At 64.4% G+C, this 57,671-nt stretch carries 53 protein-coding genes and 2 pseudogenes (1 of these 55 running past the window's edge); 43 read left to right on the forward strand and 12 right to left on the reverse strand.

Annotation, left to right across the window (positions count from 1 at the left end):
* Window positions 1-139: 139 nt before the first annotated feature.
* The gene (locus tag UP09_RS09330) at window positions 140-1,243 is read right to left on the reverse strand and encodes an IS4 family transposase (RefSeq protein ID WP_044535962.1); all 1,104 of its coding nucleotides are present in this window, start codon (window positions 1,241-1,243) and stop codon (window positions 140-142) included.
* Window positions 1,244-1,423: 180 nt separating this feature from the next.
* Here UP09_RS09330 and murJ point away from each other — a divergent pair.
* The 17 genes and pseudogenes from murJ to UP09_RS09410 all read left to right on the forward strand — a co-directional run.
* The coding region (gene murJ, locus UP09_RS09335; protein WP_245301853.1) for a murein biosynthesis integral membrane protein MurJ at window positions 1,424-2,792 on the forward strand (1,369 nt) is incomplete at its 3' end.
* A 1-nt stretch (window position 2,793) separates the two neighbouring features.
* A pseudogene (locus UP09_RS38445) lies at window positions 2,794-2,959 on the forward strand (murein biosynthesis integral membrane protein MurJ); the annotation flags it as partial.
* A 66-nt stretch (window positions 2,960-3,025) separates the two neighbouring features.
* A complete protein-coding gene (gene trpS, locus UP09_RS09340) occupies window positions 3,026-4,078 on the forward strand; it encodes a tryptophan--tRNA ligase (protein WP_044537849.1) in 1,053 nt (350 codons plus the stop codon).
* Between the two features lie 89 nt (window positions 4,079-4,167).
* The gene (locus UP09_RS09345) at window positions 4,168-4,662 is read left to right on the forward strand and encodes a universal stress protein (RefSeq protein WP_044537850.1); all 495 of its coding nucleotides are present in this window, start codon (window positions 4,168-4,170) and stop codon (window positions 4,660-4,662) included.
* 109 nt (window positions 4,663-4,771) lie between these two features.
* The gene (locus UP09_RS09350) at window positions 4,772-5,341 is read left to right on the forward strand and encodes a NifU family protein (protein ID WP_044537851.1); all 570 of its coding nucleotides are present in this window, start codon (window positions 4,772-4,774) and stop codon (window positions 5,339-5,341) included.
* A gap of 176 nt (window positions 5,342-5,517) precedes the next feature.
* Window positions 5,518-6,216 (forward strand): tRNA (adenosine(37)-N6)-threonylcarbamoyltransferase complex dimerization subunit type 1 TsaB, encoded by a 699-nt coding sequence (gene tsaB / locus UP09_RS09355; RefSeq protein WP_044537852.1) that lies wholly within the window; start codon window positions 5,518-5,520, stop codon window positions 6,214-6,216.
* A complete protein-coding gene (gene rimI / locus UP09_RS09360) occupies window positions 6,213-6,701 on the forward strand; it encodes a ribosomal protein S18-alanine N-acetyltransferase (protein ID WP_044537853.1) in 489 nt (162 codons plus the stop codon). Before tsaB ends, rimI begins: the two co-directional genes overlap by 4 nt.
* A gap of 53 nt (window positions 6,702-6,754) precedes the next feature.
* Window positions 6,755-7,204 (forward strand): Fur family transcriptional regulator, encoded by a 450-nt coding sequence (locus tag UP09_RS09365; protein ID WP_044537854.1) that lies wholly within the window; start codon window positions 6,755-6,757, stop codon window positions 7,202-7,204.
* Window positions 7,205-7,268: 64 nt separating this feature from the next.
* Complete coding sequence (locus UP09_RS09370; RefSeq protein WP_044537855.1) at window positions 7,269-7,949, forward strand: HAD family hydrolase; 681 nt, start codon at window positions 7,269-7,271, stop codon at window positions 7,947-7,949.
* 185 nt (window positions 7,950-8,134) lie between these two features.
* Window positions 8,135-9,526, forward strand: a complete 1,392-nt coding sequence (gene miaB, locus UP09_RS09375) for a tRNA (N6-isopentenyl adenosine(37)-C2)-methylthiotransferase MiaB (protein WP_044537856.1) — start codon at window positions 8,135-8,137, stop codon at window positions 9,524-9,526.
* 5 nt (window positions 9,527-9,531) lie between these two features.
* Window positions 9,532-10,587, forward strand: coding sequence for a PhoH family protein (locus UP09_RS09380; RefSeq protein ID WP_082070074.1), 1,056 nt, complete (start codon window positions 9,532-9,534; stop codon window positions 10,585-10,587).
* 68 nt (window positions 10,588-10,655) lie between these two features.
* Window positions 10,656-11,150 (forward strand): rRNA maturation RNase YbeY, encoded by a 495-nt coding sequence (gene ybeY, locus UP09_RS09385; protein WP_044537858.1) that lies wholly within the window; start codon window positions 10,656-10,658, stop codon window positions 11,148-11,150.
* Between the two features lies 1 nt (window position 11,151).
* Entirely contained in the window at window positions 11,152-12,279 is a 1,128-nt protein-coding gene (locus UP09_RS09390) for a hemolysin family protein (RefSeq protein WP_044538010.1), read from the forward strand.
* Entirely contained in the window at window positions 12,276-13,889 is a 1,614-nt protein-coding gene (gene lnt, locus UP09_RS09395; protein WP_044537859.1) for an apolipoprotein N-acyltransferase, read from the forward strand. Before UP09_RS09390 ends, lnt begins: the two co-directional genes overlap by 4 nt.
* A 261-nt stretch (window positions 13,890-14,150) precedes the next feature.
* The gene (locus UP09_RS09400) at window positions 14,151-14,567 is read left to right on the forward strand and encodes a helix-turn-helix domain-containing protein (RefSeq protein ID WP_044537860.1); all 417 of its coding nucleotides are present in this window, start codon (window positions 14,151-14,153) and stop codon (window positions 14,565-14,567) included.
* 122 nt (window positions 14,568-14,689) lie between these two features.
* Window positions 14,690-15,811 (forward strand): M20 family metallopeptidase, encoded by a 1,122-nt coding sequence (locus UP09_RS09405; RefSeq protein WP_044537861.1) that lies wholly within the window; start codon window positions 14,690-14,692, stop codon window positions 15,809-15,811.
* Window positions 15,808-16,551, forward strand: a complete 744-nt coding sequence (locus UP09_RS09410; protein ID WP_044537862.1) for a tRNA (guanine(46)-N(7))-methyltransferase TrmB — start codon at window positions 15,808-15,810, stop codon at window positions 16,549-16,551. Before UP09_RS09405 ends, UP09_RS09410 begins: the two co-directional genes overlap by 4 nt.
* A gap of 555 nt (window positions 16,552-17,106) precedes the next feature.
* Here the strand turns inward: UP09_RS09410 and UP09_RS09415 are convergent.
* Window positions 17,107-18,180, reverse strand: coding sequence for a DUF2336 domain-containing protein (locus UP09_RS09415; RefSeq protein ID WP_044537863.1), 1,074 nt, complete (start codon window positions 18,178-18,180; stop codon window positions 17,107-17,109).
* 327 nt (window positions 18,181-18,507) lie between these two features.
* On the opposite strand from UP09_RS09415, the gene rimP reads away from it, so the two are divergent.
* The 12 genes from rimP (at window position 18,508) to UP09_RS09475 (ending at window position 31,799) form a co-directional block, all read left to right on the forward strand.
* Complete coding sequence (gene rimP / locus UP09_RS09420; RefSeq protein ID WP_044537864.1) at window positions 18,508-19,278, forward strand: ribosome maturation factor RimP; 771 nt, start codon at window positions 18,508-18,510, stop codon at window positions 19,276-19,278.
* Between the two features lie 3 nt (window positions 19,279-19,281).
* On the forward strand, window positions 19,282-20,901 hold the full coding sequence (gene nusA / locus UP09_RS09425) for a transcription termination factor NusA (RefSeq protein WP_044537866.1): 1,620 nt from the start codon (window positions 19,282-19,284) through the stop codon (window positions 20,899-20,901).
* 16 nt (window positions 20,902-20,917) lie between these two features.
* A complete protein-coding gene (locus UP09_RS09430) occupies window positions 20,918-21,604 on the forward strand; it encodes an RNA-binding protein (protein WP_044537867.1) in 687 nt (228 codons plus the stop codon).
* A 108-nt stretch (window positions 21,605-21,712) separates the two neighbouring features.
* Window positions 21,713-24,415, forward strand: a complete 2,703-nt coding sequence (gene infB / locus UP09_RS09435) for a translation initiation factor IF-2 (RefSeq protein WP_044537868.1) — start codon at window positions 21,713-21,715, stop codon at window positions 24,413-24,415.
* A 149-nt stretch (window positions 24,416-24,564) separates the two neighbouring features.
* Window positions 24,565-24,975, forward strand: a complete 411-nt coding sequence (gene rbfA, locus UP09_RS09440) for a 30S ribosome-binding factor RbfA (protein WP_044537869.1) — start codon at window positions 24,565-24,567, stop codon at window positions 24,973-24,975.
* Complete coding sequence (gene truB / locus UP09_RS09445) at window positions 24,975-26,084, forward strand: tRNA pseudouridine(55) synthase TruB (RefSeq protein ID WP_044537870.1); 1,110 nt, start codon at window positions 24,975-24,977, stop codon at window positions 26,082-26,084. Before rbfA ends, truB begins: the two co-directional genes overlap by 1 nt.
* Before the next feature lie 2 nt (window positions 26,085-26,086).
* The gene (rpsO, locus tag UP09_RS09450; protein WP_044537871.1) at window positions 26,087-26,356 is read left to right on the forward strand and encodes a 30S ribosomal protein S15; all 270 of its coding nucleotides are present in this window, start codon (window positions 26,087-26,089) and stop codon (window positions 26,354-26,356) included.
* A gap of 291 nt (window positions 26,357-26,647) precedes the next feature.
* The gene (gene pnp / locus UP09_RS09455) at window positions 26,648-28,804 is read left to right on the forward strand and encodes a polyribonucleotide nucleotidyltransferase (RefSeq protein WP_044537872.1); all 2,157 of its coding nucleotides are present in this window, start codon (window positions 26,648-26,650) and stop codon (window positions 28,802-28,804) included.
* Between the two features lie 189 nt (window positions 28,805-28,993).
* On the forward strand, window positions 28,994-29,728 hold the full coding sequence (locus UP09_RS09460; protein ID WP_044537873.1) for a superoxide dismutase: 735 nt from the start codon (window positions 28,994-28,996) through the stop codon (window positions 29,726-29,728).
* 106 nt (window positions 29,729-29,834) lie between these two features.
* Window positions 29,835-30,287, forward strand: a complete 453-nt coding sequence (locus UP09_RS09465) for a GNAT family N-acetyltransferase (protein ID WP_044537874.1) — start codon at window positions 29,835-29,837, stop codon at window positions 30,285-30,287.
* Window positions 30,288-30,365: 78 nt separating this feature from the next.
* Window positions 30,366-31,196: a hypothetical protein gene (locus UP09_RS09470; RefSeq protein ID WP_044537875.1), complete on the forward strand. Its 831-nt coding sequence runs from the start codon at window positions 30,366-30,368 to the stop codon at window positions 31,194-31,196.
* 6 nt (window positions 31,197-31,202) lie between these two features.
* Window positions 31,203-31,799: a glutathione S-transferase family protein gene (locus UP09_RS09475; protein ID WP_044537876.1), complete on the forward strand. Its 597-nt coding sequence runs from the start codon at window positions 31,203-31,205 to the stop codon at window positions 31,797-31,799.
* A 109-nt stretch (window positions 31,800-31,908) separates the two neighbouring features.
* Here the strand turns inward: UP09_RS09475 and UP09_RS09480 are convergent, their stop codons facing one another.
* The 4 genes from UP09_RS09480 to fabA all read right to left on the reverse strand — a co-directional run bounded on the left by UP09_RS09480 (window position 31,909) and on the right by fabA (window position 35,983).
* On the reverse strand, window positions 31,909-32,754 hold the full coding sequence (locus tag UP09_RS09480; RefSeq protein WP_044537877.1) for a hypothetical protein: 846 nt from the start codon (window positions 32,752-32,754) through the stop codon (window positions 31,909-31,911).
* Window positions 32,755-32,970: 216 nt separating this feature from the next.
* Entirely contained in the window at window positions 32,971-34,143 is a 1,173-nt protein-coding gene (gene fabV / locus UP09_RS09485; RefSeq protein ID WP_044537878.1) for an enoyl-ACP reductase FabV, read from the reverse strand.
* Between the two features lie 51 nt (window positions 34,144-34,194).
* Complete coding sequence (gene fabB, locus UP09_RS09490; RefSeq protein WP_044537879.1) at window positions 34,195-35,418, reverse strand: beta-ketoacyl-ACP synthase I; 1,224 nt, start codon at window positions 35,416-35,418, stop codon at window positions 34,195-34,197.
* Window positions 35,419-35,461: 43 nt separating this feature from the next.
* A complete protein-coding gene (gene fabA, locus UP09_RS09495; RefSeq protein WP_044537880.1) occupies window positions 35,462-35,983 on the reverse strand; it encodes a 3-hydroxyacyl-[acyl-carrier-protein] dehydratase FabA in 522 nt (173 codons plus the stop codon).
* 326 nt (window positions 35,984-36,309) lie between these two features.
* Here fabA and irrA point away from each other — a divergent pair, with 326 nt between their 5' ends.
* Entirely contained in the window at window positions 36,310-36,801 is a 492-nt protein-coding gene (gene irrA / locus UP09_RS09500) for an iron response transcriptional regulator IrrA (RefSeq protein ID WP_044537881.1), read from the forward strand.
* Between the two features lie 160 nt (window positions 36,802-36,961).
* On the opposite strand, the gene UP09_RS09505 is transcribed toward irrA, so the two are convergent.
* On the reverse strand, window positions 36,962-37,489 hold the full coding sequence (locus tag UP09_RS09505; RefSeq protein WP_044538011.1) for an SH3 domain-containing protein: 528 nt from the start codon (window positions 37,487-37,489) through the stop codon (window positions 36,962-36,964).
* Window positions 37,490-37,828: 339 nt separating this feature from the next.
* Here UP09_RS09505 and UP09_RS38450 point away from each other — a divergent pair.
* Window positions 37,829-38,337: NAD(P)-dependent oxidoreductase (locus UP09_RS38450; protein ID WP_283806001.1), on the forward strand; the 509-nt coding region annotated here is incomplete at its 3' end.
* A 1-nt stretch (window position 38,338) separates the two neighbouring features.
* Window positions 38,339-38,838 (forward strand): annotated as a pseudogene (locus UP09_RS38455) (2-hydroxyacid dehydrogenase); the annotation flags it as partial.
* A gap of 148 nt (window positions 38,839-38,986) precedes the next feature.
* On the opposite strand, the gene UP09_RS09515 reads toward UP09_RS38455, so the two are convergent.
* Complete coding sequence (locus UP09_RS09515; RefSeq protein ID WP_044537882.1) at window positions 38,987-39,787, reverse strand: HesA/MoeB/ThiF family protein; 801 nt, start codon at window positions 39,785-39,787, stop codon at window positions 38,987-38,989.
* Window positions 39,788-39,898: 111 nt separating this feature from the next.
* On the opposite strand from UP09_RS09515, the gene UP09_RS09520 reads away from it, so the two are divergent.
* Complete coding sequence (locus tag UP09_RS09520) at window positions 39,899-41,260, forward strand: serine protease (RefSeq protein WP_044537883.1); 1,362 nt, start codon at window positions 39,899-39,901, stop codon at window positions 41,258-41,260.
* 159 nt (window positions 41,261-41,419) lie between these two features.
* On the opposite strand, the gene ggt is transcribed toward UP09_RS09520, so the two are convergent.
* Window positions 41,420-43,099 carry a gamma-glutamyltransferase gene (gene ggt, locus UP09_RS09525; RefSeq protein ID WP_044537884.1) on the reverse strand — a complete coding sequence of 560 codons (1,680 nt, stop codon included), beginning with the start codon at window positions 43,097-43,099 and terminating at the stop codon, window positions 41,420-41,422.
* 20 nt (window positions 43,100-43,119) lie between these two features.
* A complete protein-coding gene (gene mutM / locus UP09_RS09530; RefSeq protein ID WP_044537885.1) occupies window positions 43,120-44,001 on the reverse strand; it encodes a bifunctional DNA-formamidopyrimidine glycosylase/DNA-(apurinic or apyrimidinic site) lyase in 882 nt (293 codons plus the stop codon).
* A gap of 158 nt (window positions 44,002-44,159) precedes the next feature.
* Between mutM and ubiE the strand changes: the two genes are divergently transcribed.
* The 8 genes from ubiE (at window position 44,160) to UP09_RS09570 (ending at window position 54,044) form a co-directional block, all read left to right on the forward strand.
* Window positions 44,160-44,921, forward strand: coding sequence for a bifunctional demethylmenaquinone methyltransferase/2-methoxy-6-polyprenyl-1,4-benzoquinol methylase UbiE (gene ubiE / locus UP09_RS09535; protein WP_044537886.1), 762 nt, complete (start codon window positions 44,160-44,162; stop codon window positions 44,919-44,921).
* Window positions 44,918-46,492 (forward strand): 2-polyprenylphenol 6-hydroxylase, encoded by a 1,575-nt coding sequence (gene ubiB, locus UP09_RS09540; RefSeq protein WP_044537887.1) that lies wholly within the window; start codon window positions 44,918-44,920, stop codon window positions 46,490-46,492. Before ubiE ends, ubiB begins: the two co-directional genes overlap by 4 nt.
* A gap of 60 nt (window positions 46,493-46,552) precedes the next feature.
* Entirely contained in the window at window positions 46,553-47,974 is a 1,422-nt protein-coding gene (coaBC, locus tag UP09_RS09545; protein ID WP_044537888.1) for a bifunctional phosphopantothenoylcysteine decarboxylase/phosphopantothenate--cysteine ligase CoaBC, read from the forward strand.
* Window positions 47,975-47,979: 5 nt separating this feature from the next.
* Entirely contained in the window at window positions 47,980-48,429 is a 450-nt protein-coding gene (dut, locus tag UP09_RS09550) for a dUTP diphosphatase (protein WP_502689039.1), read from the forward strand.
* 343 nt (window positions 48,430-48,772) lie between these two features.
* Window positions 48,773-51,274: a PAS domain-containing sensor histidine kinase gene (locus tag UP09_RS09555; protein WP_044537890.1), complete on the forward strand. Its 2,502-nt coding sequence runs from the start codon at window positions 48,773-48,775 to the stop codon at window positions 51,272-51,274.
* The gene (gene tsaE / locus UP09_RS09560) at window positions 51,271-52,794 is read left to right on the forward strand and encodes a tRNA (adenosine(37)-N6)-threonylcarbamoyltransferase complex ATPase subunit type 1 TsaE (protein WP_044537891.1); all 1,524 of its coding nucleotides are present in this window, start codon (window positions 51,271-51,273) and stop codon (window positions 52,792-52,794) included. Before UP09_RS09555 ends, tsaE begins: the two co-directional genes overlap by 4 nt.
* Window positions 52,795-52,879: 85 nt before the next feature.
* Window positions 52,880-53,197, forward strand: coding sequence for a PilZ domain-containing protein (locus UP09_RS09565; protein ID WP_044538012.1), 318 nt, complete (start codon window positions 52,880-52,882; stop codon window positions 53,195-53,197).
* Window positions 53,198-53,321: 124 nt separating this feature from the next.
* Entirely contained in the window at window positions 53,322-54,044 is a 723-nt protein-coding gene (locus UP09_RS09570; protein ID WP_044538013.1) for a nucleotidyltransferase family protein, read from the forward strand.
* A gap of 19 nt (window positions 54,045-54,063) precedes the next feature.
* On the opposite strand, the gene UP09_RS09575 is transcribed toward UP09_RS09570, so the two are convergent.
* Window positions 54,064-55,077 carry a DUF2891 domain-containing protein gene (locus UP09_RS09575; RefSeq protein ID WP_044537892.1) on the reverse strand — a complete coding sequence of 338 codons (1,014 nt, stop codon included), beginning with the start codon at window positions 55,075-55,077 and terminating at the stop codon, window positions 54,064-54,066.
* Complete coding sequence (locus tag UP09_RS09580) at window positions 55,074-55,958, reverse strand: hypothetical protein (protein ID WP_245301854.1); 885 nt, start codon at window positions 55,956-55,958, stop codon at window positions 55,074-55,076. The genes UP09_RS09575 and UP09_RS09580 overlap by 4 nt, the downstream gene beginning before the upstream one ends.
* Before the next feature lie 90 nt (window positions 55,959-56,048).
* Here UP09_RS09580 and UP09_RS09585 point away from each other — a divergent pair, with 90 nt between their 5' ends.
* Entirely contained in the window at window positions 56,049-57,008 is a 960-nt protein-coding gene (locus UP09_RS09585) for a LysR family transcriptional regulator (RefSeq protein WP_245301856.1), read from the forward strand.
* A gap of 90 nt (window positions 57,009-57,098) precedes the next feature.
* A protein-coding gene (addB, locus tag UP09_RS09590; protein WP_044537895.1) for a double-strand break repair protein AddB crosses the window boundary here: on the forward strand, window positions 57,099-57,671 show its beginning. It continues 2,574 nt past the right edge of the window; 573 of the gene's 3,147 nt are visible here — the first part of the coding sequence; the start codon lies at window positions 57,099-57,101; its stop codon lies off the right edge, out of view.

The raw sequence follows: 57,671 nt of genomic DNA on the forward strand, positions 1-57,671 counted from the left end.
TTACGTCTGGGAGGCTCGCGCAGATGTCGTTGGAGAGCGAGGCTGGCTCTGCGCAGACGCGCGATTGTGGGCTGGGGAATGATGGCTTGGAGCAGGGAGGCGATGAGCTGACGGAGCAGGCGCCATGCTGCAGGTCTGGTTAGGCGGCTTCGGCCAAGCGGGGAGAGTCCTCGAGTTCGTCGACAAGCGGCTCGAGCAGAAGAATGATCAGCAGGTGAGCGAGGATATGGGGTCTGGCAGACCGCTCGTCAGTTCCTGGAGGTCCTTTCAAGCCAATCAGGCTCTTCAGCCGCTTGAAGCCGAGTTCGATCCGCCATCGCAGCCGGTAAAGGGCAAGCAGATCAGCGGTTGTGAAGTCCTCGGGCTTGAGCGAGGTCACCAGGATCACCCAATCCGCAGCATCAAGCGTTTGCCTGGAGAGACGATGGCCTCCCTTCTGAGCCGTCCTGCGTGCCTTGCGCCGTGCAGCCTGAGCCGCATCTGCAGGTTTCTTGACGGCAACCAAACGCACAGCAAGCGGTGCTCCACCAGACTTGCGTTTTACCCAGATCGGCCGGTCGATGATGCCGCGTGCCGCGGCCTTGCGCAGTTCGGCGACGAGATCGATCAGATTGCCTTTGCGATCCAGCCAACAAGCGCTCTTCCAGCCCGAGCGGATCACGAAGTCCGCACCGGCCTCGACCAGATACGCCATGCGCTCCGGCTGCAGATAGGCGCGGTCGGCAAGACGGATCTCGCCGGCAATCAGCGGGATCCGGTCCAGCGTCTCGCCCGCGCGTTCGTCGGTCAGCTCGAAGTGACCAAAACGTTCTTGCGGAAGATCGAACGCACTGTGGATGCGCCACACCGCATTCTTCTGCCTGCCGCCGGTTCCAGCTTTTGGGACCGTCGTGGCGTCAACGATGCGGATCAGTCGACCGCGGCTTGCCTTCGGCGCACCGCTCGCAAGTGCCCGGCCTATCAGCTGTGCAAGCCAATCCCCGGACTGACGCAGCCGGTATAACAGAGCCACGTTGGAGATATCGACAAGGCCCACCGAAGTCGCCCATGCCGCCGTCAACCGCAGACCTCTCGTGCCCAGGCAATACGCAAGGATCAGCCGCAGCAGATCGACTGCATTGCTGATCTCGCGCGGGCGAACAAACGCCTTCGTCTCCCGCGCGCCAGCCTCCAGAGCCTCAGCTCCGCCCAGCCGCGAAACAACACGCGCCCAGTCTTCGTTCACAAGCGATTCGTTTCTCATCTCTTCTTGGAATCACACGTAAATCCAACGCGCAAATCCTATTTTAGCGCCTATGGGCTTTCGCCGGGACGACATCGAGTATGTTGCGTCATCGAGAGTCATACATTCACATCCTCTCAGGATGACGGGTCAGAGAGAGTGCCTGCTGGCAGCAACGCATCCTGCTGCTATACAGCCCAAATGATCCGCTCCTTTCTCACCGTCTCCTCGGGAACACTGGCCTCGCGGCTGCTCGGCTTCGTGCGCGATTCCGTGATTGCGGCGCTGCTCGGCGCGGGCCCCGTGGCGGATGCCTTCCTGGCGGCGTTTCAGCTGGTCAACGTGGTGCGGCGGCTGCTGTCCGAGGGTGGGCTGAACGCCGCGCTGGTACCGGCCTGGCTCAGGGTGCGCGACAGCGATGGCGCGGAAGTGGCGCGCGCCTTTGCCGGCCGTGTGCTCGGCACCGTCAGCGCTGCCGTGATCGCGGCCGCGCTCGTGCTCGGCGTGCTGATGCCGCTGGTGATCGCAGCGATCGCGCCGGGCTTCATCGGCCGCGACACGCTGCAATTCGCGGTCGACGACGCGCGGCTGATGCTGCCCTATCTCGCCTTCGCCGGTCCCGTCACCGTGATGATGGCGCTGCTCAATGCGCAGGGCCGCTTCGCCCTGACGGCGTTCTCGCCGTTGCTGTTCAACATCGCGCTGATCGCTGTGATGGCCGTGCTGCTGGCGCGACGGCAGGATCCGGTTCAGGCCGCCTTGGTCATGGCGGCAACGATCGGCGTCGCCGGCTTCCTGCAGCTCTCGATGCTGGTGCTGCGCAGCGGCAAGGTCGCCTCTCCGCTGCGGGTCTCCTTCGATCGCGAGATGCGCGGGTTCCTTGATCGCGCGATCCCCGGCATGGTCGCCAGCAGCGCGCCGCAATGGCTAATGGTCGCCGGCGCGATCATCGCATCCACCTCGCCGTCGGCGGTGTCCTGGCTCTATTTCGCCAACCGCCTGCTCGAACTGCCGCTCGGCATCGTCGGCGTCGCGATGGGCACCGTGCTGATCCCTGAGATGACGCGCGCGGTGCGCAGCGATGACCGCACCGCGATCGCGCATGCCGAATCGCGTGGCCTCGAACTCGCGGTCGGGCTGGCCTTTCCCGCCACGCTCGGCCTGATCGTGCTGAGCGAACCGATCGCGCGCGTCCTGTTCGAGCACGGCGCGTTCGCGACTGCGGACACCGCGGCGACTGCGCAAGCGCTGATCTGGCTGACGCTCGCGCTGCCGGCGCATGTGCTGGTGAAGGCATTGTCGCCGGCGTTCTTCGCGCGCGAGGATACGCTGACGCCGCTGCTGGCGACACTGAAGGCCATCGTGGTCACGATCGTGACCGCCTTCCTGCTCGGCCATTATTTCGGCACCAACGGGATCGCCGCCGGCATTGCGCTGGGCGCCTGGAGCAACGCGCTGTCGCTGATCCGAAAAGGTGCGGCGGGCTTCGGTTTCTCGATCGATGCCGACGCCCGCCGCCGGCTGCCGCGGATCCTCGCCGCAGCAGCCGTAATGGGCGTGTTGCTGTGGCNGGCAGGCGCCTTGCCGGCCGCAAGCGCACACGGTTTCGTGCAGGCCGCAGGCTTGCTGCTGCTGATCTCCGCCGGCATGGCGAGCTACGGGCTGTTTTTGCAGCTTTTCGGCGTCACCGGCTGGCGCGAGGCGGTGAGCGCGATCAGGCAAAAGCGCCCTGCCTGACTTGCGCGCCGGGGGCTTAAGTGGCAAACGACGCGGCCAAAGCGGCCATTTCCGGGAATTAAGACCATGGCGTTCGTTGAACGGGTTTTCTCAGGCGTCCAGCCGACGGGCAATCTGCACCTCGGCAACTATCTCGGCGCCATCGTCAACTTCGTGAAGATGCAGGAGACTCACAACTGCATCTATTGCGTCGTCGACATGCACGCGATCACCCAAGGCGTCGACGTCTGGGGCGGCCCGGCCGAGCTCGCGCGCAACACCCGCGAGGTGACAGCTGCGTTCATCGCCGCGGGCATCGACCCGAAGAAGCATATCGTCTTCAACCAGAGCCAGGTCGCCGGCCATTCCGAGCTGACCTGGATCTTCAACTGCGTCGCGCGCGTCGGCTGGCTCAGCCGGATGACCCAGTTCAAGGAGAAGGCGGGCAAGGACCGCGAAAACGCCTCGGTCGGTCTCTACGACTATCCGGTGCTGATGGCGGCTGACATTCTCTTGTACCGCGCCACCCACGTGCCGGTCGGCGAGGATCAGAAGCAGCATCTCGAGCTGTCCCGCGACATCGCGCAGAAGTTCAACAACGACTTCGGCGATTCGATCCGCGGCCTCGGCTTGAATGAGGGCCTGTTTTTCCCGCAGCCGGAGCCGTTCATCACCGGACCGGCGACGCGGGTGATGAGCCTGCGCGACGGCACCAAGAAGATGTCGAAGTCGGATCCGTCTGACAATTCGCGCATCAACCTCACCGACGACGCCGAGACCATCGCGCAGAAGATCCGCAAGGCAAAGACCGATCCGGAGCCGCTGCCGTCGGAGGAGAAGGGCCTGGAGCCGCGCCCCGAAGCCGACAACCTCGTCGGCATCTATGCGGCGCTTGCCGACGTCAGCAAACAGGATGTGCTGACGCAGTTCGGCGGCGGGCAATTCTCCAGCTTCAAGAACGCGCTGGTCGAACTTTGCGTCGCAAAATTGTCGCCGATCGCCGGCGAGATGAAGCGGCTGGTCGCCGATCCGGGCCATGTGGATTCGATCCTGATCGACGGCGCCAACCGCGCCCGCATGATCGCCGACGAGACCATGCGCACCACCAAGGACATCGTCGGCTTCATCCGCCAGCGCTGACGCGGCGAACCGGAACTGCGGCACTCCCTCTCCCAAACAGGGAGGGAGTGTGGCACCATGCATCGGTTTGGCTCAGCACCGGGACATGCATGACCACCCAGCGACGCAGCTACGAGACCGGCCACAAGCCAAAATGCCTCGTCATCGTTGACGACACCGCGGAATGGGACCGCGCGGTCTATTACGCCAGCCGGTGGGCAATCCGGGTCGGCGGCGGCGTGGTGATGCTGCGGGTGATCGAGACCGAGGACCAGAACCAGCAATGGCTGGGTGTTGCCGACATCATGCGCGCGGAGGCCGAGGAAGCCGCCAATGAGGCGCTCGACCGCGCCGCCGGCCGTGCCAACGGGATCGCCGCGATCACCCCGGAGCGGGTGATTCGCGAGGGCGACCCGACCGAGCAGATCCTCGACGTGATCGACAAGGACGCCGACATCGCTGTCCTGGTGCTGGCCGCCAATCCGGGCGCCGAGGGGCCCGGGCCGATCATCACCACCATGGCCAACGCCATGGGCGAATTCCCGATTCCGGTCACCATCGTGCCCGGCGGCCTGACCGACGCCGAAATCGACGCGTTGTCCTAATGCAGGCCTGGAACTGCTGACCTGCACCTTGATCGGTGCTTTTCGGGTCGCCATCTGTTAAGGGAACCCCAACGCGCCGGCCTTGAACCGGCGACGCCGGAGACAGCAGATGTTCATTCAGACCGAAGCCACGCCCAACCCCGCGACCCTGAAGTTCATTCCGGGCCGCACGGTGCTCGACAGCGGCACCCTGGAATTCTCGACCCCCGAATCCGCCACGCGCTCGCCGCTCGCCGAACGGCTGTTCGCCGTATCAGGCGTCACCGGCGTGTTCTACGGCGCCGATTTCGTCACGGTGACCAAGGCGGACGGCGACTGGCAGCACCTCAAGCCCGCGATCCTCGGCGCCATCATGGAGCATTACATGTCCGGCGCGCCGCTGCTCGCCGACGGTACCGCTGGCAGCGATGACGCCCGCGATGAGGAAGACGAATTCTTCAACGAGGAAGACGCCGAGACTGTCGCGCAGATCAAGGACCTGATCGAGACCCGCGTGCGTCCGGCGGTTGCCAACGACGGCGGCGACATCACCTTCCGCGGCTTCAAGGACGGCATCGTCTATCTCAACATGAAGGGCTCCTGCGCCGGCTGCCCGTCATCGACGGCCACACTGCAACACGGCATCCAGAACCTGCTGCGGCACTATGTGCCCGACGTGCAGGAAGTCCGGCCGATGTGATTTACGTCAGGTAGGCAAAGACGCACTTGCGCCGTGCCCACCATCAATAGTCGAGCAAGAAGTGGTGGGCACGCTTCGCTTTGCCCACCCACCAAGGGGGAACGAACAGTGAGCCGGCGAACCGGAATTAGCCTTGTAAGTAGCCTTGGCATTCCTTTCGCCATAATGTTCGTCCCGTGCTGATCCTCGCCATCGACACCGCGCTCGACGCCTGCTCCGCTGCCGTGCTCGACACATCAGCGGGCAATACCATCGCCCTTGAGTCGCAGCCGATGCAGCGCGGCCACGCCGAGGCGCTGATGCCGCTGATCGCGCGGGTGATGAAGCAGAGCGGCGTCGCCTTTGCCGCGCTCGACCGCATCGCCGTCACCACCGGCCCCGGCAGTTTCACCGGTCTGCGCGTCGGCCTCTCGGCCGCACGCGGCATCGCGCTCGCCGCTGACAAGCCTGTGGTCGGACTGACGACGCTCGCCGCCTACGCTGCGCCCATTGTCGCCGAGAATGGCGCGCATCCGATCCTGTCGGCGATCGATGCGCGGCACGATCATGTCTACTTCCAGGTGGTCGGCGGCGACGGCAGTCCGCTGGTGAAGCCGAAGGTGGCGCCGATCGCGGAAGCCCTCGGCGCCGCGCAATTCGGCGCGCTACACTTGGTCGGCAATGCCGCAAAAATCCTCGCCGAGCGCTGGCCCGCGAACGCAACGCCGCCGGTCCAGGTCGATCCCCAGGCCGCGCCCGACATCAACTGGGTCGCCTGGGTCGGCGCCGCCGTGACCCCGGAGAGCGCGCCGGCGCGCCCGTTCTATCTGCGCGCCCCGGATGCGAAGCCGCCGAAAGATCAACTCCAGACCAGCGCGCAGCTCTCAGGCACATGATCGGCTGGTTGTCACGGTGGCGGGGCGGCGGCAGCACGCCCGCGGTCGAGCCGGCATCGTTGCGCGACGCGGCGCGGCTGGCGCAATTGCACGGCGCCTCGTTCCATCGCGGCTGGGGCGAAGGCGAGTTCGAGACGATGCTGACCGAGCACAACACGCTGGTGCATCGCCTCAGGCAGGGCCGCAAGGTGATCGGCTTCGCGGTGTCGCGGTTGGCCGCGGATGAAGCCGAAATTCTCTCGATCGCGATCGACACCGATGAGCGCGGGCGCGGCCTGTCGCGCAACCTGCTCTTGACCCATCTCGGCCACCTTGCCGGCCGCGGCGTCCGCACCATCTTTCTGGAAGTGGAAGAAAACAATCAGCCGGCGCGCAGGCTGTATGAATGGGCCGGATTCGGCGTCATCGGCCGCCGTGAGCGCTATTACAAGCAGCCCGGCGGGGAACATTTGAACGCGCTTCTGATGCGCCGCGACTTGTCGTAACATCGGCGCAATGGCAGAAAGGCCCCTGTTCTGCCAGCTAAGGCCTCGACCCCATGACCACGGTAAGAATCCCGCCTGCGCACAAAAATACTGGCATCGAGGCGCGCTGCGCCGCGACCGGCATGCGCATGACCGAACAGCGCCGCGTCATTGCGCGCGTGCTGGCGGAAGCCCTGGATCACCCTGACGTCGAGGAACTGTACCGGCGCTGCGTCGCGGTCGACGACAAGATCTCGATCTCGACGGTGTACCGCACCGTCAAGCTGTTCGAGGACGCCGGCATCATCGAGCGTCACGATTTCCGCGAGGGCCGCGCGCGCTACGAGCAGATGCCCGAGAGCCACCATGACCATCTGATCAATCTGCGTGACGGCAAGGTAATCGAGTTCACCTCCGAGGAGATCGAGAAGCTGCAGGCCGAGATCGCGCGCAAGCTCGGCTACAAGCTGGTCGATCACCGGCTCGAGCTCTATTGCGTTCCGCTCGACGACGAAAAGTCATAGCGCAAAGCGTTTTCAAGCGAAGTGGAGACCGGTTCGCGTGAAGAAAACGCGTAAATTTAAAATCGTGGGGTTTGATCTCATCATCTTCGATTGCGACGGCGTATTGGTCGACAGCGAAGTGATTTCCTCTCGCGCGCATGCAGAGACGCTGACCCGTCACGGCTACCCCATCACGCCGGACGGCGTGCTGAAGCGCTTCCTCGGCGTATCCGACCGCGAAGCGCGGCAGATCGTCGAAGCCGAGATCGGCCGCAAGCTGCCCGATGATTTCGAGGCCCAGGTCAAGCACGCGACGCTCAGCTTCTATGCCGACGATCTCAACGCGATCGCGCATGTCGGCGAGGCAATCGCGGCGCTTGATATGCCCAAATGCGTGGCCTCGAGCGGCACGCCGGAGAAGATCCGCCACGGCCTCACCTGCGCCGGGCTCTACGATCAGCTCGCGCCGCATATTTTCTCCGCCATCCAGGTCAAGCGCGGCAAGCCGGCGCCCGACATCTTCCTGTTCGCGGCCGAGCAGATGGGAGCCGACCCTGCGCGCTGCGTCGTGATCGAGGACAGCATGCACGGCGTCACCGGCGCCCGCGCCGCCGGGATGACGGTGCTGGGTTTCCATGGCGGCAGCCACTGCGCGCCGGGGCACGAGGACGTGCTCCGCAAGGCGGGAGCGGCGGTCACGTTCGCCGATATGCGCCAATTGCCCGATTTGATCGCCCGGATTGGGGCCGCAGCCCCGGTAGCGTGAGCTATTAAACGCCGTCATTCCGGGATGGTGCGTTAGCACCAGACCCGGAATCTCGAGATTCCGGGTCTGGTCCTTCGGACCATCCCGGAATGACGGCCTCAGAAGCTGGATTTTCGCCCCTTTAGGCTATATCTGAGCCCCGGCGCCCTGATGGCGCCGCTTCCATTCTCCGCAACCCGGGTTCCATGACGACGCCGCGCAAGCTGCACATCAAGTCCTATGGCTGCCAGATGAACGTCTACGATGCGCAACGCATGGTGGACACGCTGGCTGGCGAAGGCTTTGTCGAGACGGCGAGCGCGGAGGACGCGGATCTCGTCATCCTCAACACCTGCCATATCCGCGAGAAGGCCTCGGAAAAGGTCTATTCCGAGCTCGGCCGGCTGCGCGTCGCCAAGGACGAGGCTGCGCGGCAGGGCCGCGAGATGAAGATCGCGGTCGCCGGCTGCGTCGCGCAGGCCGAGGGCGCGGAGATCATCCACCGCGCCCCGACCGTCGACATCGTGGTCGGGCCGCAGAGCTATCATCATCTGCCGGAGCTGTTGAAGCGCGCGAAAGCCAACGGCCGCGCGCTGGAAACCGAATTCCCGGTCGACGACAAGTTCGGTTTCCTGCCGCAGCCGAAGCCGGCCGCAATCCGCGCGCGCGGCATCTCCGCTTTCGTCACGGTGCAGGAAGGTTGCGACAAGTTCTGCACCTTCTGCGTGGTGCCCTATACGCGTGGCGCGGAAGTCTCGCGCCCGGTGGCGAAGATCATCGACGACGTCACCCAGCTCACCGACAACGGCGTGCGGGAGATCACGCTGATCGGACAGAACGTCAACGCTTATCATGGCGAAGGCCCCGACGGCCGCGCCTGGCCGCTCGGCAAGCTCTTGCAGCGGCTGGCGGAGATCCCCGGCGTGGCGCGGCTGCGCTATTCGACCAGCCATCCGCGCGACGTCGACGACTCACTGATCGCGGCGCATCGCGATTTGCCCGAGCTGATGCCGTTCGTGCATCTGCCGGTGCAATCGGGCGCGGACCGGATCCTTGCAGCCATGAACCGCAAACATACCGCCGATGATTACCGGCGCGTCATCGACCGGTTCCGTGCTGCGCGGCAAGACATTGCTTTCTCATCAGATTTTATCGTCGGCTTCCCTGGGGAGAGCGCGGAAGAATTTTCCGCCACCCTCGCGCTTGTCACGCAAATCGGCTACGCTGGGGCATATTCATTCAAATATTCGCCTCGGCCAGGCACGCCGGCGGCGGAGATGCGGGAGACGGTGTCAGCAGCAGAGATGGACGAGCGCTTGGGGCGGCTTCAGGAATTGATCGACAGCCAGCAATCGGCCTTCAATCGGGCCGCGATCGGCACAACGGTCGATGTGCTGTTCGAGCGCGCCGCGCGCAATCCCGGCCAGATCGTCGGCCGCACCGCCTATCTGCAGCCCGCCCATGTGATGGCCTCGCCCGACATCATCGGCAAGGTCCTTCCCGTGCGGATCGACAGCCTCGAACGCTACAGCCTGATCGGCGAGCTTGCGGCGCCACAAGCGCCATCCCCCAATTTGCAGATGACCATTGGAGCCTGAAATCCTTGCCCAAAAGCGCATCGGATTCGCCTGCCCTCGCTCCCAGCCGCAAACCAGACCGCGACATGCAAACCCCACCTGAGACCCAGGTCGTCATCGATTTCGACGACAACCGCGCCGCTTCGGCGCTGGTCGGCCCCTACGGGCAGAACCTCGCACTGATCGAGCGACGGCTCGGCGTCGTGGTCGATTCCCGCGGCAACCACGTCACCATCGCAGGCTCGCGCGACGGCTGCGACGCGGCGCGGCGCGTGCTCGAGACGCTCTACGCGCAGGCCGTCGAAGGCCACGACCTCGATCAGGGCGAAGTGGAAGGCGCGATCCGCGTCGTGATCGCGCAGGGCTCGCTGTTCGAGTTCGACAACAAGACCGCCAAGACGGCCTTCGAGACCATCAATTTGCGCAAGCGCCCGGTCCGCGCCCGCACCGCGGCGCAGGATTCCTACATCCGCGCGCTGAAGCGGCATGAGATGGTGTTCGGCGTCGGCCCGGCCGGCACCGGCAAGACCTGGCTCGCGGTCGCGCACGCCGCGCAACTGTTCGAACGCAAGGAAGTCGACCGCATCATCCTGACGCGTCCCGCGGTCGAAGCCGGCGAGCGGCTCGGCTTCCTGCCCGGCGACCTCAAGGAGAAGGTCGATCCGTATCTGCGCCCGATCTATGACGCGCTGTACGATCTGATGGACTCGCGCGTGGTCGAGCGCGCGATGCAGGGTGGCGAGATCGAGATCGCGCCGCTCGCCTTCATGCGCGGCCGCACGCTGACCAATGCCGTCGTCATCCTCGACGAAGCCCAGAACACCACGTCGATGCAGATGAAGATGTTCCTGACCCGGCTTGGCGAGAACTCCAGGATGATCATCACCGGCGATCCGACGCAGGTCGACCTGCCGCACGGCCAGGCCTCGGGGCTTGCGGAAGCCGTGAAGCTGCTCGACGGTGTCGAGGGCATCGCCCAGGTGCGGTTCACCGCCGAGGACGTCATCCGGCACGAACTGGTGGCGCGCATCGTGGCCGCCTATGAGGGATTGCCGCAAAAGCCGGCAAACGCCAGATCTTGAGATTTTCAGCTTCGACCGGGAGCCCGCGTGCTGCGGGTTCCGGCCCCAACGCAGATTTTGGAACGACCGTGTCCGCCTTTCCCGCCACCGAGGTTCTCGTCACGGCCGAATGCTGGCAGACCGAGCCCGATGCCGAGGCGGTGATCCATCGCGCCATTGAAGCCGCCGCCGAGATCGCCGACGCCGATGTCGCCGACGCCGAGCTTGCGGTGATGCTGACCGACGACACCGGCATCCGCACCCTGAACAACAATTGGCGCAGCATCGACAAGCCGACCAACGTGCTGTCGTTTCCGGCGCTGCAGCCGACCGGCAACGAGCCCGCCGATGCCCCGCGCATGCTCGGCGACATCGCGATCGCCTATGAGACGACGCGGCGCGAAGCCGACGAGGAACAGAAGCCGTTCGACCATCATTTGAGCCATCTTGCGGTGCATGGCTTCCTGCATCTGATCGGCTACGACCACGAGAATGACGACGATGCCGAAGACATGGAGGCTCTCGAGCGCGAGATCCTCAGCCAGCTCGGCATTCCCGACCCCTATGCGGATCGGATCGCCTGAGATGCCGGATTCCGACCCAATCCATGACAATCCGCGCAGCGTGAATAACCTGCCTGCCATCGTGCATGACGGCGAGGTGCAGCGGCCGGCGGCCGAGGGCTGGCTGGTGCGCGCGATCCGCACGTTGTTTGGCTGGAAGGCCGGATCGGTGCGCGACGATTTGCAGGTCGTGCTCGACGCCTCGACGCCCGACGATGTCGGCTTCTCGGCGATCGAGCGCACCATGCTGCGCAACATCCTGTCGCTGAACGAGCGGCGGATCGCCGACGTCATGATCCACCGCGCCGACATTGTCGCGGTCAAGCGCGACATTCCGCTCGGCGAGCTGATGAGCCTGTTCGAGAGCGCGGCGCATTCGCGGCTCGTGGTCTACAACGAGACCCTCGACGACCCCGAGGGCATGGTGCACATCCGCGACCTGCTCGCCTTCATGACGGCGAAGGCACGGATCGGCGACACCACCAAGGCGAAGCGCAAGAAGCCGTTCCCGGCCGGGCTCGATCTGCGCGCGGTCGACCTCGCGCTGCCGCTGTCGGAGACGCAAATCATCCGCAAGCTGCTCTATATCCCGCCGTCGATGCGCGCGATCGACCTGTTGGCGCAGATGCAGGCCTCGCGCATGCATCTGGCGCTGGTGGTCGACGAATATGGCGGCACCGACGGGCTGGTGTCGATCGAGGACATCGTCGAGGAGATCGTCGGCGAGATCGACGACGAGCACGATTCCGACGAGCCGCCGGCGATCGTGCGGCAGGCCGACAATTCCTTCATCGCCGACGCCCGCGCCAGCCTCGACGACGTCCGCACGGTGATCGGCGAGGACTTCGTCACCGGCGAGGCCGGCGAAGAGGTCGAGACGCTGGGCGGCTATCTGGTCTCGTTCGTCGGCCGCCTGCCGGTGCGCGGCGAGGTGATTTCGGGACCGGGCCATTTCGAGGTCGAGGTGCTCGACGCCGATCCACGGCGGGTGAAGCGGCTACGCGTCACCACCCGCAAGGAGCGCCCGGCACCGCGCAAGGACCGCGAGAAGGAGCGCGAGCGGCGCCGCGAGCAACCGCCGGAATCAGACGCGCCGCAGGCCAACGACAATTCTCCGCCGCCATCCGGCGATGGAGCCGGACAGCCGTGAGGCCCTCCGACAAACTCCGCGCGGCAGGGCTTGCGATCATCCTGACCTGGGGATGGAAGCGCGCCGCCATCGCGCTCATAGCGGGCGCAGCGTCGGCGCTGGCGATGGCGCCGTTCAACGCCTGGCCGGTTTTGTTTCTGACCTTTTCCGTCGCGGTCTGGCTGATCGACGGCGCGGCAGCCGGCCGCTGGCGCGGCGTGCCCGCGGCGGCGCTGTCCGGCTTCTGGTTCGGCCTCGGCTATTTCGTGCCGGGACTGTACTGGATCGGCTACGCCTTCTTTGTCGACGCGGACACTTTCGCGTGGCTGACGCCGTTCGCGGTGCTCGGCCTGCCGGCCTATCTTGCGCTGTTCACCGCGTTCGGTTTCGCGCTGGCGCGGCTGATCTGGCCGCGCGACGTCTCACGCGTGCTGGCGCTCGCGGTCAGCCTGACGATCTCGGAATGGCTGCGCGGCCATGTCCTGACCGGCTTTCCCTGGAACACGTTCGGCTATGCGCTGAGCGAACCGCTGGCGCTGGCACAAACTGCATGTCTTGTCGGGTTGTGGGGCATGACGTTCCTCAGCGTTGCGATCTTCGCGAGCCCGGCCGTGCTGATCGACGGCTCCTCGCGCGGCCGCAAGCCGTGGCGGACGCCGGTCGCGGCATTGGTGGCGCTGGCGGCGATGCTGGTGTTCGGCACGGTCCGGCTGTCGCGTGAGCCGACCCGGCTGGTCGCCAACGTCAAGCTGCGCATCATGCAGCCCAACCTGCAACAGGATGTCAGGTTCAACTACTCCGCCAAGGCGGCGGTGATGCAGAAGTATCTCACATTGTCGGATCGGGCTTCCGGGCCGCACTCCACCGGCGTGAGCGATGCAAACATCCTGATCTGGCCGGAATCCGCGTTTCCGTTCTTCCTGACCCGGGAAGCCGACGCGATGGCGCAGATCGCCGATCTGCTGCCCAAGGGCACCGTGCTGATCACCGGCTCGGTGCGCGCGCCCGAACTGCCGCCCGGCGTCCGCATCACGCGTGCCTACAATTCGATCTATCTCATTGACCATGACGGCAGCGTGCTGGCCGTCTACGACAAGCTGCATCTGGTGCCGTTCGGCGAGTATCTGCCGTTCCAGGACCTGATGGAAAAGCTCGGCTTCGTGCAGCTCACCAAGGTGCAGGGCGGCTTCATTCCGGGCACCGTCAGGCGAACGATCGACGTGCCGAACGCGCCGCGCGCGCTGCCCTTGATCTGCTACGAGGCGATCTTCCCCGGCAATGTCGTCAGCCGCGACGACCGTCCGGGCTGGATCATCAACGTTACCAATGATGGCTGGTTCGGATTCTCGACCGGTCCCTACCAGCATCTGCAGCAGGCCCGGATGCGATCGATCGAGGAAGGGTTGCCGCTGGTGCGTGCCGCAAATACGGGCATCTCCGCGGTGATCGATCCTGTGGGCCGAATTGTGGCGCAACTCGGGCTCGGCATCGAAGGCGTGCTCGACGCCAATTTACCGCAGGCCATCGCGCCGACGATCTACGCGCGCATCGGGAATGGTCCCGCCGCTGTGATTGTGATCGTTGCCTTGGCAATCGTGTTGCGGCGGCGTTTTGCCAGACGAAAAGCCTGACATCTGCGTATTGGCGGTGCCGGCAGGTCTCAAAAAGTCTCTAAATTCATTGCTGCGCGAATCCACCAGTTGACAGATTGACCGTGCACTTCGCATTGTACGTTTCCGTACGAAATCAGAAGTCCAGTCAGCCACTTTGCGCAAATTGTCCGCATTTCGTCCCGATCCTCCTTGCAGGATTTGACGGCCCCCGCGCCTGAGGCAGACTGCGCTTCCAACTTGCCTCATCGACGGGCGCGCTATCCCTAGGAGAAGTTGGTGATGTCGATCAAAGCGCCCAACCCTGTTGACAAATATGTCGGCAGCCGCGTCCGAATGCGACGCATCATGCTCGGCATGAGTCAGGAAAAACTGGGCGAGGCGCTCGGCCTGACGTTCCAGCAGGTGCAGAAATACGAGAAGGGAACCAACCGCGTCGGCGCGAGCCGGCTGCAGCAGATCTCCGAGATCCTGCAGGTGCCGGTCTCATTCCTGTTCGACGGCGGGCCGAGCGGCATCAAGACCGCCGACGGCTTTAGCGAAGGCTCCTCGCCGGCCTATGTCTCCGACTTTCTTGCGACCGCCGAAGGCCTCGCGCTGACCCGTGCCTTCACCCGCATCAGCGACGGCAAGCTCCGCCGCAGCATCGTCGAGCTGGTCGAGCAGATCGCCGCACGCGAGGCCTCCGAGCAGGCCTGAGCCAGGTCATATCGGTTCGTCATATCCGTTTGAGGGATCGGCAAATCTGGACTATGCCATTCCGGCGCGCTTCAGCGTGCACGCGATGAGAAGTCAACGTCGCCTGAAAATTCACGGCAGCTATGTCCAACCCGTTTGATGCAGCAAATATCCTCGACGGCATCCGCCGCTGGGTCGAGATCGAGTCTCCGACGGAGCGTCCCGATCAGGTCAACAAGGTTGCCGACCTCGTCGCTTCAGGCTATCGCGACCTGCCGGCCAGTATTGAACGTGTCCCGGGACGCGACGGCTGCGGCGACCATCTGGTGGTGCGCTCGTCATGGGGCCAGGACGCGCCGGGCATTCTGGTGCTCAGCCATCTCGACACCGTTCATCCGATGGGATTCATCGAACGCCTGCCGTTCAAGGTCGAGGGCGACAGCGCGTTCGGTCCCGGCATCTACGACATGAAGGGCGGCGCCTATCTCGCCTATCACGCCTTCCGGCAGATCTGCGCCGACGGCGCACGCGCCCCGCTCGGCATCACCCAGCTCTACGTCTCCGACGAGGAGATCGGCAGCCCGACCTCGCGGGCGCTGATCGAGGCCGAGGGCCGCAAGGCCAAATATGTGCTGGTCACCGAACCCGCCCGCGACGGCGGCAAGATCGTCACCGGCCGCAAGGGCGTCGCGCGCTTCGAGGTGTTCATCAAGGGCGTGCCGTCGCATGCCGGCACCCGTCCCGAGGACGGCCGCAGCGCGATCCGCGAACTCGGCAACGTGATCCAGGCGCTGGAGGCGATGAACGACCTCAAGCGCGGCGTCACCGTCAATGTCGGCGTCGTCAAAGGCGGCACCAAGCCCAACGTGATCGCGGAAGAGGCTTACGCCGAAGTCGACATGCGGGTGCCGACCATCGCCGATGCCGACGAGCTCGTGCCGAAGATCCTCGGACTGACGTCGCGCACCGACGGCGTCAGCGTCAAGGTGACGGGCGAGCTGAACCGCCCGCCCTATGAGAAGAGCAACGCCGGCGCGGCGCTCTATGAACACGCCAAGACGCTTGCGACCGAACTCGGCTTCGATCTCGTCGACGTCTTCACCGGCGGCGGCTCCGACGGCAATTTCACCGCGCCGCATACCGCGACGCTGGATGGCCTCGGTGTCGACGGCAAGGGCGCGCATACCCATTACGAGCAGCTCTACGTCTCGTCGATCGAACCGCGCGCGCGGCTGCTGCACCGGCTCTATCAGACGCTGCGATGATCTCGGCACCGCACGAGACCGGCGATCGCGACGCGCCGTCGGACGATGGCGGGATTGCGCATTCGCGCGGCTCGTTCTTCGGGCGGCGCAAGGGCCACAAACTGCGCTCGCATCAGGCCGACCTGATCGACAATCTGCTGCCGCACCTTGCGCTCGATATCGGCATGCCCGCGCCGGACAGGCTCGTCGAGCTGTTCGATGACGGCATCGAACAGGTCCGGCTCGAGATCGGCTTCGGCGGCGGCGAGCATCTGATCGCGGAAGCGCAGGCGTTTCCGCTTACAGGCTTCATCGGCTGCGAGCCCTACGTCAACGGCATGGCCAAGATCCTGGCGCAGATCGAGGCGCACAATATCGGCAATATCAGGCTGTTTGCCGGCGACGCCGCCGAACTGCTGGCCTGGGCGCCGGCGCGATCGCTTGCACGCATCGACCTGATCCATCCCGATCCGTGGCCGAAGCGGCGGCACTGGAAGCGGCGCTTCGTGCAGGATGCAACTGTGACCGCGATGGCGCGGATCCTCAACGCGAGCGGCGAATTCCGTTTCGTCAGCGACATCGACGATTATTGCGCATGGACGCTGGCGCATCTGATGCGCGCGCCGGATTTCGCCTGGCTCGCCGAGCGCGCAACCGACTGGCAATTGCCTTGGCCCGGCTACACGATGACACGCTACGGCGCCAAGGCCGCGCGCGAAGGCCGCAAGGCGGCGTATCTGCGGTTCCAGCGTTCGCTTTAGCTGGTCGCCGTCGGATGGGTAGAGCGAAGCGAAACCCATCGCCTCTCCGCGTGGACCCAGTTGATGGGTTTCGCTGCGCTCTACCCATCCGACGATGTCGGTCATTGTGCCAATGAGTGTTGCCGATGCGACACGACGGGCAAATCAGCAAAACCTGTCAATCTCCCGCAGCAAAAATATTTCGCTTTATCCGAATGGCAGCTCAGTGTATGAATCCACCCGTCCCACCCGATTGAAGGGCGAGCGCACGTCACGAACGCGCGGCGGGATGCGGTGGACGCGGATTGCGCAACAGGCGAGTACGCATGAGAATGCAAAGCTCGGGCAAATCATGTCGCGAGCGCGCGGATGTATGACTCACTGACAGCGCAACACATTCGGTGTCGTCCCGGCCTTGAGCCGGGACCCATAACCACAAATGCGAATTGCGTTACGACGCTGGGGCTACAGCCTTCCGCAACAACGAAACCCTGTGGTTATGGGTCCCGGCCTTCGCCGGGACGACGGCGGGAGAGAGTTGTGCGCAGTCGTTCGGTTCGCGCAACGACGCCGCGACTATCGCGACTTCCAGAAATCCACGACGCGCTGTGCAGTGGACGGCATCAGGCGGGCGAAATTGGCCCGCGCGCCTTCGATGTCGGCTGGCGATACAGTCCGGTTCGGCCCGAGCCGCATCAGGATCAACGCGCGCACCGTCGACCATTCCAGGCCGATGGTTTTGCTCGCGATCAGGATCGGATCGTAGCGTTCGCCGCCGATCAGGCGGTCGAGGGTTGCGATCTTCACGCCAGTCATCGCAGCAAGCGCCGCAACGGCCTCCTCGTACTTGAATACCTTGGCGAAGTTGAGCAACGCGCCTTCGGTCAATTGACCGGCGCGATGCAACGCCATCACCGTGCGTTGTGCCTGCGCATAGTCGCGGCGGCTTTCGGCCTGCTCGGTCGCGCCGGTTATTTCGTTCATCGCCTGACTGATCGCAGCCTGCCGCTCCGGCTTGGCCACGGTGAACAGACGGCGGCGAACCACATCGATCGAACCGGCCAGCAGGCTCTTCAGATGTTCCGGCGGAAGGTCGTCGCGGCGGCCGATCTTCAGCGTCAGCACGCCGTCCTGGCCGGCACGCTGGATCAGCGTGGAGAACCCATCATCCGAGAAGGCGGCGCCGGCATTGCCGGCGGCACATCTGATCACATCACGATCGCCACGGCGGACGATGACGTCAGTCAGTGCGATCGAGAGCTTTGGCCGCTCGGCCATTGCAAGCAAATGGCCCTGGCCCTTGGCATTGGCGATTTCGACCAGCGCGGAATCGTCGATGACGGGCGATCGGCGCAGCAGCGGACCTGCGATCGCGATATCGTCCTCGTGCGCGAGCTGGCCGACGAGGTGCCGCGGCGCGTTGGCGAGCAGCGAGAGTCGTTCGGCCAGATCGACCCGTGCGGCGGGTTCGGCATGCGGCACCAGGCTGGTCAGCACGCCATCGAACAGATTGATATGGTCGGGACGGAAATTCGCCGCACCCTGCAGGAACAGCTCGCTGATCCGCCGCGCGGCCTCGGCGCGGCGCCTGGGGTCGCCGCGGCGAACGATCTCATCGAGTTCCGTGATCAGCGCGGGGGCTGTCGTCATGATCCTGTCCAAACCAGCCGGTTCGGCGGGTTTGCGGGCAATCTAGGTGCCGTTCGTAAACGGAGCGTTAGGTCGAGCCTGCCCCGGGAAACCCGCAAAATCACCCGTTCCAAAGCCGGGAGGCCTTGCCGGATCGTGGCAAAAGCGCTATATCGGCCGCAACTTATGGTTCTCATACGATCGCGTATTGAGAGTGGGCCCCTCGGGACCCGCTCTTTTTTATTACCTGAAGGGACCCGGCAGGGCCGGGCCTCGTTTGGGTAGCGTTAGCGGCCCCTTAAGGCCCACCGAGCAACACGACAGACCAGACCGCCTTTGACATTCGATATGACCGATCCGACCGCCACGTCCGTGGACGCCGAACTGCTCTCCGAGCCGCGGCTCGTCATCGAGCCGGGTGTGGCAGCGCGCGTGGCTGCCGTCGCGGCTCCCGTGCTGCAAGGCATGGGCTATCGTCTGGTGCGCATCTCGGTGTCGGGCGGCGCCGGCTGCACGGTGCAGATCATGGCGGAACGGCCCGACGGCACGATACAGCTCGAGGATTGCGAGGCGATCTCGCACGCATTGTCACCGGTGCTCGATATCGCCGACCCGATCGAGCGCGCTTACCGCCTCGAAATCTCCTCGCCCGGCATCGACCGCCCGCTGGTACGCCGCTCCGACTTCGAGCGCTACAGCGGCAATCTGGTGAAGATCGAGATGGCGGTCGCGCATCAGGGCCGCAAGCGGTTCCGCGGCATGCTCGGCGGCATCGAAGGCAATGCGGTGCACTTGCGGCGCGACGACGCGCGCCCTGCCGAAGACCCTGAGGTCCTTCTGGTGATGGAGGACATTTCGGAAGCGCGGCTGGTGCTGACCGACGAATTGATCGCGGAATCGATGCGCCGCGGCAGGGCCGCAGAGCGCGAATTGCACCGCAAGCTTGGCCTCATGCCGCCGCAACCGGCCCACGCCAAGAACAGCGATCCGTCGATAAATTTCAAGCCGAAGCCGAAGCCAAAGCCCGGCAAGAAACCGGCCCCGACCAACACCAAAGAACACCGTCTGGCCGCCGTGCGTGCGCGCCGAGGCGAGACCGATCCATTCGAAGGAGACTAAGCCATGGCAGTCAGCGCCAACAAACTCGAACTGCTGCAGATCGCAGACGCAGTTGCGCGCGAAAAGTCGATCGACCGCTCCATCGTGATCGCGGCGATGGAAGACGCCATCGCGAAAGCGGCCCGCGCCCGCTACGGCAGCGAGACCGACGTCCATGCCGAGATCGACGCCAAGAAGGGCGAGCTTCGGCTATCGCGCCACATGCTGGTGGTCGACATCGTCGAGAACTCGTCGAACCAGATTTCGCTGGCCGACGCGCAGCGCGCCAATCCGGGCGCCCAGGTCGGCGACACCATCGCCGACACCCTGCCGCCGCTGGAATATGGCCGCATCGCCGCGCAATCCGCCAAGCAGGTGATCGTGCAGAAGGTGCGCGAGGCCGAGCGTGACCGGCAGTATCAGGAATTCAAGGACCGCATCGGCGACATCGTCAACGGCATCGTCAAGCGCGTCGAATATGGCAGCGTGATCGTCGACCTCGGCCGCGGCGAAGCGATCGTCCGTCGTGACGAGATGCTGCCGCGCGAGGTGTTCCGCAACGGCGACCGCGTCCGCGCCTATATTTTCGACGTCCGCCGCGAGACCCGCGGGCCGCAGATATTCCTGTCCCGCACCCATCCGCAGTTCATGGCAAAGCTGTTCGCGCAGGAAGTGCCTGAAATCTACGACGGTATCGTCGAGATCAAGGCGGTTGCCCGCGATCCCGGCTCGCGCGCCAAGATCGGCGTGATCTCCCGCGACTCATCGGTCGACCCGGTCGGCGCCTGCGTCGGCATGCGCGGTTCGCGCGTGCAGGCCGTGGTGAACGAGCTGCAGGGCGAAAAGATCGACATCATTCCGTGGTCGCCCGATATCGCGACCTTCGTCGTCAACGCGCTGGCGCCGGCCGAGGTCGCCAAGGTCGTGATCGACGAGGACCGCGAACGCATCGAAGTCGTGGTTCCCGACACCAACAACCAGCTCTCGCTGGCGATCGGCCGCCGCGGCCAGAACGTCCGTCTTGCCTCGCAGCTCACCGGCTGGGACATCGACATCCTGACCGAGCAGGAGGAGTCGGAGCGCCGTCAGGCCGATTTCGAGAATTCGACGCGGGTGTTCATGGAAGCGCTCAATGTCGACGAAGTGGTCGGCCAATTGCTGGCCTCCGAAGGCTTCACCTCGGTCGAGGAACTCGCGCTGGTCGACATCAAGGAGCTCGCCGGCATCGAGGGCTTCGACGAGGAGACCGCCACCGAACTGCAGACCCGCGCCCGGGAATATCTTGAGCAGCTCGAGGCCGAGCTGGAGTCCAAGCGCAAGGAACTCGGCGTCGACGACGACATGAAGACGGTTCCCGGCGTCACCTCGAAGATGCTGGTGAAGCTCGGCGAGAACGACGTGAAGACGGTCGAGGACCTCGCCGGCTGCGCCACCGACGATTTGGTCGGCTGGACCGAGCGCAAGGAAGGCGCCGAGCCGACCAAGCATGCCGGGTTCCTCGACGGCATCGAGATTTCGCGCGACGAGGCCGAGGCGATCATCATGCAGGCCCGTGTCAAGGCCGGCTGGATCACCGAGGCCGACCTCGCCAAGCCTGCTGCTGCAGAGGCTGAGGCTGAGGCCGACGCCGACGCAACGGCTTAAAGGAGATGCCGAACGGATGCTCGCATCAGCTGACCCCGATCTCGACGATGGGCCGCGGACCGGTAGGTCCGCGACCACGCGGATGTGCGCGGTCAGCCGCGAGGTGCATCCGATCGACGAACTGATCCGGTTTGTCGTAGCCCCCACGGGCGAGGTGATCCCGGATCTCAAGCGCAAGCTGCCGGGCCGCGGAATGTGGGTTTCCGCATCGCGGCGAAGCGTTGCGGAAGCCGTCCGTCGTCACCAATTTAGCAAGGGATTCAAGCGCGATGTCCGCGTCGCGCCGACCCTCCCCACTGACACCGACGCACTCCTGGTGCGCAGCCTCACCGAGGCACTGGCGATGGCCGCCAAGGCCGGCCAGGTCGTTTCGGGCTTCAGCAAGGTCGAGGACGCGCTCAAGGCGGGCCAAACCGCAGCCCTGATCCACGCTTCCGACGGCGCTGCCGACGGAATCCGCAAATTGGACGCGATCGCCCGGCAAAGGGACGAAAAACGTGGTGAATCGCCGGTAATCGCCGCCGTCAATGTTTTGACGTCGGAAGAATTGGATTTGGCACTTGGGCGGTCAAATGTGATACATGCTGCCCTGCTCGCGGGCCCGGCGAGCAAGACGTTCCTGTCGCGCTGCCAGATGCTGGTTCGATACCGGATGGCCGACGACGACAAGACCGCCGAAGCGGCCAGAAATTCCAGAGCTTGATCCAGGAAGGCGGAGATCGCCTTTCCGACTGGATCACGCTCAATAAAAGACGACGCGTTGAAGGATTTGTGCGGGAAACGCACAGTGAAACGAGATTAGGACTGCTGAATGGTTGATACCAAATCCCCTGGCGACAAGACTCTGAGTGTTCCGACCAAGACGTTGTCGCTGAAGCCGCGCGTCGAGACGGGCACCGTGCGCCAGAGCTTCAGCCATGGCCGGACCAAGCAGGTCGTGGTCGAGAAGCGCGGCAAGCGCCGCGTCGGTGGCGATGGCCCCGGCGAGACGCACGCTCCGGAACCCGTGGTTGCAAAGCCTGCACCGCCCCCGCCCGCCAGGCCACCGGCCGGCCGGCCCGGTGGCGCGTCAGGTCAGCCGCAGCGCAATGCCGGATCGGGCGTCGTGCTGCGCACGCTGACCGAGGATGAGCGCTCCGCACGCGCCAGCGCGCTGGCCGACGCCAGGCAGCGCGACGTCGAGGAACGCCACCTTGCCGAAGAAGAAGCCAAGCGCCGCGCTATCCGCGACGTCGCCGAAAAGGCCGAGCGCGAGGCCGCCGAAGTCCGCCGCAAGGCGGAAGACGAGCGCCATCGCCACGAAGAGGAGGCCAAGCGCAAGGCCGAGGTCGAAGCCAAGCGCCGCTTTGGCGAAGGCGAGGCCAAGCCCGGAGCGTCGGCCACCACCAGCACCGCGCCCCGACCGACAACCAGTTCTACGCCGGCCCGCACCACGACGTCTGCGCCGGGCCGCACCACGACATCCGCGCCCGTGCGCACCACGGCCGCCGCGCCGGGAAGGCCGCCGGCGGTTGCCGCCGAGGCGGAGGAAGATGAAGCTCCGCGTCTGGTGCGCCGGCCCGGCGGCGCCGTGCGCCCCGTCGTTGCGCCCAAGCCCACCCAGAAGCCCGCCCCGCAGAAGCAGCGCGGCCGCCTCACCGTCGTCACCGCGCTCACCGCCGACGACGTGCGCGAGCGCTCGATCGCCTCGTTCCGCCGCCGTACCCAGCGTCTGAAGGGTCATGCCGCGAACGAACCGAAGGAAAAGCTGATCCGCGAGGTGGTGATCCCCGAAGCGATCACGATTCAGGAACTCGCCAACCGCATGGCGGAACGCGCGGTCGAGGTCATCCGCATGCTGATGAAGCAGGGCGCGATGCACAAGATCACCGACGTGATCGACGCCGACACCGCGCAGCTGATCGCCGAAGAATTGGGCCACAGCGTCAGGCGCGTCGCCGCCTCCGACGTGGAAGAAGGCCTGTTCGACGTCGTCGACAATTCCACCGATACCGAGCCGCGTTCGCCCGTGGTCACCGTCATGGGCCACGTCGACCACGGCAAGACCTCGCTGCTCGACGCGCTGCGCCACGCCAACGTGGTCTCAGGCGAAGCCGGCGGCATCACCCAGCATATCGGTGCCTACCAGGTGACTTCGCCAGAAAGCGGCAAGAAGATCACCTTCATCGATACGCCGGGCCACGCCGCGTTCACCGCGATGCGCGCCCGCGGCGCCAAGGTCACCGACATCGTGATCCTGGTGGTCGCGGCCGATGACGGCGTCATGCCGCAGACCATCGAGGCGATCAATCACGCCAAGGCGGCGAAGGTGCCGATGATCATCGCCATCAACAAGATCGACAAGCCCGACGCGAAGCCCGAGCGGGTGCGCACCGAGCTGCTGCAGTACGAGGTGCAGGTCGAATCGCTCGGCGGCGACGTCGTCGACGTCGAGGTGTCCGCCAAGAACAAGACCAATCTCGACAAGCTCTTGGAAATGATCGCGCTGCAGGCCGAAATCCTCGACCTGAAGACCAATTCGGAGCGTCCGGCGGAAGGCACCGTGATCGAAGCCAAGCTCGATCGCGGCCGCGGTCCGGTCGCGACCGTGCTGGTCCAGCGCGGCACGCTGCGGGTCGGCGACATCGTCGTCGCCGGCGCCGAGATGGGCCGGGTCCGCGCTTTGATCAACGATCAAGGTGAAACCATCGACGAAGCCGGACCGTCGGTGCCGGTCGAGGTGCTCGGCTTCAACGGCCCGCCGGAAGCCGGCGATCGTCTGGCTGTCGTCGAGAACGAAGCCCGCGCCCGCCAGGTCACGAGCTATCGCGCCCACCAGAAGCGCGAAAACGCCGCGGCCTCGATTTCCGGCATGCGCGGCTCGCTCGAACAGATGATGTCGCAGCTCAAGACTTCGGGCCGCAAGGACTTCCCGCTGATCATCAAGGCCGACGTGCAGGGCTCGCTGGAAGCGATCCTGGGCTCGCTGGAGAAGCTCGGCACCGACGAAGTCGCAGCCCGCATCCTGCATGCAGGCGTCGGCGGCATCTCGGAATCCGACGTCACGCTGGCGGAAGGCTTCAACGCCGCCATCATCGGCTTCTCGGTCCGCGCCAACAAGGAAGCGGCGGCCGCGGCCAAGCGCAACGGCATCGAGATCCGCTACTACAACATCATCTACGATCTGGTGGATGACATCAAAAAGGCGATGTCCGGCCTGCTCGCGCCGACGCTGCGCGAAACCATGCTGGGCAACGCACTGATCCTGGAAGTGTTCAACATTTCCAAGGTCGGCAAGGTCGCGGGTTGCCGCGTCACCGACGGCACTGTGGAGCGCGGCGCCAATGTTCGCCTGATACGCGACAACGTCGTGGTGCACGAGGGCAAGCTTTCGACGCTGAAGCGCTTCAAGGATGAAGTGAAGGAAGTGGTTTCCGGCCAGGAATGCGGCATGGCGTTCGAGAACTACGGCGACATGCGTGCCGGCGACGTGATCGAATGCTACCGCGTCGAGACGATCCAGCGCTCTCTGTAAGTCCAAATCTTACGAAGCGCCTGGTTCATTAGCTGAAAATGCCGCGGCGTGGCCGGACCTGGTCCGGCCTCCCGCGCATTGCCTGATTTGAAAATTTGGGAATCGATGCCCGTGGTCGGCCGCGGGCATCACGATTTTGGAAGAAGATCATGCCCCGCCAAACCAAGAGCACCGCCTCCGGCGGCTCGCAACGACAATTACGCGTCGGCGAAACGGTTCGCCATGCGGTTGCCGATATTCTGTCGCAAGGTGACGTTCACGATCCGGATCTCGAAGGCCACATCATCACCGTTCCCGAGGTGCGTATGTCGCCGGACCTGAAGCTCGCCACAGTCTATGTGATGCCGCTCGGCGGACGCGACACCGACGTCGTGATCGCCGCGCTCGAGCGCAACAAGAAATTCCTGCGCGGCGAGATCGCGCATCGCGTTAACCTGAAATTCGCACCTGACATTCGCTTTCGCGTCGATGAACGATTCGACGAAGCGGAACGTATCGAGAAATTACTGCGAACACCTGCGGTGCAGAGAGACCTCGCACCCGATTCGGACGACGAGTGATGACTGTGACGACGACCAGCAGCGCGATCGACGCTGATGATGCCGACAAGCGCGACGCCGAGCGGAATATTTTTTCCGAAGCGCGCGGCGACGAGCAGCGCCGGGTGAACAACGATCCGCGCCCGAGGCAGGGCAAGCAGAACCAGCAGCCGCGCCGCGACAAGCGTGACGTGCACGGCTGGGTCGTGCTCGACAAGCCGATCGGCATGACCTCGACGCACGCGGTCGCGGTGCTCAAGCGGCTGTTCTCCGCCAAGCGCGCGGGCCATGCCGGCACGCTCGATCCGCTCGCCTCCGGCGGCTTGCCGATTGCCCTGGGTGAAGCCACCAAGACGGTGCCGTTCGTGATGGACGGCCGCAAACGCTACCGCTTCACGGTGTCGTGGGGCGAGGAGCGCGACACCGACGACACCGAGGGACGCGCCGTCAAGACCAGCGAGGTCAGGCCGACCGCCGATTCGATCCGCGATCTGCTGCCCCGCTTCACCGGGGTGATCGAGCAGATCCCGCCGCAATATTCGGCGATCAAGGTGCAGGGCGAGCGCGCCTATGATCTGGCGCGTGACGGCGAGACCGTGGAACTGAAGCCCCGCCCGGTCGAGATTCACGAATTAATCCTTGTGGAACATGGAGATAACGGCCAATCCGTGTTCGAGGCCGAGTGCGGCAAGGGAACCTATGTGCGGGCACTGGCCCGCGATATGGGCCGGATTCTTGGCTGTTTCGGCCATATCTGCGCGCTGCGGCGGACCCTTGTCGGCCCGTTCACGGAAGCGGACATGATTCCGCTGGAACAGTTAGAGGCTTTATGCAATAGAGCCGCGTCGGGCGAGGGCAGCCTCGCCGACGCGCTTTTGCCCGTTGAGACCGCGCTGGACGACATCCCGGCACTGGCCGTCACACGGGCTGATGCGGCAAGGCTCCATAGGGGCCAGGCCGTTTTGTTGCGCGGACGGGATGCGCCCAATACTAGCGGCACAGTCTATGTCACGGTGGCAGGCCGGCTTCTGGCCCTCGCCGAAATTGGCAATGGCGAACTCATCCCCAAGCGCGTGTTCAACCTGAACGGACTGACTGCCAGTCCGGTTCGCAACAATGAAAGTGTTTGACGATGTCGATTACCGCCGAACGCAAAGCGGAAGTCATCAAGACCAATGCCAACAAGACCGGCGACACCGGTTCGCCCGAGGTCCAGGTCGCGATCCTGACGGAACGCATCACCAACCTCACCGAGCACTTCAAGACCCACGTGAAGGACAATCATTCACGCCGCGGCCTCCTGAAGCTCGTGTCGACGCGTCGTTCCCTGCTCGACTACATCAAGAAGAAGGACGAGGCGCGCTACAAGGCGCTGCTCGAAAAGCACAACATCCGTCGTTGATGTTGAGAAGCACGCGCGCGCGGTTCGCGCGCGTTTTCGTATGATCTTCCGGAAAAGCGGACTTTCGAATTGTCGAAAGATGATCATGCGCACTAGCGTCCAGCAGCAATCCGGCCGCCGGACGGGGCAAGATGCCCAGATGACCGAAGGGATGGAAGCCATCCGAAATCCAAAGACCATGGCAGGATCGCCGGATACTGATCGCCAGATCGCGTCAGTATCTAGCCGTCTTGCGCATGGTCTTTGCGTTTCAGGCTCCGTGCCTTCGTGAAACCATGAAAGAAGACCAAAATGTTCAACAAGCATTCTGTCGAGATCGACTGGGGTGGACGTCCCCTCAAGCTTGAAACCGGCAAGATCGCCCGCCAGGCCGACGGCGCCGTGGTGGCGACCTATGGCGAGACCGTGGTGCTCGCCACCGTCGTGGCGGCGAAGACGCCGCGCGAAGGCGTCGACTTCCTGCCGCTCACGGTCGACTACCAGGAGAAGACCTATGCCGCGGGCCGCATCCCCGGCGGCTATTTCAAGCGCGAAGGACGCCCGACCGAAAAGGAGACGCTGGTCTCCCGCCTGATCGATCGCCCGATCCGCCCGCTGTTCGTCGACGGCTGGCGCAACGAGACCCAGGTGATCGTCACCGTTCTCTCCCACGACATGGAGAACGATCCTGACATCGTGGCGCTGGTGGCTTCGTCCGCCGCGCTGACCCTGTCCGGCGCACCCTTCAAGGGCCCGATCGGTGCAGCACGCGTCGGCTTCGCCAATGACGAATACGTGCTCAACCCGACGCTGGACGAGATGACCGAAACCCAGCTCGACCTCGTCGTCGCCGGCACCGCCGACGCCGTGCTGATGGTCGAATCGGAAGCCAAGGAGCTCAACGAAGACGTGATGCTCGGCGCGGTCATGTTCGGCCATCGCCACTTCCAGCCGGTCATCAACGCGATCATCGAGCTCGCCGAGAAAGCCGCCAAGGAGCCGCGCGAGGTCATCACGATCGACAATTCGGCGATCGAGAAGGAAATGCTTGGTTTCGCCGAGCAGGACCTCCGCAAGGCCTATGCGCTCCCGGTGAAGCAGGAACGCTATGCCGCGGTCGGCAAGGTCAAGGAAAAGGTGCTCGCGCACTTCTTCCCGGAAGGCCAGGAGCCGAAATACGACAAGCTGCGCGTCGCCGGCGTGTTCAAGGAACTCGAAGCCAAGATCGTCCGCTGGAACATCCTCGACACCGGCAAGCGCATCGACGGCCGTGACGCCAAGACCGTGCGCAACATCGTCGCCGAAGCCGGCATCCTGCCGCGCGCCCATGGTTCGGCGCTGTTCACCCGCGGTGAGACCCAGGCGATGGTCGTGACCACGCTCGGCACCGGTGAGGACGAGCAGTACATCGACGCGCTGGCGGGAACCTACAAGGAAACGTTCCTGCTGCACTACAACTTCCCTCCCTACTCGGTCGGTGAAACCGGTCGCCTCGGCGGCACCAAGCGCCGCGAGATCGGCCACGGCAAGCTCGCCTGGCGCGCGATCCATCCGGTGCTGCCGCCGCATCACGAGTTCCCCTACACGGTGCGCGTCGTCTCGGAGGTCACCGAGTCGAACGGTTCGTCGTCAATGGCCTCGGTCTGCGGCGCCTCGCTGGCGTTGATGGATGCGGGCGTGCCGTTGAAGCGGCCGACCGCGGGTATCGCGATGGGCCTGATCCTCGAAGACAAGCGCTTCGCGGTGCTCTCGGACATCCTCGGTGACGAGGATCATCTCGGCGACATGGACTTCAAGGTCGCCGGCACCGAGCTGGGCATCACCTCGCTGCAGATGGACATCAAGATCGAGGGCATCACCGAGGAGATCATGAAGGTCGCGCTCGGACAGGCCAAGGACGGCCGCATCCATATCCTGGGTGAGATGTCCAAGGCACTGACCGCCGCGCGTGCCGAGCTCGGCGAATATGCGCCGCGCATCGAGACCTTCAAGATCGCCACCGACAAGATCCGTGAAGTGATCGGTACCGGCGGCAAGGTGATCCGCGAGATCGTCGAGAAGACCGGCGCCAAGGTCAACATCGAGGACGATGGCACCGTGAAGGTCGCCTCCAACGATGGCGAGGCGATGAAGGCTGCGATCAAGTGGATCAAGTCGATCGCATCGGATCCGGAGATCGGCCTGATCTATGACGGCACCGTCGTCAAGGTGATGGAGTTCGGCGCTTTCGTGAACTTCTTCGGCGCCAAGGACGGCCTGGTCCACATCAGCCAGCTCGCTTCGGCGCGCGTGCAGAAGACCTCGGACGTCGTCAAGGAAGGCGACAAGGTCAAGGTCAAGCTGCTCGGGTTCGACGATCGCGGCAAGACCCGGCTCTCGATGAAGGCGGTCGACCAGCAGACCGGCGAAGATCTCGAAGCCAAGCAGAAGACCGACGGACCGGCGCCCCGCGAAGCCGCCGGCGAGTAAAGTCTGATTGGAACGAAATGACCAAGGGCGGCCGAAAGGCCGCCCTTTTGTTTGTTACGATGCTCCGGCGATGCGCGATTCCGACGCAGCGTCACAATGACCGTCTTCGAAACTGCGTACGGTGTCTCGCGCGTATTTCGCTGCGCTCTGTCGACGACGGACCCATAGCTTCAGGTGAGGAGAGAAATGATGACATCCCTATCCCGGCGCCAGCTTGTGTTAGCAGCAACCACGGCGGCAGTGGCCGCCGCCGCTCCGCGCTTCGTGTTCGCGCAAGCAACGACGCCATCGGCGGCCGCGCCGTTCTCGGTCCCGCTGCTGACTTATCCGACGACCGCGTTCGAACCGCACATCGATGCCAAGACGATGGAGATCCATCACGACAAGCATCACCAAGCCTACGTCACCAATTTGAACAATTTCGTCAAGGACAATCCGCAGATCGCCGACAAGCCGATCACGGATGTGCTCGTCAATCTTGCTAATTTGCCGGAATCGGTCCGCACCGGCGTGCGCAACAATCTGGGCGGCCACGCCAACCACACGATGTTCTGGCAGATCATGGGACCGAACGGCGGCAAGCCGGATGGCGAGGTGCTCGCCGCGATCGAGCGCGACCTCGGCGGCATCGAGAAATTCCAGACCGACTTCAACGCAGCCGGCGGACGCGTGTTCGGCTCCGGTTGGGTCTTCGTCACGGTAACCAAGGACGGCAAGCTCGCGATCGAGACGCGGCCGAACCAGGACAACCCGATCATGGACGGCAAGCGCGCGTTGCTCGGCAACGACGTCTGGGAACACGCCTATTATCTGACCTACCAGAACCGCCGGCCGGACTATCTCAAGGCGTGGTGGAATACGGTGAACTGGAAGGCCGTCGGCGAGCGCTATGCGGCGGCAAAGGCCGGGACGCTCGGCGTCTGAGCCCGGCTGCGCGGCTCGCCAGCCGCGACGTCATCCGGTAAACTGAAAGCCACGATCAAGGCCTCGCGGGAGATCGCGGGGCCTTTCGCACCATGAGACATCCACGATGACGCTCCCCACCATTCGCCCCGCCCGGCCGGACGAATATGACGAAATCGCCCGCGTCTGGATGGAGAGCTGGGTCTCGACTGGCCTCGCCGAGGCCAGCGATGTCCTGCTGACCGCTCTGCGCGCACGCTTGCGCGAAGAGGTCGAAAGCGGCTGGAGCCTGTTCGTCGCCGAGGATCAGGCAACGCTTGCCGGCATGCTGGCGCTGCATCTCTCCGACAACTACCTCGACCAGCTCTTCGTCGCGCCGGCCTATCACGGCAGAAGCGTCGGGCGACAGCTGCTTGCCTTCACACGCCAGCTCTTGCCCGACGAAATCTGGCTGCGCTGCGCGGTCGGAAACGAAAAGGCGTGGCGCTGGTATGAGCGCGAAGGTTTTGTGTTTGAGGGGGAGAAGCTCAATCCGCTGAACGGTCTGATGATGAAGTACTATCGGTGGAAGAGGCGATAAGCGCTGCGGCTCGCCTTGCGGTGCCGGGGCGCACGCTCTAGTTTAGCAGCCAGTCGCATCAACTTTCATTCGTCAATCATGTTCCGTCGTTTCGTCGCCACCGCCGTCCTCGCCTCATGTTTTGCCGCCGCGGGATGGGCCCAGTCTCCTCCGGCATCGCCTACACCGTCCGCCCCGGTCAAACCGGCCGCCAAGAAGGCGGCGCCGAAGGCCACGGCGGCAGCGAAGCCACCGGTTGTCGCGGAGACCGGTCCGTGCCGGCTCGGCGTGATCTCGGTGCTCGGAAATCAATTCGCCGTGCAAAAATACGGCGTGACCATCTTCGGGAACGAATCGATCATCGTTCCGATCGACTGGGGGCTCGACGACCTCGTCTTCGCGCGGGTTCGCGCGGCGACCGGCAATGATCCCGCTGTCCGCAGGATCAGCTATCCGAGGGGCGCCTTCGACCCGTTCTACCATCCGAAGCCGCATTTGCTGCCGGATCCAAGCGAGGGCATCCCGGCGATCGTGCAAAGCTTTACAGCCAGTGCGAACTGCGAACGCTATCTCGTCGTGACCAAATTCAGGTTGCATCCGCGGGACACCAACCTCAGTCTCGACGGCATCGGCACCTATAATCAGGGCCTCGGCTCGATGCTCAGGCACTCGCATGTGTTCGCCAATGTGGCGCTGACACTGCTCGACGGCAGGAGCTATGCGAGGATCGACCGCACGCTGGCGACCATGGGCAACCGGTTCTCCGAAAGCATGAGAATGACGGAAAACCCGTTCAAGCATCTCGACAATTCGGACTTTCCCGAGCTTCCCGAGGCTGCGGCCTCCAGCGCGACGCTGCGCGAGAAGACCCGCGGCCTCGTTGCGGAACAGATCGACAAGGCGATGCCCGCCTATCTCAAGGATGAATAGATCGACATGATCAAGCTCTATTGGTCGCCGCGCTCGCGCTCGTTCTCCGCCATCTGGCTGCTGGAGGAATCAGGCCTAGCTTACGAGCGCGTGCTGACCGACATCAATACGGGCGCGCAGAAGGCGCCGGACTTCCTGAAGATCAACCCGATGGGCAAGGTGCCGGCGCTGACCGATGGCGACGCCGGGCTCGCCGAGGCGGCTGCAATCTGCGCCTACATCGCCGACCGCTATCCCGAGACCAAACTGGCGCCCGCCACGGATGATCCGAAGCGCGCGCGATACCTGCAATGGCTGTTCTTCGCGCCTGGTTGCATCGAGCCGGCATTGATCCAGCTCTTCAGCAAGCTCGAGGTGCCCGCGCGCATGGCGGCGTGGGGCAGTGCCGAGCAGGTGTTCGACGTGCTCGACAGCGAACTTCAGAAGGGGCCGTGGATCCTCGGCGACCAGTTCTCCGCCGCCGACATCACGATCGGCTCAGGGCTGAACTTCGCGGTGCGCGCCTTCAAGATGGTGCCACCACGGCCGTCATTCGACGCCTATATCGATAGGTGCGCGGCACGGCCCGCATTCCAACGCGCGGAGACAATCGCGGCAGGGTAGCCTCGCCCGGATGGAGCGAAGCGCAACCCGGGAGTCTTCGGTCGATTAAGATGCTCGGATTGCGCCTTATTTGGTCTGAATTACGAACGTGAGTCGAACGAATTGGATTTCAAATAGCTTCGGCTTTCGGCGAAAAGAACTCGAAGAACATTCGTATTTCCTCGATCTGCTTCTTGTTGAACAATTTCTTTGGTATGCCGTCTGGCGTGCCGAAGTGCTGTACCGCAAACTGGATACTGGCGTAATAGCTTGCCCTAAACGCCTGCTTGACTATCCGAGATTGAATATCAAAAAATCTGAGGAAGGACCAAAGTTCGAGCTGCCCCCACCGCGTCCGAATGTCGAATTTTTCGCTCGTTGTGAGACCGTGTACCAGCGCGTTCCTGTTCGCCAAAAAGAGTTGAAAATTGGCCTTGACCAAAGGTTCGATTTCCCAAGCTTCCTCTATGCAGCGCAGCATATTTCCTAGCGTCTTCTTCTTCCACCCATTCCTTAAATCATCGATCGTCGTGTACTGGCTTTTCTGCTTCCTTGAAATTCCCAAAAGGAACGATTTAGCAATGTAATCTTCGATCTGCTGGCAACGTACTAGAGACATTCCAAGGGCTGTAATGAGATGAATTTCAGATCCGGGCCACATATCCTCGTCGTGATACTCCAGCCCGGCAGTCGCCTCTAGCTCATCAAGCGCTTCTTGTCCGATATCCCTGACTCTCCTCATGCTGCACGGTACGTACTCGTCAACCTCGTAGACCACATCTGCAAGAAGCATCTCCTCTTGACCTTTAATCGTCCTGAAATTAGCTCCTAGGTGTTCGAAGAATCTCTTTCCGTATACGTACCAAGGCCACGGTCTTTCCTTGAATTCTTTCCCTCGCCGATAGGCTCGCACCGCGCGTTCAGTGACGCGCATGATCCTTGTGGCTTTGACCTCGTCCGGGTCAAAACCATTCATTTCGCATTCTACCGAGCAAGCACTTCGGCTGTTTCGCGCAACAACGAAACAATCTTCGTAGCCATCAGACTCGACCCAATAAAGGTGCCAGTGAATTGGGCGCTTAGTCATCGAGGAATGCTCGCTTGAATTTGCGCGGGATAGCATTCCTACTTAATAGACCTTCGGAGTAGCCTTGCCCCGTCTCCAATACCATGAAGATTGCTTCCGAGCGGTTTAGCCCGTGACGACGCGTGGATCCACGTCCTGCGTGTAGTCGACGCCGTCGATGCCGAATCCGAACAGGCGCAGGAACTGGCTCTTGTATTCGCCGAGGTCCGCCAATTCGCCGAGCGTTGCCGTGGACAGCAGCGGCCAGCGTCGCGACACTTCTGCCTGAACCTCGGGCGACAACTCCCAGTCGTCGACTCTGATGCGCTGCGCCTCGTCAAGTTCGACGTCAGCGCCAAGGCGGGTCCGGAACAGGCGATCGATCTGTTCGATACATCCTTCGTGGAGCCCGAGCTGCTTCATGACCTTGAACAGCACCGTGCCATAGAGCGGCACCACCGGAATGGCTGAACTGGCCTGGGTGACCACCGCCTTCAACGCCACTACGCGGGCCGCGTCGGGGCCAAGCCGGCCGCGAATCGCTTCGGCCTTGCTGTCGAGATCTACCTTGGCGCGACCGAGAGTGCCGTTCCAGTAGATCGGCCAGGTCAATTCGCTGCCGATATAGGTGTAGTTGAGCGTCCGGAAGCCCGGCGCCAGCACACCGGCGTCCGCGAGCTGATCGATCCAGCGCTTCCAGTCATCGCCGCCCATCACCACGACCGTGGCGGCCGTTTGATCTTCGCTTGCCGGCTCAAGGGTCATCTGGAAGACCTCGCCAGTCTCAGTGTCGAGGGTCTTGATCTCGACCGGAGCGCCGAGCGGCTTGATGACCGAGCGATGGGTCGTGCCGGTGTCCGGGTCGGTCCTGGCAGGAGCGGCCATACTGTAGACCAGCAGGTCGAGCTGCCCAAACTTCTCACGCACACTTGCGATGAAGGTCTTCTTCATCTCGTCGGAAAACGCATCACCCTCGAGCGTGAGCGGCGACCGTCCGATCTTCCGAGCCTCGATCTCGAAGGCGCGGTTGTTGTACCAGCCGGCGCTGGCCGTTCTCTTTTCCGAAGGCTCGCGCTCCAGCGATACGCCGATGGTGTCTGCGCCGCCGGCGAAGGTCGCGACAATGCGGCTCGCGAGGCCGTAGCCCGTTGAACAGCCCAGCACGGCGACACGCTTAGGGCAGTTCGCAATCGAACCGTTGCGGAGCACATAAGCGATCTGGTCGCGGACATTAGTGGCGCAGCCAACAGGGTGCGCCGTCGTGCAGATGAAACCTCGCACGCGCGGTTCGATAATCATGCCCACTCCGTTTCGGATCGTCGCAAAGTCGCCAAAGACGTCAGGACGACATCAAGCGTCCAGCCGCCTGAACACCAGCGTCGCGTTGGTGCCGCCGAAACCAAACGAGTTCGACAGCACGGTCGTGAGCTTGGCATTGTCGATGCGCTTACGCACGATCGGCATGTCGGCGAAGATAGGGTCGAGCTCGGTGATATGGGCGCTCTCGCAGACGAAGCCGTTGTTCATCATCATCAGCGAGTAGATAGCCTCCTGGACGCCGGTGGCGCCGAGCGAATGGCCGGTCAGCGCCTTGGTCGCCGAGATCGGCGGGCACTTGTCGCCGACGCCGAACACCTTGCGGATTGCCTCCATCTCAGGCGGATCGCCGGCCGGCGTCGAGGTCGCGTGCGGATTGATGTAGTCGATCGGTGTGTCCACCGTCGCGATCGCCATGCGCATGCAGCGCTCGGCGCCCTCACCCGACGGCGCTACCATGTCGTAACCGTCGGATGTCGCGCCATAGCCGACGATCTCGCCGTAGATCTTCGCGCCGCGCGCCTTGGCATGCTCGAGCTCTTCCAGCACCACGACACCCGCGCCGCCTGCGATCACAAAACCGTCGCGGCTGATGTCGTAGGGGCGCGACGCGGTGGCCGGCGTATCGTTGTATTTCGAGGACATCGCGCCCATGGCGTCGAACAGCACCGACAGCGTCCAGTCGAGTTCCTCGCAGCCGCCGGCGAAGATGATGTCCTGCTTGCCGATCTGGATCGTCTCATAGGCATTGCCGATGCAATGGTTCGACGTCGCACAGGCCGAGGAGATCGAATAGTTCACACCCTTGATCTTGAACCAGGTCGCGAGCGTTGCGGATGCGGTCGACGACATGCCCTTGGGCACCGCGAACGGGCCAACCCGCTTCGGCCCCTTGGTCCGCGCGATGTCGGCAGCTTCCACCAGGGTCCGTGTCGATGGTCCGCCCGATCCCATGATGATGCCGGTGCGGATATTGGAGACTTCGTTCGCCTCGAGGCCGGAGTCGCGGATCGCCTGTTCCATTGCGACGTGATTCCAGGCGGCGCCTTCGGCGAGGAACCGCATCGCGCGGCGATCGATCATCTCTGATGGATTGAGGGTCGGTGCTCCGTGCACCTGCGAACGGAAACCAAGCTCCGCGGCCTTTACCGCACGCGTGATGCCCGACTTCGCCTCGTGAAGGCTCGCAAGCACTTCCTGGGTGTTATTACCGATGGACGAGACAATCCCCATCCCCGTGACGACAACCCGCCTCATGTTCGCCTCGCCCTACCGTTATTCTCTCGCATGATGATCCCGCTCAAGATGGATCCGTGCCCTGCTTGAACAATCCGACCTTCAGATCCTTGGCGCGATAAATAATCTCACCGTCCATGGAAAGCCACCCGTCTGCGATTCCAAGCACAAGCTTTGACCGCATCACGCGCTTGATATCGATATTGTACACAACCTTGCGCACGTGCGGCAGCACCTGGCCGGAGAACTTCAACTCGCCAAGGCCGAGCGCGCGGCCGCGACCTTCACCACCGACCCAGCCGAGGTAAAAGCCGACCATTTGCCACATGGCATCGAGGCCAAGACAGCCTGGCATCACCGGATCGTTCTTGAAATGACAGCCGAAGAACCAGAGATCGGGCTTCACGTCGAGCTCGGCGCGCACCAGCCCCTTGCCGTACTCGCCGCCGGTTTCCGAGATCTCGCTGATGCGGTCAAACATCAGCATCGGCGGCAGCGGCAGCTGGGCGTTGCCGGGACCGAAAAGCTCGCCCCGGCCGCAAGCCAGCAAATCTTCGTATTCGTAACCGCCGCGCCGATCCAGCATCCTATTCAGCCTCTCAAATATCCCGATGAAGCGCTGTTGCCGGAGCCGGACCCCTCTTCCCACGGAACGGGGAACATCCCGTCCGTTGGCGCTACCTGGGTACGCTGCCGACCTTGGTCTCTCTGCCGTAAGCGCATATGTGGTCCGCGCGCTCTCTAACATAGGCCCAACAAGGCGGCAAAGCGCGATTCAAGGGAGAAATCATGGCCTCTCCATGGGTTTCGCCTTTACCTTGGATTCGTTCTAGTTGCGAAAAACTTGCATCTGATGGCCATCCTTTTTATATTTATCGGGAATATCGTCCGAGTTAGGTGCATAGAGTGGATATGAACGACGAAGTATCGGTTTTGAACGATGACGCCGTGCACCCGGCTGCGCGGAGCGCTGGGCATCACCCGGCCCTGACCGGCTGCCCCTGGCATGACGTCAACGAGATGCTGCAGGCCGCAGGCCTTCGGCCGACCCGGCAGCGCATGGCGCTGGGCTGGCTGCTGTTCGGCAAGGGCGCCCGGCATCTGACCGCTGAAATGCTGTACGAGGAAGCCACGCTTGCCAAGGTGCCGGTGTCATTGGCGACTGTCTACAACACGCTCAACCAGCTGACCGATGCCGGCCTTTTGCGCCAGGTCAGCGTCGACGGCACCAAGACCTATTTCGACACCAACGTGTCGGCGCACCACCACTTCTATCTCGAGCACAATCACGAGCTGGTCGACATTCCCGACCCGAACCTGATGCTCACCAAGATGCCCGAGGTGCCCGAAGGCTATGAGATCGCCCGCGTCGACATGGTCGTACGGCTGCGCAAAAAGCGCTGATCATCTCACCGCCGATTTGAAATGTTGATGGCCGGGCTCTGTCCCGGCCATTGTCGTTTTGGGAGGCATCGTCATTCCGGGATGGTGCGCAGGCACCAGACCCGGAATCTCGAGATTCCGGGTTCGATGCTCGCGCATCGCCCCGGAACGACGCTTCGCGTCATTCCACCTTCTCGTCGGCGTAGACGCCCCACAAGCGCTGCTGCTCGATCCAGCCATCGAACCCGGTGCCGGAGACCCGGCACCAGTTGTTGGCGCATTTCTTGACCTGCGTCACCACACCGGCCTGCAGCCGCGCCGCGATCGCACTGGTGGCGTCGGGGCGATCGTAGACCGATGCGAGATCGTCCTTGTTCTTCATCGTGACGACGGCCGTGCGGCGGCCGGACAGCAGGGAGTGATAGACCCAGCCTTCGGCGCCCTCGGAATCGCGCACCCGGCGCCAATTCTCGAATTCAGCGGTGATTTCGACCGGCAGGCCGGATCTTGTGTAGACCCAGGCGACATCATTGTCCTTGGTCGGGCCGGCCCTGACGTTCACATGATCGGATTTCAGGCTAACATAGCGCGGGATCGGCAGTCCGCTCGTGGTCGGGCTCGCCTCCTTGGCCGAATGGCCGGGCATCACCGACGCACCCAGCATGCACCCGACCAGTGCCGCCAACGAACCGAAACGCCAGAACGCCACCATCAACTCGTCTCCTGTCGAGATGACCAACCCGCATTCGGCGAGTTGCAACCCAAACCCAAGCCTGAAACCCAGACCCCGTCACCGCCCTGTCCGTTCCCCGACCTGCGATTTCCGAGGGGTTCTTGTCTTGGCCCGGCCTTCTGCTAGAGAGGACGGAACGCTTAAGAACCAGACGCCCGAACTTTCCCCGGCAATGCCAGGGCAAGTATCCGGGAACCCAAGGAAACGCGAAGGAAACGCCGGGACAGCGCGGCTATCTGCAGTGTCGAACAACCGGGTTAATGAGGTCTCAACGGCTTGAACTTTGGCAAGCCGCGCGCCTCATGAGAGCAGGACATGTCGGTAAAGAAAAAGCCTCTCGTCGTCGTCACCCGCAAGCTGCCGGACTCGATCGAGACCCGGATGCGCGAGCTGTTCGATGCCAGATTGAATCTCGACGACACGCCGATGACCGCGGAACAGATCGCGGAAGCCGCGCGCAGCGCCGACATATTGGTGCCGACGGTGACCGATCTGATCAGCGAGGACATGATCAGCCAGCCGGACTGCAAGCTGAAGATGATCGCCAATTTCGGCAACGGCGTCGACAATATCGACGTCGCGGCGGCGCATGCACGCGGCATCACCGTGACCAACACGCCGAAAGTGCTGACCGAGGACACCGCCGACATGACGATGGCGCTGATCCTCGCGGTGCCGCGGCGGATGATCGAGGGCGCCTCGATCCTGACTGAAGGCAAGCAGCACTGGGCGGGCTGGTCGCCGACCTGGATGCTCGGCCACCGCATCGGCGGAAAACGGCTCGGCATCATCGGCATGGGCCGGATCGGCCAGGCGGTGGCCCGNCCCGCCGCGCCCGCGCCTTCGGGCTGCAGATCCACTATCACAACCGCCGTCCGGTGGCGCCGAAGATCGCCGACGAGTTGGGGGCGACCTATTGGGAAAGCCTCGACCAGATGCTGGCGCGGATGGACATCATCTCGGTGAACTGTCCGCACACGCCGGCCACTTACCATCTGCTCTCGGCACGGCGGCTGAAACTGGTCCGGAAAGAGGCCTATATCGTCAACACCGCGCGCGGCGGAGTGATCGACGAGGACACGCTGATCAAGCTGATCGAAGCCGGCGAGGTCGGTGGCGCCGGCCTCGACGTCTATGAGCACGAGCCCGCGGTGAACCCGAAGCTGGTGCGGCTGGCGCGGGCCGGCAAGGTGACGCTGTTGCCGCATATGGGCTCGGCCACCATCGAAGGCCGCGTCGAGATGGGCGAGAAGGTCATCATCAATATCCGCACCTTCCTCGACAATCACAAACCGCCGGATCGCGTGCTGCCGAGCATGCTGTAACTCTCGTAGCCCGGATGAAGCCAACGGGTCGCGCGAACGCGCGCCCGATGACAGACTCCGCGAAATCCGGGACAGCGTCACCCGCGGATATGACGGCCCCGGATTGCGCTTCGCTGCATCCGGGCTACAGAAGCGCGCGTCCTGATGCCTAAGCGTGCCCGCTCAGATCGGTGATGCCTGGAGCATCACCGTTGAGCGGGTTCTCCGGATCGCGCGCGTAGCGCAGGGTTTCGAACCGCATCGCGCGCGCATCGACCATCAAAAGACGGCCGACCAGGCTCTCGCCAAAGCCGACGATCTCGCGGATCGCCTCCAGTGCCATCATCGACCCCAAAATGCCGGCGAGCGCGCCCATCACGCCGGCCTCGGCGCAGGCCGGCACCGTGCCCGGCGGCGGCGGCTCCGGAAACAGGCAGCGATAGGTCGGGTTGAGATCGCCTTGCGCGTTCCTCTCATGCGCGCGGATCGTGGTCAGCGAGCCATCGAACTGGCCCAGCGCCGCCGTGATCAGCGGCTTGCCGGCGAGAAAGCAGGCGTCGGAGACGAGATAGCGGGTCTCGAAATTATCGGAGCCGTCGAGCACGAGGTCGTAGCTCGCGATCAGCGGCAGCGCATTGTTCGCATCGAGCCGCACCGGATGGGCCTCGAACGCCACATGCGGATTCAGTGCATGGATCTGCGCGCCCGCGCTGTCGACCTTGCGCTTGCCGATGTCAGGCGTCGCGTGGATGATCTGGCGCTGCAAATTGGACAGCGACACGATGTCATCATCGACGACGCCGAGCCTGCCGACGCCGGCGGCAGCCAGATACATCAGCACCGGCGCGCCGAGACCGCCTGCACCGATCACCAGCACCGAGGCCTGCTTCAGCGCGTTCTGACCGGGGCCACCGACCTCGCGCAGCACGATGTGGCGGGCGTAGCGTTCGAGTTCGTCGGCACTCAGCATATGACTTCCTGGGGCGCCGTTCCCTGAACCGGGGCGCTGTTGTTGCCGACCAAGCAGATGTGCTTAATTGCGTGGACGTCAATGGTGTCAGTCTTTCCCTCCGGGTTTGTCATGAGATCGGTGCTTTCGGCAACATTGCTGGTCGCGACCATGGGCGCAGCGCATGCCCAGATGACACCGCCGTCGACCGCCGGCGCCAAGCCGAAGGTCGTGACGACCGTCCCGGTCCGTCCCGCGCTGCAGAAGCCGGAAGACACCGCGAACGCGATGGCGCAGGCCGAGCGGCTGGCGTTGCAATCGGACCTCGCCTGGGTCGGCGAATATAACGGCGCCATCACCGGCGACGTCAGCGACCGCATGGTCAATGCGATCAAGGAATTCCAGAAGAACCGCGGCGGCAAGCCGACCGGCGTGCTGAACCCGCAGGAACGCGGCCTGCTCGCCGACACCGCGCGGCGGCGGCAGGAGAATGTAGGCTGGAAGATCGTCACCGAGCCCGCCACCGGCGCGCGCCTCGGCATTCCGACAAAACTGGCGCCGCAGCTCACCAGCGATGCCTCCGGCGCCAAATGGACGTCGTCGACCGGTACCATCCAGATACAGCTGACGCGGCGCAAGGAGGCTAGCCCGACCACCGCGAAACTCGCCGAGCGCGAAAAGAAGGAACCAGCCGGCCGTACCATCGACTATACCGTGGTGAAGCCGGATTTCTTCGTGCTCTCAGGCATGCAAGGCCTGAAGAAGTTTTATCTGCGCGGCACCTTCAGGGGCGACGAGGTGCGCATCCTCACCATCCTCTACGACCAGGCGACCGAAAATACCGTCGAGCCTGTCGTGATCGCGATGTCGAGCGCGTTCAATGCGTTCCCGTCGGGCGTGCAGGCCGGTCCGCCGCCGCGCAAAACGGTGGACTACGGCACCGGCGTCGTGGTCAGCGACGACGGCGCCGTCGTCACCGATCGCGTGGTCACCGACGAGTGCATCGCGCTGACGATCCCGGGCTACGGCCATGCCGATCGGGTCGCCGAGGACAAGGAGCACGATCTCGCGCTGCTGCGCATCTATGGCGCGCGCGGGCTGAAGCCGCTCGATATCGCAGGCAATGCAACAAAGACGGCGCTCGACATCACCGGTATCGCCGATCCGCAGAACCAGGGCGGCGCCGCGGCGGCGACCAGCGTGAAGGCGTCCGTGGCGCAGATCGGCGGCGGCGGCGACGCGGCGTTGTCACCGGCGCCCGCGCTCGGCTTTTCCGGCGCGGTGGCGGTCGACAGCGATGGCAAGTTTGCCGGCATCGCATTGCTGAAGCCGGTACTCGTCGCGGGTCCCGCAAACGCGACACCGCCGGCGCAGGCCGCGCTGGTGCCGGCAGACACGGTGCGGGACTTCCTCAAGGCCAATGGCGTGACGCCGTCAGGCGGAACCGCTGACGCGAAGGCGGCTGTCGTCCGCGTGATCTGCGTCAGGAAATAAGTTCACCTCGCCCCGCTTGCGGGGAGAGGTCGGATTGCATCGACAGATGCAATCCGGGTGAGGGGGTACAGGTCTCACTGCCATCAGAACTCGTGGAAGCAGCCCCTCACCCCACCCTCTCCCCGCAAGAGCGGGGCGAGGGAGCCTAAGCAGCCTTCATCACCTCAACGCGAACCGCACACCGGCACGGGCAAGGCCGCCCGCGATGCCGATCGGGGTGCCGTCGGCGCGCCAGCAGGCTGCGCCGGACATGCGGCCATCATCGTGGAACTGGATCGCGTTCATGCCGCCGGCGACCGTCGACACCACCTGCACTCTGTGGCCCTTCGCGGTGAGCGCGGCGCGGACCGCCTCCGGCACCGCCTGCTCGACCTCGAGCGCATTGCCCTCGGTCCAGACCCGCGGCGCCTCGACCGCCTCCTGCAGGCTCATGCCGTGATCGATCAGATTGATCAGCGCCTGCATCGCGCTCGGGAAGATGCGCTTTCCTCCGGGCAGGCCGAGCGCGTAAACCAGCTTGCCGTCGCGTAGCGCCATCATTGGCGACATCGACGTCGTGACGCGCTTGCCTGAAGCCAGCGACAGCGCGTGTCCCGGCCGCGGATCGAACAGGTTCATGTAGTTGTTCGGCACGGTGCCGAGGCCCGGAATCAGGATCTTGGCGCCGAACAGATTGTTGATGGTCTGCGTAGTCGCGACCACATTGCCCATCGCATCCGCCGCGGTCATGTGCGTGGTATGCGCGCTTTCGAGCTGCGTCACGCCGGCGCTCCAGGCTTGCGCGCGATCAGGATCAATCGCGCGGCGCCGCTCGTCGGCATAGGCCTTTGAGGTCAGCCGCTCGACCGGCACGTTGACATAGGCCGGATCGCCGCTTGCGGCCGCGCGATCGGCAAAGGCGATCTTCAGCACCTCGGCGAGATAATGGATGGTCTGGGCCGAGCCAAAGCCGAGGCCTGCGATGTCGTAGCCTTCGAGGATGTTGAGCATCTCGGTGATATGCACGCCCGACGCGGCCGGCGGCGGCGGCCCGAGAATCTCCCAGCCGCGATAGTCGGCGCGGATCGGCTGCCGCTCGACGGTTCTGTAAGTCGTGAGATCTTCGCGGGTGATGAAGCCGCCGTTCTTTGTCATGTAATCGACGAGGATGTCACCGAGCGGGCCCTGATAGAGCGCATCCTCGCCATGCTCAGCGATATAGCGCAAGGTCTCCGCATATTCCGCCTGCACCACACGCTCGCCGGGTTTTAGTGGCGTGCCCTTGGGCAGATAGATCGCCGAGATCGGCTTGTCTTTCAGCATCTCCGCGGCACCATCGGTGATGCATTCGTGCAAATAAGGCGTCGCCGCATAGCCGCGCGACGCATGCTTGATCGCAGGCTGCATCACATCGGCGAGACTCATGGTGCCGAAGCGACGCAACGTTTCGCACCAGGCCTTCAGCGAGCCGGGAACCGCGACCGCCTTCGGTCCATTGAGGTTCTCATTGCCGACAGTGTCGAACACATCATGCGCCGAACCGGGCTTGGAGGTGTAGGTATCCGGCCGCACCGCCTTCGGCACGGTGCTCTGCCCGTCGATGAAACGGTGGCTGCCGTCGACCAAACGAACATGCGCCATGCCGCCGCCGATGATGCCGACCATCATCGGCTCGACCACGGTCAGCGTGAACAGAGTGGCAATCGCGGCATCGATGGCGTTGCCGCCGCCAGCGAGCATTTCGGCGCCTGCAGCTGACGCCAGCGGATGATTACTCACCACCATGCCACGACTGCCGCTGGCCGGCTGCTTCTGACATTGAAAGCTCGTCGCCGCGCGATCGCGCCAGTTGCCGCTCATGAGCTGTCCTCCGCTTGTTGTTATTTTTGACACTTCGGGCACCAGAATGTCGAGCGGCCGTTCTGGACGAAACGCCTGACGATGCCGCCGCAACCGGCGGTCCGGCACGTCTCGCCTTCGCGATCGTAGACCTGGAACGAGTGCTGGAAATAACCGAGCTCGCCATTGGTCAGGCGATGATCGCTGATCGAGGAGCCGCCGGCCTTGATCGCCTGGTTCAGCACGGAGTGGATGGCACTGACCACCCGCTTGGAATGATCCGTCGGCTCAGCCTTCTTGGTCGCAAGCGTCGCGGCCAATCGCCGCGGCGACAGATGCGAGCGAAACAGCACCTCGCAGACATAGATGTTGCCAAGTCCCGCCACCACGCGCTGGTCGAGCAACGCGGCCTTCAGGCTGGTCTTCTTGTTGTGGCAGGACCGCGCCAGCATCGCCGCATCGAATTCGTTGCCGAGCGGTTCGGGACCCAGCCCCTTCAGCAGCGGCTCATCCTCGATCGCGTTGCGGGCGATGATCTTCATGTAGCCAAAGCGACGCGGATCGTTGAAGACGACAGCCGCGCCCGACGACATATGGAACACGACATGATCGTGCGCGCGATCCTCGCTGCGCGGATGATGGAATTGGCCCGGCGTCGCGTTGACCTCCTCCTTCAGGACGCGGAACGAGCCCGACATGCCCAGATGCATCAGCAGCACATCGCCCGAGGCGAGGTCCGCCATCAGATATTTGGCGCGGCGGCCGAGCCCGGTGACGGTCTGGCCCTCGAGCCGGGCGATAAAGTCTTTTTGAAAGGGAAACCGCAAATCCTTGCGGCGGGCTTCGGCCTTGACAATTTTCGCCCCTTCCATAGCCGGCTGCAGGCCGCGGCGGACGGTCTCGACTTCGGGTAATTCCGGCATGGCAGGCATTCACCTTTTGGAAGTGACGTGATAGCGCCATTGCGGCGGGCGCGCTATGGTCCGGCTGGAGCGTTTTCGAGCGAAGCCTGTCCCGCACTTGATGCGGGATGGGTACCGGTTCGCGTGAAGAAAACGCGACAAAAAAAGAGTATGAGTTGATGGATCGGCCGGATCAAACCACCCATTTCGGCTTCAGGGACGTTCCCCTGGGCGAAAAGCAGACGCTGGTGAACGAGGTGTTTCACAGCGTGGCGTCCCGCTACGATCTGATGAACGATCTGATGTCGGCGGGCCTGCACCGGGTCTGGAAGGACATCATGATCACGTCGCTCGATCCGCCGAAGAGCGACAAGCCGTTCGCGCTGCTCGACGTCGCCGGCGGCACCGGTGATATCGCGTTCCGTGCTGCCAAGGCCGCCGGCGCAGGTTTTCGCGCCACCGTCTGCGACATCAATGGCGACATGCTCGCGGTCGGCCGCGAGCGCGCCGCCAAGCAGCATCTTGATGACCGGGTATCGTTCGTTGAAGGCAATGCGGAGGCGCTGAGCTTCGCCGACCGCTCGTTCGACGCCTACACGATTGCGTTTGGCATCCGCAACGTGCCGCAGATCGACCTCGCACTTCGCGAGGCCTATCGCGCGCTCAAGCCCGGCAGCCGATTCCTGTGCCTGGAATTCTCCACCGTCGACGTCCCCGGCCTCGACCGGATCTACGATTTGTTTTCATTCAAGGTGATCCCGCCGCTCGGCCGTGCCATCACCGGTGATGCCGAGTCCTATCAATATCTCGTCGAATCGATCCGCAAATTCCCGCGGCCGAACGCCTTCGCCGAGATGATCGGCGCCGCGGGCTTCTCGCGCGTGAAGTGGCAGAGCCTCTCCGGCGGCATCGTGGCGCTGCATTCAGGCTGGCGTTTGTGATCTCTGCACTGACCCACATTGCGCGCCTCGCTCGCGCCGGTTTCGTGTTTGCGCGCGAAGGCGTGTTCGGCGTGGTCGACCCATCACTGGTGCCGCCGCCCGGGCAACTCGCCCTGAGGCTGGCACGGCTGATCGAGCGGCCCGGCGCCAAATCCGGCCCACGACTGTCACGCGCGCTGACGCGGCTTGGCCCCGCCTACCTCAAGCTCGGGCAATTCCTCGCGACCCGTCCCGACGTGGTCGGCGTGATGATGGCCCGCGATCTCGAAGCCCTGCAGGACCGGCTGCCGCCGTTCTCGCAGGAAGAGGCCGAGGCTGTGATCGCGCAATCGCTGGAACGGCCCGTGGCGCAGGCTTTTGTCAGCCTCGGCCCCCCGGTGGCCGCGGCCTCGATCGCACAGGTGCATCACGCCGAGGTCGAGCGCAACGGCGAGCGGTACCAGGTCGCGGTCAAGGTGCTCCGGCCCAATGTCGCGTCGCGCTTCCGCCGAGACCTCGGCGATTTCTTTTTTGTCGCGAATAATGCGGAGGCCCATTCCGCCGACGCGCGCCGCCTGCGGCTGATCGAGGTCATCAACACGATGTCGCGGTCGGTCGCGATGGAGATGGATCTGCGGCTCGAGGCGGCCGCACTCTCCGAGATGGCTGAGAACACGCGCGACGATCCGGATTTCCGCGTGCCTTCGGTGGACTGGGACCGCACCGCTCACAACGTGCTGACGATGGAGTGGATCGACGGCATCGCGCTGAACGACCATGCGCGGCTTGCGCAAGCGCAGGTCGACCTGCCGGATCTCGGCCGCAAGGTGATCCAGAGTTTTCTGCGCCATGCGCTGCGCGACGGCTTCTTCCACGCCGACATGCATCCCGGCAATCTGTTCCTCGACGATGCCGGCCGCCTCGTCGCGGTGGATTTCGGCATCATGGGGCGGCTCGGGCTGAAGGAACGGCGCTTCCTCGCCGAGATCCTGCTCGGCTTCATCACCCGCGACTACCGCCGCGTCGCCGAGGTGCATTTCGAGGCCGGCTATGTGCCGGCCCACCATTCGGTGGAGAATTTCGCGCAAGCGATCCGCGCCATCGGCGAGCCGATCCACAACCGCACCGCCGAAGAAATCTCGATGGCGAAGCTGCTGACGCTTCTGCTCGAGGTCACCGGCCTGTTCGACATGCAGACTCGGCCCGAGCTGATCCTGCTGCAGAAGACCATGGTGGTGGTCGAGGGCGTGGCACGCGGCTTCGACCCGAAGTTCGACATCTGGAAGGTCGCCGATCCCGTGGTGCGCGAATGGATCGCAAACAATCTCGGCCCGCTCGGTCGCATCCAGGGCGCGATGTCGGGCGCCGGCGAACTCGGCCGCGTCATAGCCAGCCTGCCGACGATCGCCAGCCGCGCCGTGACGGTGCTCGAGCAGTTGGAGACCATGACCCGGGAGGGTCACATGATGTCACCGGAGACGATCGAGGCCATGGCCCGCGCCGAGGGCCGCAAGGCCCGGTGGCAGACCGTTGGCCTTTGGATCATTGCCCTCGCCCTGATCGGAATCCTGTTCACCATCCGGCGGATCTGATTGCAAAGATAGCATGATATGCTAGCATTGCTAGCATATCCGCCTGTGAGGGTGCGGCCGATGGCCAATCTGACAATCCGAAAACTCGACGACGCCATCCGCGACGAATTGCGGCTGCGGGCCGCCCGGAATGGCCGCTCGGTCGAGGACGAGGTGCGGGTGATCCTGCGCGAGGCAGCGGGCGAGCCCCCGCCTGCAGCCGCTCCCAGCGCCGCGGCGCGCCCGCAGCCCACCAGCGACGCCGCGGGCGGCGAACGGCGCGTCACCCTGATCATCGGCGGCGGGATCGCCGCCTACAAGGCGCTGGACCTGATCCGGCGGCTGAAGGATCGCCGCATCCACGTCCGCTGCGTGCTGACCAAAGCGGCCCAGCAATTCGTCACGCCGCTCGCCGCCAGCGCGCTGTCGCATGAGCGCGTCTATACCGACCTGTTCGATGCCGAGAGCGAGTTCGACGCCGGCCACATCCGGCTGGCGCGGGAATGCGACCTGATCGTGGTGGCGCCGGCGACCGCCGATTTGATGGCCAAGATGGCGCAGGGCCATGCCGACGATCTCGCCAGCGCCATCCTGCTCGCGGCCAACAGGCCGATCCTGCTGGCGCCGGCAATGAATCCGCTGATGTGGAACAATCCGGCCACCCGCCGCAACATGCTGCAGCTCCGCCGCGACGGCGTCCACACCGTCGGCCCCAATGCCGGCGAGATGGCCGAGGCCGGCGAGGCCGGTGTCGGCCGGATGGCAGAGCCGGCCGAGATCGCCGCCGCCGCCGACCACATGCTGCGGCCGCCGCAGCCGCGCCCGCTCGTCGGCAAGCGCGTGCTGATCACCGCCGGCCCAACCCATGAGGCGATCGATCCCGTCCGCTACATCGCCAACCGCTCCTCCGGCAAACAGGGTTTTGCGATTGCCGCTGCCGCGCAGGCAGCTGGCGCCGAGGTCGTGCTGGTGTCCGGCCCGGTCGAACTGCGCGACCCGGCTGGCGTGGCGGTGATGCGTGTGGAGTCCGCGCGCGACATGCTGCACCGGGTCGAAGCGGCGTTGCCGGTCGATATCGCGATCTTTGCCGCTGCTGTCGCCGATTGGCGGGTCGCGAGTGAGGGCGAGCAGAAGCTGAAGAAGACCGCCGCCGGCATGCCGCCGCTGCAGCTCGTCGAGAACCCCGACATCCTCGCGACGATCTCGAAGCTGACGGACAAGCGGCCGCCGCTGGTGATCGGCTTTGCCGCCGAGACCGAGCATCTGATCGACAATGCCAAGGCAAAGTTCGCCCGCAAGGGCTGCGACTGGATCGTCGCCAACGATGTCTCGGCCACGTCAGGGGTGATGGGCGGAGACCGCAATACCGTTCATCTGCTGTCGCGCGACGGCAATGACGTCAATGTCGACTCCTGGCCGGTTATGACCAAGGAAGAGGTCGCCGCCGAACTGGTGTCGCGTATCGCCAAATCGATTGAGAAGACCGTGGGGACGACATCGTGAATGCCATGATCAAGGTTGAGATCCACCAGCTGCCGCACGGCGCAGATCTCTTGCTGCCGGCCTATCAGACCGCCGACGCCGCCGGGCTCGACCTGCTGGCGGCGGTGCCGCAGACGGCGCCGGTCATGCTGTTGCCGGGACGATACGAGATGATTCCAACCGGGCTGACGATCGCGCTGCCGCCCGGCTTCGAGGCGCAGGTACGGCCGCGCTCCGGCCTCGCCGCCAAGCACGGCATCACCGTGCTGAACTCGCCCGGCACGATCGACGCCGACTATCGCGGCGAGATCAACGTGCTCCTGATCAATCACGGCCAGCAGGCGTTCCAGATCCGGCGCGGCGAGCGCATCGCGCAGATGGTGATCGCCGCCGTCACCCGGGCGGAGCTGGTTCCGGTCGATGTGCTGTCGGCGACCGAGCGCGGCAGCGGCGGCTTCGGCTCGACCGGGCGGTAGCTAGAGCATGATCCGGAAAAGTGGCCGCCGGTTTTCCGAAAAGATCATGCTCCAATAAGATTCCCGCGCAAATACGGAGTCAGTTCGCGTAAAATTCGCGGGATCCGTCGCTGGCGCGTGCATTTTTTCACAGCGGATATAGCGTTCACGGTCTGGACTCTTACTCGCCGACTCCCCTTGGGACTATTCTGGCTTGATTCGAGCACGACGGGGGGTCTTCGTCGGGCTTTCTGGTCCTGCTTGGGCATGACGCCCCGCGCAAACGCTACGCGTCTGTCGCGAGGGGAGACCGGTCTCCACTTTTCCGGATCATGCTTGGGAGTTGTGCGTTCTGGGGCAAACTATGACGGGCGTAGCCGCGGCCATGCGTCGAACCCTGCTGTCATGCACCTCACTGGCGCGCGACGGCATGCTGGGGCTCGCCATCAGCGCATTGCTGCCTGCGCGCGCGGCGTTCGCCGCCGAGACGCCGTTCGCCCAGGCGATTTCGGATCATTTCGGCTTCAATCATCAGGAGGTCGCGGTTCTCGCGACGTCGCTTGCGCTGGTCGGCTTTTCCGTCGTCGCTGCGATCCTGTTGATGCGTACCCGCGTCCGAGCGACCCGGAACGAGGAACGGCTGCGCTCAGACATCGTCGACCTGCAGGCGCAGTCGGACCGGCTGCGTGCATTGCTGTTCGCCGAGCCGCAGGTGCTGATCTCCTGGGCCGCGGGCGACAACCGCCCGCAGATCAGTGGCGACATCTCGCTCGTGATGTCGCAGGAGGGGTCTCCGCAGCGCATCCTCGCCTTCGGAACCTGGCTGCCGCCGGAGCCGGCGCTTCAAATCGATCACGCGGTCGATGCGCTGCGCGACAAGGGCGAAGCGTTCCTGCTCAACCTGTCGACCTCGGCCGGCCGCGCCGTCGAGGCGATGGGCCGCGCGATCGGCGGCCAGGCGATTGTCCGGATCCGCGAACTCGGCGGCCTCAGGCGGGAGCTCGCCGAATCGAACCTTCGCTACAAGACACTGCAGGAAGAGAGCGAACTGCTGCGCGACTTCGCCGCTGCCGCACCCTGGCCGATCTGGGGCAAGAGCGCGGAAGGCAATCTGCGCTACGCCAACGCGGCCTATGTTCACGCCACCGAGGGCAAGAGCGTCGCGGATGCGATCCAACGCAATCTGGAGCTGCTCGAAACCGATCAGCGCACCGAACTGAGCCGGGCGCTCAACGACAATGCGAGCTATGCCGCGCGCCTGCCGATCGTCGTCAGCGGCGAGCGGCGGATTTACGACATCCAGGCGCTCCGGCTCGGCAGCGGCAGCGCCGGCATCGCGATCGACGCCAGCGAGGCGGCAGCGCTGCGCGCAGCGATGACGCGGATGGTCGAAGCGCACCGGCGCACCCTCGACCAATTGTCGTCCGGCGTTGCCGTGTTCGACGCCGACCGGCGGCTCGCCTTCTACAATGAGTCCTACCGGCGGCTGTGGGGCCTCGATCAGGCTTTCCTCGACGGCAATCCTGATGATTCCAGCATCCTCGACCGGCTGCGCGCCAACCGCAAACTGCCGGAACAGCCGGATTTCCGCGCCTGGAAGGCCAAGCTGCATGAGGCCTATCGCGCGGTCGAATCCGAAACCTATACCTGGTTCCTGCCCGACGGCCGCGCGGTCAGCGTCGTCACCACGCCGAACCTCGAGGGCGGCATCACCTATCTGTTCGACAACGTCACCGAGAGCCTCGACCTCGCGCGCCGCTTCGACGGCCTGACGCGGGTCCAGCGCGAAACCCTCGACAACCTCGCCGAGGCGGTCGCGGTGTTCGGCAGCAACGGCCGCGCCCAACTGTTCAATCCGGCGTTCGGCAAGATGTGGAAGCTGTCGTCCGACGCGCTGCACGGGGAGCCGCATATCGAGGCGGTGGAAGCGCTGTGCAAGCCGCTCTACGATGATGCGCTGACCTGGCGCGCCTTGCGCGAGTCGGTCACCTCGATCGAAAACCGCGCGCAGGTCGCACTCAAGCTGGAGCGCAAGGACGGCAGCGTGCTGGACTGCATGACCATCCCGCTGCCCGACGGCGCGACGCTGCTCACCTTCCAGGACATCACCGACACCGAGAATATCGAGCGCGCGCTGCGCGAGCGCAACGAGGCGCTGGAGGCGGCCGACCAGATGAAGGTGGACTTCGTCCACCACGTCTCCTACGAGCTGCGCGCGCCGCTTACCACCATCATCGGCTTCGCGCATTTCCTCAGCGATCCCTCGACCGGGCCGCTGACGCCGAAGCAGGCCGAGTATCTCGACTACGTCACCAAATCGACCAACGCGCTGCTGGCGCTGACCAACAACATCCTCGATCTCGCCACCATCGACGCCGGCGCGATGCGGCTCGAGCTCGGCCCGGTCAATATCGGCCAGACGATCGAGGCGGCGGCCGAAGGCATCCAGGACCGGCTTGCGACCGATCGCATCGCGCTCAAGGTCGATGTCGATTCCGATATCGGCGGCTTCGTCGGCGACGAACGCCGCGTGGTCCAGGTGCTCTATAATTTGCTCGCCAACGCCGTCGGCTTCTCGCCGCACGACTCGACCGTCACGATCAGCGCGCAGCGGACCGAGCACAGCGTCGTGTTCGCCGTCACGGATTCCGGGCCGGGCATCGCGCCGGAGATGAAGGACAAGGTCTTCAACTGGTTCGAGAGCCATCCCCATGGCTCGCGGCACCGCGGCGCAGGGCTCGGCCTGTCGCTGGTGCGCTCCTTTGTCGAACTGCATGGCGGCCAGGTGCGCGTCGATTCGACCGTCGGCAAGGGCACCACCGTGACCTGCGACTTTCCGACCGCGCATCGCAACGCTGCGGAATGATCGCGGCCTCGACATTCTCGGTCGCGCTCGCGAACGAAACCGCGACATCAGAGCTGATGGCCGACCTCGCGCTGCTGATCGGCGCCGGCGACGTCATCACGCTCTCGGGCGATCTCGGCGCCGGCAAGACCGCAGCTGCCCGCGCGCTGATCCGTTACCTCGCCGACGACGAGACGCTCGAGGTACCGAGTCCGACCTTCACGCTGGCGCAAAGCTATGAGCTGCCGTCATTTCCGCTTGTCCACGCCGACCTCTACCGCATCAACGATCCAAGCGAGCTGGAAGAGATCGGGCTGGCACCGCTGCCGGACGACATCGTGGCGCTGATCGAATGGCCGGAGCGCGCGCCTGACGCACTCCCCGAGGACCGCATCGACATCACTTTCAGCCATCGCCCGGCATTGGGATCGACCGCGCGCGCGGCCGAGATCACCGGCCACGGCAAAGCTGCCGCGACAATCACGCGTCTGAAGCTGTTGCGACAATTCCTCGACAAATCGGGCTATCTCGCTGCCAGACGCGAGCGGATGCCCGGCGATGCCTCGACGCGCTCCTATGCGCGGCTGCGCGACGACAATGGCAGCGTCATCCTGATGAACTCGCCGCGGCGACCGGATGGCCCCGCGATCTATCACGGACAGTCCTACAGCGCGGCGGTGCATCTCGCCGAGGATGTCAGGCCCTTCGTCGCGATCGGAAATGGCCTGCGCAAGCACGGCTTCTCCGCGCCCGCGATCCGGCACACGGATCTCGAAGCCGGGTTTCTCATCACCGAGGATTTCGGCAGCGCCGGCGTGATCGAAGGCGATCCGCCGCGGCCGATCGCCGCGCGCTATGAGGCGGCGACCGACATGCTGGCGGCACTGCATCGCGAGACTCTGCCCGAGACGCTGCCGCTGACGGCCGAGGTGAACTACGACATTCCGGTCTTCGATGTCGACGCCTGGCTGATCGAAATCGGGCTGATGATCGAATGGTACATGCCCGATCGTGGCGTCCAGCCGAGCGAACAACTCCGCGCCGAATTTGTCGCGATGTGGCGCGCATTGCTGGAAAAGCCCGCCGCCGCACCACGGACCTGGGTGATCCGCGATTTCCATTCGCCGAACATCATCTGGCTCACTGAGCGCACGGGGATCCTGCGCGTCGGCATCATCGACTTCCAGGATGCGTTGCTGGGGCCCGCGGCCTACGATGTCGTGTCGCTGCTGCAGGACGCGCGGATCGACGTGCCGGAACAGCTCGAACTGTCGCTCCTGACCCGCTACATCAAGGCGCGGCGCACGACCGACGAGAGCTTCGATCCGGCCAGCTTCGCCGAGCTCTACGCGATCATGTCGGCGCAGCGGAACACCCGTCTGCTCGGCACCTTCGCCCGGCTCAACTGGCGCGACGGCAAGCCGCAATATCTCAAACACCAGCCGCGGATCTGGACCTACCTCAACCGGTCCCTGGCCCACCCCGCGCTCGCCGCGGTCCGTGACTGGTATGCGGTCAACGTCCCTCCTCCGGTACCGTAGTTTACCGATTGTTAGCCAAGGGCCGCCTAATCTGACGCCGGCTGTGCTCCATTCAGGGGCCGCCGGTTTGGAGCAGGACCACACGATGGCGGCGGAACGACGCAGGGGCGAGCGCGTCACATTTGAGCGCGGGTTTGCGGCTCACATGATGGGCATCGACGGCACCTGGCGGCGCGACTGCACCATGGAAGACGTGTCCGAGACCGGCGCCAAGCTCACCGTCGAGGGCTCGGTCGTAGGCCTGCATTTGAAAGAATTTTTCCTGCTGCTGTCGTCCACAGGATTGGCCTATCGCCGCTGCGAGCTGGCATGGGTCAATGGCGATCAGATCGGCGTCAATTTCCTGAAACAAGGCGACAAGAAGAAGAAAGCGGCCAAACGCGGCGCGCAGGTCGACGTTTGAACCTCTATCGCCGTTGCCGTCTTAAGGCCGTCATGTCCGATGACTATGGCGTCTGATCGATATGCTTGCCGAATCGCCGTGATATGATCGGCGTAGAGAAATTATGACCGAGACTGTCCGGAAGATGTCCGTCACCCCCCACAAAGCCATGGTGCTTGCCGCGGGCCTCGGCGTGCGCATGCGCCCTCTGACCAACACGATGCCGAAGCCGCTGGTGAGCGTGGCGGGCCAGCCGCTGCTCGACCACGTGCTCGACAAGCTCGCCAGCGCCGGCGTCAGCGAAGCCGTCGTCAATGTGCATTACCTGCCCGACCAGATCATCGAGCACGTCAAGACCCGCAGCCGCCCGCGCGTGATCATCTCCGACGAGCGCGACCAGGTGCTCGGCACCGGCGGCGCGGTCGTCAAGGCGCTGCCGCTGCTTGGCGAGGCGCCATTCTACCATCTCAACGCCGATACGATGTGGATCGACGGCGTACGCTCCAATTTGGCGCGGCTCGCCGAAGCCTTCGACCCCGCACGGATGGACATCCTGCTGCTGATGGCGCCGACCACCTCAAGCATCGGTTATAGCGGCCGCGGCGACTACGCGATGCTGCCCGACGGCGCGCTGCGCAAGCGGCGGGAGCACCAGGTGGTGCCGTTCGTCTACGCCGGCGCCGCGATCATGTCGCCGGCGCTGTTTGCCGATGCCCCCGCCGGCGAGTTCTCGCTGACGAAAATGTTCGACCGTGCCAACGACCAGGAGCGGCTGTTCGGCCTGCGCCTCGACGGCGTCTGGATGCATGTCGGAACCCCCGACGCAATCCAGGCCGCGGAAGAAGCCTTCCTGGAAAGCGTCGCGTAAGCCGTCGACCGCCCCAGCATCAACGATCGTCGTCGATGGCGAGGACAGCGAAGCTCGCCAACCAATGTTCGCCCATATAGTCGCCAGCAATATGCGGCAGGCCGACGTCGAGATGGCGTCGTGCGGCATCCTGCAGGATCGGGCGGCGAGCATCGCTTTCCGGCAACGCTTCGGCCAAAGCACGCCAGCACCACGCGCGGCTGAGATTGAGCCCATCGAGATGCGCAATCTTGCCGTCGGTGCGGTCGGTGACGGTCGCCGGCCGGAACAGCGTTGCGGGTTCGTGCCGCGCAAGTCGCGGCAGGAAACGGTCGAACCAGGGCAGGAACGCATCCGGCGCCAGCAGGCGGCGCATGCACTCCGCTTCGATGAGCGCAGAGGACTGGAAGTCGTCTCCGCTGGGTTCGCCCCAGGCGGGACAATCCACATCTGCTCCATACCAGCGCAGAGCCGTTTCAGTTAAGAGGGCGCTGAACGCGCTGTCCTGCGTCGCGGCGGCATAATCGGCGGCCATGCGCAGCCCGAAAGCCGTGTTGAAATGCGTGCCGACACGCACCGGATAGGTAGCGAGCGGCAGGAAATCGCGAAAGCGCTGCGCGAAGATGCCGGCGAGCGGGGCTACTCGCTCGCGCCAACGCGTCTCGTCGAGCAAAGAAATTTCTGCCGCCAGCTTCAGCAGCCAACCCCAGCCATAGGGCCGCTTGAAGCCGCGCGCCGTCGGCGCCGCGAGGTAGGCGCATTCGGCGGCGATCTTCTCGGTGACGAACTGTTCGTCGAACAGCGCGCGGATCTCGTCTGCGGCGTCAGATCGCGGGTGGCGGCGCAGCAGCCGGGCGAGCAGCCAGTAGCTGTGGACGCAGGAATGCCAGTCATAGCTGCCGTAGAAAACAGGATGCAGGTCGCGCGGCGTGCGCGCATCCTGCGGCCCGGCCAGCGTATGGTCCGGCTTGTTGGGATATTCCCGTTGCACATGGCCGAGGGCGATGCGGGCAAAGCCGACGGCAAGGTCTTCGGTGAGGATCGTGGCGCTCATGCTGCAGAATGTTCCTTTCGCGTGCGCCGAACAATGATCTCGATCAGGCGCGGTGTCATGTAGATCGGAAACTGCGTGGCCGCGAAGAACAGCGCCGTCATCGGCGACACCGTCGTGCCCATGGCGGACCAGACCAGTCCGACATTGCGGTTGCCGAGCACGAGACCGGTGGTCAGCCGCTCGGCCAGGCTGCCCGGGGTGAGCAGGGCACCAAGCACTTGCAGGGCGAGATTGCAGGCGAAGGCAAGGCCGATACAAATGAGCGCGGCTGCGGGCTGCGCCTCGATCTGCGCGCGCACCCCCGCCATCGTGGCGATTGCGAAAACAAGCAGCGCGGCAAGCACGGCGGCGTCAATAATGCGCGAATGCTGCATCAATAGTGCGCCGGCATGGTGGCGCAGCAGCAGTGCCGCCGCGCCCGCACCGCCGACCAGCAGCGCAAGCCGCGCCGCTAGGGCGATCGGATCGAGCGTGAGGCCCGCGAACGATGCCGCGATCAAGGGCACGGTGATCGGCGCCAAAGCCATCGACAGCAGCGTGACAGCAAGCGGGACGGTCGCATCGAAGCCCAACATTTTTGCAACCGCGGCCGTGCCGCTCGAAGGTGGGGCGCTCACCGAAAGCACCAGCGCAACAATCAACTCTGCGCTACATCCGGCGCCTCGCGCTGCAAGGCCGACCAGCAGCGGACAAGCCAGCATGGCCAGTGCCGGCAACAGCAGCCAAACCGTCGGCCGATGCAACGCTTGGCGGAAAGCCCCGCCGTCGACCTGAAGAAAGGTGCCGAGAACTAGAACGAAGATCGCGGCCACCATCAGCGGGCGCACGGCTTCCGCCAGGGAGGGGAAGGCCAGCCCGGCCAGGACCCCGAGGATCAGCAATGTCGGCCCGCGAGGCATCCACCCCGCGAACTCCCGCCTCAATTCGTTCCGCCGTGTCGTCATGCCCGGAGCGTAGGCGCGAACAAATCATTGTTGAAATTGATTATTACTATATCCATTATTACTCTTATGAATTTATCCGCCATCGACCTCAATCTGCTGGTCGCCTTCGAGGCGCTGATGGAGGAGCGCCACGTCACCCGCGCGGCCGAGCGCGTTGGGCTGGCCCAGCCGTCCATGAGCAGTGCGTTGAAAAGACTGCGCGCGCTGTTTGCGGATGAGTTGTTCCTGCGCGCCGGCGCGGGCATGCAGCCGACCGAGAAGGCGCTGGCACTCGCAGGGCCGATCGGGGAGGCGCTGCGGCAGATCCGGGGCGTGCTCGCACCCGATCAGGGCTTCGATCCGTCCACGGCGCGACGGCGCATCTCGATTGCCGTGACCGATTACGGCGATCTGGTCCTGGTGCCGGAGCTGATCCGTCTGTTGCGCCGGGAGGCACCGGGCATCGACCTTGCCGTGCGCCCGCTCACCGATGCGACGGCGGCGCTCGCGAAGCTCGAGCGCGGTGAACTCGATGCGCTGATCGGCGGTCACCTGCCGGACTCGCCGCGTTGCGTTCGGCATCGGCTGTTCGAGGAGCGCTTTGTCTGTATCCGCGACATGACACGCGCGAATGGCACAGAGAATCTGAGCCTCGAGGATTATGCGGCCTTGCCGCACGCATTGTTCTCGTCTGCCGGCGGCGACGGCCTGCCAAGCGTGATTGACGGGCTGCTGGCCCGCCACGGACTGAAGCGCCGGGTGGCGATGACGCTTGCGCACGTCGTAGCCGTCCCCTTTGCGGTCGCCGGCACCGATCTCGTCGCCACGATGGCCGAGCGCGTCGCACGACGCTTCACGCATGTCGCCGGCATTGCCGTCATCACGCCACCTTTCGAGATCCCCGCCTTTGCAATCGATCTCGTCCATAGCCAACGCGCCAGTGCAGATCCGGCGCTGCGATGGTTTCTGGATGCCGTTAGCCGCTGCACCGGTCGGCTCTCCGGCTGACGCAACGCCGACCCGATGCGGGTGACGACAGGGGTGGCTAATGGCGGCCGGCGCTCCCTATATTGGCGCCTGTTCCGAATCAGGCAGCTCATGCGCGTTTTCAGCGTTCCCGTCTCCGCGCCGTTCCTGCGCACCGTTATCTCGGCCCTGGTCGATGGCCGGCTGGTCACGGGATTCGAGGCGCGGAACGACCCGGCGAAACTCGCCAATGCCACCCTTTATCTGCCGACCCAGCGCGCCGGGCGGCTGGCGCGCGAGATTTTTCTCGACGTGCTCGATTCGGATGCCGCGGTGCTGCCGCGCATCGTCGCGCTCGGTGACATCGATGAAGACGAACTCGCCTTTGCGGACCCGTCCGAGGAGGTTGGCGGCACCGCGCCGCTCGACATTCCGCCAAAACTCGGCGAACTCGAACGCCGGCTGACGCTGGCGCATCTGGTCGCGGCCTGGGCGAAGACCCCGGTATCATCGCCACTGGTGGTCGGCGGCCCGGCCTCGACGCTGCAGCTTGCCGGCGACCTCGCGCGTCTCATGGACGACATGGTGACGCGTGGCGTCGACTGGCGCGCGCTCGACAAGCTCGTACCGGATCAGCTCGATAAATACTGGCAGCATTCGCTCGAATTCCTGCGTATCGCGCGCGATGCGTGGCCGAACTATCTG

Origin of the sequence: Bradyrhizobium sp. LTSP885 (genome assembly GCF_000938305.1) — a bacterium.
Taxonomy (GTDB): domain Bacteria; phylum Pseudomonadota; class Alphaproteobacteria; order Rhizobiales; family Xanthobacteraceae; genus Bradyrhizobium.

Coding starts and splice junctions, on each gene's coding strand:
- nusA (WP_044537866.1), top strand. CDS start 19,282: ATGGCAGTCAGCGCCAACAAACTCGAACTGCTGCAGATCGCAGACGCA.
- UP09_RS09405 (WP_044537861.1), top strand. CDS start 14,690: ATGTCCAACCCGTTTGATGCAGCAAATATCCTCGACGGCATCCGCCGC.
- UP09_RS09365 (WP_044537854.1), top strand. CDS start 6,755: ATGACCACGGTAAGAATCCCGCCTGCGCACAAAAATACTGGCATCGAG.
- rimP (WP_044537864.1), top strand. CDS start 18,508: ATGACCGATCCGACCGCCACGTCCGTGGACGCCGAACTGCTCTCCGAG.
- UP09_RS09565 (WP_044538012.1), top strand. CDS start 52,880: ATGGCGGCGGAACGACGCAGGGGCGAGCGCGTCACATTTGAGCGCGGG.
- tsaE (WP_044537891.1), top strand. CDS start 51,271: ATGATCGCGGCCTCGACATTCTCGGTCGCGCTCGCGAACGAAACCGCG.
- UP09_RS09480 (WP_044537877.1), bottom strand. CDS start 32,754: ATGAATGGTTTTGACCCGGACGAGGTCAAAGCCACAAGGATCATGCGC.
- irrA (WP_044537881.1), top strand. CDS start 36,310: ATGAACGACGAAGTATCGGTTTTGAACGATGACGCCGTGCACCCGGCT.
- truB (WP_044537870.1), top strand. CDS start 24,975: ATGACTGTGACGACGACCAGCAGCGCGATCGACGCTGATGATGCCGAC.
- miaB (WP_044537856.1), top strand. CDS start 8,135: ATGACGACGCCGCGCAAGCTGCACATCAAGTCCTATGGCTGCCAGATG.
- UP09_RS09570 (WP_044538013.1), top strand. CDS start 53,322: ATGTCCGTCACCCCCCACAAAGCCATGGTGCTTGCCGCGGGCCTCGGC.
- UP09_RS09430 (WP_044537867.1), top strand. CDS start 20,918: ATGCTCGCATCAGCTGACCCCGATCTCGACGATGGGCCGCGGACCGGT.
- ubiE (WP_044537886.1), top strand. CDS start 44,160: ATGGATCGGCCGGATCAAACCACCCATTTCGGCTTCAGGGACGTTCCC.
- infB (WP_044537868.1), top strand. CDS start 21,713: ATGGTTGATACCAAATCCCCTGGCGACAAGACTCTGAGTGTTCCGACC.
- UP09_RS09390 (WP_044538010.1), top strand. CDS start 11,152: ATGCCGGATTCCGACCCAATCCATGACAATCCGCGCAGCGTGAATAAC.
- UP09_RS09470 (WP_044537875.1), top strand. CDS start 30,366: ATGTTCCGTCGTTTCGTCGCCACCGCCGTCCTCGCCTCATGTTTTGCC.
- mutM (WP_044537885.1), bottom strand. CDS start 44,001: ATGCCGGAATTACCCGAAGTCGAGACCGTCCGCCGCGGCCTGCAGCCG.
- UP09_RS09330 (WP_044535962.1), bottom strand. CDS start 1,243: ATGAGAAACGAATCGCTTGTGAACGAAGACTGGGCGCGTGTTGTTTCG.
- UP09_RS09475 (WP_044537876.1), top strand. CDS start 31,203: ATGATCAAGCTCTATTGGTCGCCGCGCTCGCGCTCGTTCTCCGCCATC.
- coaBC (WP_044537888.1), top strand. CDS start 46,553: ATGGCCAATCTGACAATCCGAAAACTCGACGACGCCATCCGCGACGAA.
- UP09_RS09400 (WP_044537860.1), top strand. CDS start 14,151: ATGTCGATCAAAGCGCCCAACCCTGTTGACAAATATGTCGGCAGCCGC.
- trpS (WP_044537849.1), top strand. CDS start 3,026: ATGGCGTTCGTTGAACGGGTTTTCTCAGGCGTCCAGCCGACGGGCAAT.
- dut (WP_502689039.1), top strand. CDS start 47,980: ATGATCAAGGTTGAGATCCACCAGCTGCCGCACGGCGCAGATCTCTTG.
- UP09_RS09575 (WP_044537892.1), bottom strand. CDS start 55,077: ATGAGCGCCACGATCCTCACCGAAGACCTTGCCGTCGGCTTTGCCCGC.
- ggt (WP_044537884.1), bottom strand. CDS start 43,099: ATGAGCGGCAACTGGCGCGATCGCGCGGCGACGAGCTTTCAATGTCAG.
- rpsO (WP_044537871.1), top strand. CDS start 26,087: ATGTCGATTACCGCCGAACGCAAAGCGGAAGTCATCAAGACCAATGCC.
- UP09_RS09515 (WP_044537882.1), bottom strand. CDS start 39,787: ATGCTGAGTGCCGACGAACTCGAACGCTACGCCCGCCACATCGTGCTG.
- UP09_RS09555 (WP_044537890.1), top strand. CDS start 48,773: ATGACGGGCGTAGCCGCGGCCATGCGTCGAACCCTGCTGTCATGCACC.
- UP09_RS09460 (WP_044537873.1), top strand. CDS start 28,994: ATGACATCCCTATCCCGGCGCCAGCTTGTGTTAGCAGCAACCACGGCG.
- UP09_RS09350 (WP_044537851.1), top strand. CDS start 4,772: ATGTTCATTCAGACCGAAGCCACGCCCAACCCCGCGACCCTGAAGTTC.
- UP09_RS09465 (WP_044537874.1), top strand. CDS start 29,835: ATGACGCTCCCCACCATTCGCCCCGCCCGGCCGGACGAATATGACGAA.
- pnp (WP_044537872.1), top strand. CDS start 26,648: ATGTTCAACAAGCATTCTGTCGAGATCGACTGGGGTGGACGTCCCCTC.
- UP09_RS09410 (WP_044537862.1), top strand. CDS start 15,808: ATGATCTCGGCACCGCACGAGACCGGCGATCGCGACGCGCCGTCGGAC.
- rimI (WP_044537853.1), top strand. CDS start 6,213: ATGATCGGCTGGTTGTCACGGTGGCGGGGCGGCGGCAGCACGCCCGCG.
- UP09_RS09415 (WP_044537863.1), bottom strand. CDS start 18,180: ATGACGACAGCCCCCGCGCTGATCACGGAACTCGATGAGATCGTTCGC.
- fabB (WP_044537879.1), bottom strand. CDS start 35,418: ATGAGGCGGGTTGTCGTCACGGGGATGGGGATTGTCTCGTCCATCGGT.
- UP09_RS09520 (WP_044537883.1), top strand. CDS start 39,899: ATGAGATCGGTGCTTTCGGCAACATTGCTGGTCGCGACCATGGGCGCA.
- rbfA (WP_044537869.1), top strand. CDS start 24,565: ATGCCCCGCCAAACCAAGAGCACCGCCTCCGGCGGCTCGCAACGACAA.
- fabA (WP_044537880.1), bottom strand. CDS start 35,983: ATGCTGGATCGGCGCGGCGGTTACGAATACGAAGATTTGCTGGCTTGC.
- fabV (WP_044537878.1), bottom strand. CDS start 34,143: ATGATTATCGAACCGCGCGTGCGAGGTTTCATCTGCACGACGGCGCAC.
- UP09_RS09345 (WP_044537850.1), top strand. CDS start 4,168: ATGACCACCCAGCGACGCAGCTACGAGACCGGCCACAAGCCAAAATGC.